At 60.2% G+C, this 57,153-nt stretch carries 54 protein-coding genes (2 of these 54 running past the window's edge); 40 read left to right on the top strand and 14 right to left on the bottom strand.

Annotated features, from left to right (window positions below; translation table 11 throughout):
• The 27 genes from ACP7BO_RS22740 to ACP7BO_RS22610 form a co-directional block, all read left to right on the top strand.
• Positions 1-1,080, top strand: the final stretch of a protein-coding gene (locus tag ACP7BO_RS22740) for a M60 family metallopeptidase (RefSeq protein ID WP_426212850.1). The gene continues 1,962 nt to the left of window position 1, outside the view; the window shows 1,080 of its 3,042 coding nt (coding positions 1,963-3,042); its start codon lies off the left edge, out of view; it ends in the stop codon at positions 1,078-1,080.
• Positions 1,081-1,550: 470 nt separating this feature from the next.
• Positions 1,551-2,054 carry a type VI secretion system contractile sheath small subunit gene (gene tssB, locus ACP7BO_RS22735; protein ID WP_426212849.1) on the top strand — a complete coding sequence of 168 codons (504 nt, stop codon included), beginning with the start codon at positions 1,551-1,553 and terminating at the stop codon, positions 2,052-2,054.
• A 36-nt stretch (positions 2,055-2,090) separates the two neighbouring features.
• Complete coding sequence (tssC, locus tag ACP7BO_RS22730) at positions 2,091-3,626, top strand: type VI secretion system contractile sheath large subunit (RefSeq protein WP_426212848.1); 1,536 nt, start codon at positions 2,091-2,093, stop codon at positions 3,624-3,626.
• 27 nt (positions 3,627-3,653) lie between these two features.
• Positions 3,654-5,009, top strand: a complete 1,356-nt coding sequence (gene tssK / locus ACP7BO_RS22725) for a type VI secretion system baseplate subunit TssK (protein ID WP_426212847.1) — start codon at positions 3,654-3,656, stop codon at positions 5,007-5,009.
• On the top strand, positions 5,006-5,686 hold the full coding sequence (tssL, locus tag ACP7BO_RS22720; protein ID WP_397457158.1) for a type VI secretion system protein TssL, short form: 681 nt from the start codon (positions 5,006-5,008) through the stop codon (positions 5,684-5,686). Before tssK ends, tssL begins: the two co-directional genes overlap by 4 nt.
• A gap of 6 nt (positions 5,687-5,692) precedes the next feature.
• The gene (locus ACP7BO_RS22715; RefSeq protein WP_426212846.1) at positions 5,693-7,396 is read left to right on the top strand and encodes an OmpA family protein; all 1,704 of its coding nucleotides are present in this window, start codon (positions 5,693-5,695) and stop codon (positions 7,394-7,396) included.
• A 53-nt stretch (positions 7,397-7,449) separates the two neighbouring features.
• A complete protein-coding gene (locus ACP7BO_RS22710; RefSeq protein WP_426212845.1) occupies positions 7,450-7,941 on the top strand; it encodes an Hcp family type VI secretion system effector in 492 nt (163 codons plus the stop codon).
• Positions 7,942-8,084: 143 nt separating this feature from the next.
• Positions 8,085-10,733, top strand: coding sequence for a type VI secretion system ATPase TssH (tssH, locus tag ACP7BO_RS22705; RefSeq protein WP_426212844.1), 2,649 nt, complete (start codon positions 8,085-8,087; stop codon positions 10,731-10,733).
• Positions 10,734-10,735: 2 nt separating this feature from the next.
• Positions 10,736-13,126: a type VI secretion system Vgr family protein gene (locus ACP7BO_RS22700; protein ID WP_426212843.1), complete on the top strand. Its 2,391-nt coding sequence runs from the start codon at positions 10,736-10,738 to the stop codon at positions 13,124-13,126.
• 11 nt (positions 13,127-13,137) lie between these two features.
• Positions 13,138-13,893, top strand: coding sequence for a DUF4123 domain-containing protein (locus ACP7BO_RS22695; RefSeq protein ID WP_426212842.1), 756 nt, complete (start codon positions 13,138-13,140; stop codon positions 13,891-13,893).
• Positions 13,890-14,384: a YceK/YidQ family lipoprotein gene (locus tag ACP7BO_RS22690; protein ID WP_426212841.1), complete on the top strand. Its 495-nt coding sequence runs from the start codon at positions 13,890-13,892 to the stop codon at positions 14,382-14,384. Before ACP7BO_RS22695 ends, ACP7BO_RS22690 begins: the two co-directional genes overlap by 4 nt.
• A 72-nt stretch (positions 14,385-14,456) precedes the next feature.
• Positions 14,457-14,960, top strand: a complete 504-nt coding sequence (locus tag ACP7BO_RS22685; protein WP_426212840.1) for a DUF3304 domain-containing protein — start codon at positions 14,457-14,459, stop codon at positions 14,958-14,960.
• Positions 14,948-15,103 (top strand): hypothetical protein, encoded by a 156-nt coding sequence (locus ACP7BO_RS22680; protein WP_426212839.1) that lies wholly within the window; start codon positions 14,948-14,950, stop codon positions 15,101-15,103. Before ACP7BO_RS22685 ends, ACP7BO_RS22680 begins: the two co-directional genes overlap by 13 nt.
• A complete protein-coding gene (locus ACP7BO_RS22675; protein WP_426212838.1) occupies positions 15,091-15,615 on the top strand; it encodes a DUF3304 domain-containing protein in 525 nt (174 codons plus the stop codon). Before ACP7BO_RS22680 ends, ACP7BO_RS22675 begins: the two co-directional genes overlap by 13 nt.
• Positions 15,600-17,942, top strand: a complete 2,343-nt coding sequence (locus tag ACP7BO_RS22670; protein ID WP_426212837.1) for a T6SS phospholipase effector Tle1-like catalytic domain-containing protein — start codon at positions 15,600-15,602, stop codon at positions 17,940-17,942. Before ACP7BO_RS22675 ends, ACP7BO_RS22670 begins: the two co-directional genes overlap by 16 nt.
• The gene (locus tag ACP7BO_RS22665) at positions 17,942-18,205 is read left to right on the top strand and encodes a PAAR domain-containing protein (RefSeq protein ID WP_073509304.1); all 264 of its coding nucleotides are present in this window, start codon (positions 17,942-17,944) and stop codon (positions 18,203-18,205) included. Before ACP7BO_RS22670 ends, ACP7BO_RS22665 begins: the two co-directional genes overlap by 1 nt.
• A gap of 140 nt (positions 18,206-18,345) precedes the next feature.
• Entirely contained in the window at positions 18,346-19,323 is a 978-nt protein-coding gene (locus ACP7BO_RS22660; protein WP_426212852.1) for a hypothetical protein, read from the top strand.
• Positions 19,310-22,663, top strand: a complete 3,354-nt coding sequence (locus ACP7BO_RS22655; RefSeq protein ID WP_426212836.1) for an ImcF-related family protein — start codon at positions 19,310-19,312, stop codon at positions 22,661-22,663. The genes ACP7BO_RS22660 and ACP7BO_RS22655 overlap by 14 nt, the downstream gene beginning before the upstream one ends.
• A 301-nt stretch (positions 22,664-22,964) precedes the next feature.
• Positions 22,965-24,569, top strand: a complete 1,605-nt coding sequence (gene tssA / locus ACP7BO_RS22650; RefSeq protein WP_426212835.1) for a type VI secretion system protein TssA — start codon at positions 22,965-22,967, stop codon at positions 24,567-24,569.
• 24 nt (positions 24,570-24,593) lie between these two features.
• Entirely contained in the window at positions 24,594-26,360 is a 1,767-nt protein-coding gene (tssF, locus tag ACP7BO_RS22645) for a type VI secretion system baseplate subunit TssF (protein ID WP_426212834.1), read from the top strand.
• Positions 26,324-27,415, top strand: a complete 1,092-nt coding sequence (tssG, locus tag ACP7BO_RS22640) for a type VI secretion system baseplate subunit TssG (RefSeq protein WP_426212833.1) — start codon at positions 26,324-26,326, stop codon at positions 27,413-27,415. The genes tssF and tssG overlap by 37 nt, the downstream gene beginning before the upstream one ends.
• Positions 27,396-27,932, top strand: coding sequence for a type VI secretion system lipoprotein TssJ (tssJ, locus tag ACP7BO_RS22635; RefSeq protein ID WP_426212832.1), 537 nt, complete (start codon positions 27,396-27,398; stop codon positions 27,930-27,932). Before tssG ends, tssJ begins: the two co-directional genes overlap by 20 nt.
• Before the next feature lie 3 nt (positions 27,933-27,935).
• On the top strand, positions 27,936-28,376 hold the full coding sequence (tssE, locus tag ACP7BO_RS22630; RefSeq protein ID WP_397457140.1) for a type VI secretion system baseplate subunit TssE: 441 nt from the start codon (positions 27,936-27,938) through the stop codon (positions 28,374-28,376).
• A gap of 21 nt (positions 28,377-28,397) precedes the next feature.
• Entirely contained in the window at positions 28,398-29,543 is a 1,146-nt protein-coding gene (locus ACP7BO_RS22625) for an OmpA family protein (RefSeq protein WP_426212831.1), read from the top strand.
• Between the two features lie 104 nt (positions 29,544-29,647).
• Positions 29,648-30,082, top strand: coding sequence for a hypothetical protein (locus tag ACP7BO_RS22620; protein ID WP_426212830.1), 435 nt, complete (start codon positions 29,648-29,650; stop codon positions 30,080-30,082).
• Positions 30,079-31,539 (top strand): RAD55 family ATPase, encoded by a 1,461-nt coding sequence (locus ACP7BO_RS22615; protein ID WP_426212829.1) that lies wholly within the window; start codon positions 30,079-30,081, stop codon positions 31,537-31,539. Before ACP7BO_RS22620 ends, ACP7BO_RS22615 begins: the two co-directional genes overlap by 4 nt.
• A gap of 10 nt (positions 31,540-31,549) precedes the next feature.
• Positions 31,550-32,575, top strand: coding sequence for a sensor histidine kinase (locus tag ACP7BO_RS22610; protein WP_426212828.1), 1,026 nt, complete (start codon positions 31,550-31,552; stop codon positions 32,573-32,575).
• Positions 32,576-32,618: 43 nt separating this feature from the next.
• Here ACP7BO_RS22610 and ACP7BO_RS22605 read toward each other — a convergent pair whose 3' ends face one another.
• Together ACP7BO_RS22605 and ACP7BO_RS22600 are read right to left on the bottom strand one after the other, a co-directional pair.
• Positions 32,619-32,942, bottom strand: coding sequence for a hypothetical protein (locus ACP7BO_RS22605; RefSeq protein ID WP_397457137.1), 324 nt, complete (start codon positions 32,940-32,942; stop codon positions 32,619-32,621).
• Positions 32,943-33,130: 188 nt separating this feature from the next.
• Positions 33,131-34,141, bottom strand: a complete 1,011-nt coding sequence (locus tag ACP7BO_RS22600) for a zinc-binding dehydrogenase (protein ID WP_426212827.1) — start codon at positions 34,139-34,141, stop codon at positions 33,131-33,133.
• 456 nt (positions 34,142-34,597) lie between these two features.
• Here ACP7BO_RS22600 and ACP7BO_RS22595 point away from each other — a divergent pair, with 456 nt between their 5' ends.
• From ACP7BO_RS22595 to ACP7BO_RS22575, 5 genes are all read left to right on the top strand, one after another.
• A complete protein-coding gene (locus tag ACP7BO_RS22595; RefSeq protein ID WP_426212826.1) occupies positions 34,598-35,287 on the top strand; it encodes an HAD-IA family hydrolase in 690 nt (229 codons plus the stop codon).
• Positions 35,288-35,404: 117 nt separating this feature from the next.
• Positions 35,405-36,064 carry a M24 family metallopeptidase gene (locus ACP7BO_RS22590; protein WP_426212825.1) on the top strand — a complete coding sequence of 220 codons (660 nt, stop codon included), beginning with the start codon at positions 35,405-35,407 and terminating at the stop codon, positions 36,062-36,064.
• Positions 36,065-36,090: 26 nt separating this feature from the next.
• Positions 36,091-36,441, top strand: a complete 351-nt coding sequence (locus ACP7BO_RS22585; protein ID WP_426212824.1) for a gamma-glutamylcyclotransferase family protein — start codon at positions 36,091-36,093, stop codon at positions 36,439-36,441.
• A 168-nt stretch (positions 36,442-36,609) separates the two neighbouring features.
• Positions 36,610-36,990: a RidA family protein gene (locus tag ACP7BO_RS22580; protein ID WP_060693267.1), complete on the top strand. Its 381-nt coding sequence runs from the start codon at positions 36,610-36,612 to the stop codon at positions 36,988-36,990.
• Positions 36,991-37,018: 28 nt separating this feature from the next.
• A complete protein-coding gene (locus ACP7BO_RS22575) occupies positions 37,019-37,480 on the top strand; it encodes an Lrp/AsnC family transcriptional regulator (protein ID WP_060693265.1) in 462 nt (153 codons plus the stop codon).
• A gap of 231 nt (positions 37,481-37,711) precedes the next feature.
• Here ACP7BO_RS22575 and metC read toward each other — a convergent pair whose 3' ends face one another.
• Together metC and ACP7BO_RS22565 are read right to left on the bottom strand one after the other, a co-directional pair.
• Entirely contained in the window at positions 37,712-38,893 is a 1,182-nt protein-coding gene (metC, locus tag ACP7BO_RS22570; RefSeq protein WP_426212823.1) for a cystathionine beta-lyase, read from the bottom strand.
• A gap of 167 nt (positions 38,894-39,060) precedes the next feature.
• A complete protein-coding gene (locus ACP7BO_RS22565) occupies positions 39,061-39,264 on the bottom strand; it encodes a hypothetical protein (RefSeq protein ID WP_426212822.1) in 204 nt (67 codons plus the stop codon).
• 129 nt (positions 39,265-39,393) lie between these two features.
• On the opposite strand from ACP7BO_RS22565, the gene ACP7BO_RS22560 reads away from it, so the two are divergent.
• Together ACP7BO_RS22560 and ACP7BO_RS22555 are read left to right on the top strand one after the other, a co-directional pair.
• Entirely contained in the window at positions 39,394-39,822 is a 429-nt protein-coding gene (locus tag ACP7BO_RS22560) for a (R)-mandelonitrile lyase (protein WP_060693259.1), read from the top strand.
• A gap of 296 nt (positions 39,823-40,118) precedes the next feature.
• Entirely contained in the window at positions 40,119-42,239 is a 2,121-nt protein-coding gene (locus ACP7BO_RS22555) for a TonB-dependent receptor family protein (protein WP_426212821.1), read from the top strand.
• A gap of 15 nt (positions 42,240-42,254) precedes the next feature.
• Here the strand turns inward: ACP7BO_RS22555 and pcp are convergent, their stop codons facing one another.
• The 3 genes from pcp to ACP7BO_RS22540 are packed head-to-tail and all read right to left on the bottom strand — an operon-like array spanning position 42,255 to position 44,583.
• Complete coding sequence (gene pcp / locus ACP7BO_RS22550; RefSeq protein ID WP_397457130.1) at positions 42,255-42,896, bottom strand: pyroglutamyl-peptidase I; 642 nt, start codon at positions 42,894-42,896, stop codon at positions 42,255-42,257.
• Between the two features lie 8 nt (positions 42,897-42,904).
• On the bottom strand, positions 42,905-43,855 hold the full coding sequence (locus tag ACP7BO_RS22545) for a DUF979 domain-containing protein (protein ID WP_397457129.1): 951 nt from the start codon (positions 43,853-43,855) through the stop codon (positions 42,905-42,907).
• Entirely contained in the window at positions 43,852-44,583 is a 732-nt protein-coding gene (locus ACP7BO_RS22540) for a DUF969 domain-containing protein (protein WP_426212820.1), read from the bottom strand. The genes ACP7BO_RS22545 and ACP7BO_RS22540 overlap by 4 nt, the downstream gene beginning before the upstream one ends.
• Before the next feature lie 309 nt (positions 44,584-44,892).
• Here ACP7BO_RS22540 and ACP7BO_RS22535 point away from each other — a divergent pair, with 309 nt between their 5' ends.
• The gene (locus ACP7BO_RS22535) at positions 44,893-45,813 is read left to right on the top strand and encodes a LysR family transcriptional regulator (RefSeq protein WP_426212819.1); all 921 of its coding nucleotides are present in this window, start codon (positions 44,893-44,895) and stop codon (positions 45,811-45,813) included.
• Between the two features lie 976 nt (positions 45,814-46,789).
• On the opposite strand, the gene ACP7BO_RS22530 is transcribed toward ACP7BO_RS22535, so the two are convergent.
• Complete coding sequence (locus tag ACP7BO_RS22530; RefSeq protein ID WP_426212818.1) at positions 46,790-47,983, bottom strand: methionine gamma-lyase; 1,194 nt, start codon at positions 47,981-47,983, stop codon at positions 46,790-46,792.
• 124 nt (positions 47,984-48,107) lie between these two features.
• Between ACP7BO_RS22530 and ACP7BO_RS22525 the strand changes: the two genes are divergently transcribed.
• Positions 48,108-48,578, top strand: a complete 471-nt coding sequence (locus ACP7BO_RS22525; protein WP_397457126.1) for an Lrp/AsnC family transcriptional regulator — start codon at positions 48,108-48,110, stop codon at positions 48,576-48,578.
• Positions 48,579-48,675: 97 nt separating this feature from the next.
• Entirely contained in the window at positions 48,676-49,209 is a 534-nt protein-coding gene (locus ACP7BO_RS22520; protein ID WP_426212817.1) for a DUF3087 domain-containing protein, read from the top strand.
• Between the two features lie 74 nt (positions 49,210-49,283).
• On the opposite strand, the gene ppnN is transcribed toward ACP7BO_RS22520, so the two are convergent.
• The gene (ppnN, locus tag ACP7BO_RS22515) at positions 49,284-50,657 is read right to left on the bottom strand and encodes a nucleotide 5'-monophosphate nucleosidase PpnN (RefSeq protein ID WP_060693243.1); all 1,374 of its coding nucleotides are present in this window, start codon (positions 50,655-50,657) and stop codon (positions 49,284-49,286) included.
• Between the two features lie 297 nt (positions 50,658-50,954).
• Here ppnN and ACP7BO_RS22510 point away from each other — a divergent pair, with 297 nt between their 5' ends.
• The gene (locus ACP7BO_RS22510; protein ID WP_060693241.1) at positions 50,955-51,275 is read left to right on the top strand and encodes a YbjQ family protein; all 321 of its coding nucleotides are present in this window, start codon (positions 50,955-50,957) and stop codon (positions 51,273-51,275) included.
• A gap of 52 nt (positions 51,276-51,327) precedes the next feature.
• Here the strand turns inward: ACP7BO_RS22510 and ACP7BO_RS22505 are convergent, their stop codons facing one another.
• Entirely contained in the window at positions 51,328-51,864 is a 537-nt protein-coding gene (locus ACP7BO_RS22505) for a DUF1269 domain-containing protein (RefSeq protein WP_426212816.1), read from the bottom strand.
• A gap of 286 nt (positions 51,865-52,150) precedes the next feature.
• Positions 52,151-52,345 carry a carbon storage regulator CsrA gene (gene csrA / locus ACP7BO_RS22500; protein WP_060693238.1) on the bottom strand — a complete coding sequence of 65 codons (195 nt, stop codon included), beginning with the start codon at positions 52,343-52,345 and terminating at the stop codon, positions 52,151-52,153.
• A gap of 252 nt (positions 52,346-52,597) precedes the next feature.
• Here csrA and ACP7BO_RS22495 point away from each other — a divergent pair, with 252 nt between their 5' ends.
• On the top strand, positions 52,598-52,954 hold the full coding sequence (locus ACP7BO_RS22495) for a hypothetical protein (RefSeq protein WP_073509191.1): 357 nt from the start codon (positions 52,598-52,600) through the stop codon (positions 52,952-52,954).
• A gap of 142 nt (positions 52,955-53,096) precedes the next feature.
• Entirely contained in the window at positions 53,097-53,717 is a 621-nt protein-coding gene (locus tag ACP7BO_RS22490; protein WP_060693233.1) for a TetR family transcriptional regulator C-terminal domain-containing protein, read from the top strand.
• A gap of 82 nt (positions 53,718-53,799) precedes the next feature.
• Here ACP7BO_RS22490 and preA read toward each other — a convergent pair whose 3' ends face one another.
• The 3 genes in view from preA to hydA are tightly spaced (at most 58 nt apart) and all read right to left on the bottom strand, a layout consistent with a single transcriptional unit that may run on beyond the window.
• Complete coding sequence (gene preA, locus ACP7BO_RS22485) at positions 53,800-55,074, bottom strand: NAD-dependent dihydropyrimidine dehydrogenase subunit PreA (RefSeq protein WP_003442393.1); 1,275 nt, start codon at positions 55,072-55,074, stop codon at positions 53,800-53,802.
• Positions 55,075-56,442, bottom strand: a complete 1,368-nt coding sequence (locus tag ACP7BO_RS22480; RefSeq protein WP_426212815.1) for an NAD(P)-dependent oxidoreductase — start codon at positions 56,440-56,442, stop codon at positions 55,075-55,077.
• Between the two features lie 58 nt (positions 56,443-56,500).
• Positions 56,501-57,153, bottom strand: partial view of a dihydropyrimidinase gene (gene hydA, locus ACP7BO_RS22475; protein WP_426212814.1) — the end only. It continues 787 nt past the right edge of the window; the window shows 653 of its 1,440 coding nt (coding positions 788-1,440); its start codon lies off the right edge, out of view; its stop codon occupies positions 56,501-56,503.

The following is a 57,153-nucleotide window of genomic DNA, read 5'->3' as shown; positions in this document are numbered from 1 at the left end:
ACACCGGGTGCCACGGTTATCATCGAGCAGCGTACAAGTTCGGGCTCATGGGTTTTGGTGGGCGGGGCAACGGTCAATAGCTCCGGTGACTGGACCCTGGCGGGTGAGAAACTCGTCGCCGCAGAGTACCAGGCGCGGGCAACCCAAAGCGGCATCGGGGCCAGTATTGCAGTGAATGCCTTCACCGTTGCCCGGGCGGTCGAGGTGCGCGTCACATTGACCTCTCCTGAGCGGGGGGCAACGTTCGATGAACACCACATACCGGTCTATCAGGGGCGGGGCACGCCGGGCGCCATGGTCACAGTCCAGCAGGGTACAACCACAGGTCAGTGGTATCGGGTGGGAGAGGTCAGGGTCAATACCAACGGTGACTGGTCCTGTATTGGTCAGAAGCTTCCTGCCGCCACACGGGAAGCGCGGGCGTTACAAGGCAGCGATAATTCCGTCTCCACCAGAAATACCTTTACCGTTACCAAAGTTCAGGTTCCGGTGACATTGCTCTCGCCGGGAGCAGAGGCCCTGTTTGATGTGAACCACGTGCCTGTCTATCAAGGCCGGGGGACGCCGGGCGCGATGATCACCATCAACCAGGGCACGGATACCGGCGACTGGTATGTGGTGGGGACGGTGCTGGTCGGGCCCCGGGGTGACTGGTCTTTGGTCCGCAAGAAACTCACTGCCAACCGTTGGGGGGTCGCGGCGGTACAGAACAATGACCATGGCGCAGGCGCAAGGCATAGCTTCAACGTCGAGCAGGAGGTCCAGATCCCTGTGACATTGACGTTCCCCGTCAATGGCGGGTCGTTCGATGAACACCATGCCCCGACATATGCCGGCAAGGGCACACCCGGCGCTACGGTTGCCATCGAACAGGGTACGCCCGCCGGCCGCTGGCGTCGGGTGGGCAGGGCCCTGGTCAATACCAGCGGTGACTGGTCCCATGAGGGGCTTGCGTTCCCGGCCGGTCCAAGGGAAGTGCGGGTCATCCAAAATGGCAATAGTGCCGACTCTGTAAGGATTGCCTTTAGCGTAACGCCGGCGATCAAGTCAGGGGGCGCGGCGCCAGGTCTGGTGAGCTGAAGCACAAAACCTGATATCCAGCGCTGCACATCAGGCGACTGACCGGCCCCGGTCAGTCGCCTGCACGTGCGCCCGGTAAATCACCGCGCCTCCCTCTTGGTTGTTGAAACGGGATTGGCGCGACCTACCTGACCCTGCTAACAGGGAGATTGTTGAAGTTTCGCTTGAGTCGTGTAATAAACCTGTGCTCTTCTTGTTGTTTAGGAATTAATAAGAATATTAGGATATGTTTTTCAGATAATTCCCATAAACTTTCAGACCCTTCTTACATACAAGATAAAATTTATAAGGGCTCGTAACTATTGAGTAATAGTTCGCCATTTATTGTTTGTTTTTTGTCTTGTGAATTGACTAGAATCCGCGCCGAGCAAAAAACACAGGTCCCTGTCGGGCGCCACGTATAACTTTCACTCTGGGTTGTCTGGTGGTGTGACGGGTTACCGTCTCGTAGAGTTGTGTCTGGAGGATTTATGGTTGCAAACAGTTTTCAGAATGAAGTGCCAAAATCGCGGGTCAATATCAAGCTTGATTTGCACACCGGCGGTGCGCAGAAGAAGATGGAACTGCCGCTTAAATTGATGGTGATGGGTGATTACAGTAATGGCAAAGAGCAACGTACGTTATCGGAAAGAAACAAACAGGGGGTCAATAAAAACAACTTTGACAGTGTGCTGGCCGAGTTTGCTCCAGCCTTGACGCTGGCGGTGCCCAATACCTTGCTCGATGACACCTGCGACACCCCGGTCGAGTTGAATTTCCAGGGCATGAAAGACTTTGAGCCCGAACAGGTAGCCCGGCAAATCCCGCAGCTGCGGGCTCTACTGGCGATGCGCAACCTGTTGCGCGACCTTAAATCCAACCTGCTGGACAACGCCACCTTTCGCCATGAGCTGGAGCGCATTCTCAAGGACGACGCACTGAGCGATGAACTGCGAGCCGAACTGGCTGGACTGGCACCACAAGCAAACAGTTAATTGCCATCCGGCCCGTTAATAAGGAAGTTAATCGTCATGTCGGTAGAACAAACATCCCTGCAACACACTAAAACCCGCGATGCAGATAACGCACAGGGTGTATACGGCGCCTTGTTTGCCAAGATTAACCTCAGCCCGGTTGCCGAGTTGGGAGCGATTGAAACTTTTCAAAACCCCGAGTCCTTGTCGGAAGCCTCTGCGGATGAACGGGTGACAGCAGCTGTAAGTGTATTCCTTGACCTGCTCAAACAGTCTTCGCATAAAGTCGAGCGCCTGGACAAGATGCTGCTCGATGAGCATATCGCGTCCCTCGATGCACAGATCAGCCGGCAACTTGACGCCGTCATGCATCATCCTGACTTCCAGCGTGTAGAGTCGACCTGGCGCGGCGTGAAGTCGTTGATCGACCAGACCGATTTTCGCCAGAACGTGCGGATCGAACTGCTGGATATCAGTAAGGAACATCTGGTTCAGGACTTCGAAGACGCGCCTGAAATTGCCCAGAGCGGCCTGTATTTCCATACCTACACCCAGGAGTACGACACCCCGGGTGGCGAGCCGATCGCCGCGGCCATTTCCAACTATGAATTCAACCGCAGCCCGCAGGACATAGCCCTGCTGCGCAGCCTGTCCAAAGTGGCAGCCGCAGCCCATATGCCGTTCATTGGATCGGTAGGCCCGGCGTTCTTTGGCAAGCAGTCGATGGAAGAAGTGGCTGCCATCAAAGACATCGGCAACTACTTTGACCGTGCCGAATACATCAAGTGGAAGGCGTTCCGCGAGAGCGACGATTCCCGTTACATCGGCTTGCTCATGCCGCGCGTACTGGGCCGCCTGCCCTATGGTCCGGACACCGTGCCGGTGCGCAGCTTCAACTACATCGAAAGCGTCAAGGGCCCGGACCACGAGAAATACCTGTGGACCAACGCTTCGTTCGCCTTCGCTGCAAACATGGTGAAGAGCTTTATCAGCAACGGCTGGTGCGTGCAGATTCGCGGCCCGCAATCGGGTGGCGCGGTCACCGAACTGCCGATCCACCTGTATGACCTGGGCACGGGCAACCAGGTGAAGATTCCATCCGAAGTGATGATCCCGGAAACCCGCGAATTTGAGTTTGCCAACCTCGGTTTCATTCCGCTTTCGTACTACAAGAACCGTGACTACGGGTGTTTTTTCTCGGCCAACTCGGCGCAAAAACCAGCGCTGTATGACACCGCCGACGCCACAGCCAACAGCCGGATCAATTCGCGCCTGCCGTACATATTCCTGCTGTCGCGCATTGCCCACTACCTCAAGCTGATCCAGCGCGAAAACATCGGGACCACCAAAGACCGCCGTTTGCTGGAACTGGAACTGAACAAGTGGATCGGTGGCCTGGTCACCGAAATGACTGACCCGAGCGACGATCTGCAGGCTTCCCACCCGCTGCGCGATGCCAAGGTGACGGTAGAAGACATCGAGGACAACCCCGGTTTCTTCCGCGTCAAGCTGTACGCGGTACCGCACTTTCAGGTTGAAGGCATGGACGTCAACTTGTCGCTGGTTTCGCAGATGCCCAAGGCAAAAGCTTAAGTCACTCCTTCGTAGGGAAACGATGTCATGAAAATCGACCGCCCCCTGTGGGCTGCGGGTGCCTTGCTGTCCCCGCAACAATTCCAGCAGCAGGCACGCTGGGAAGCCTGGGCCAACGAGAGCCTGGCCCACCTGGCCCTCGTTCACCCCTGGGGGGTCGAGGCGGTCGGCTTCGACCTGCAGGCCTTACGCCTGGGCAAGCTCAAGGCGACTCAACTGCGGGTGCGCATGCCCGATGGCACCCTGATCGATTCCGACCATGTGGATCGGCTGCCGCCTGCTCTGGAGCTGGCCGCCCTGTTGCCCGGCAACGCCCGGACTGCAACCTTGCTGCTGGCGTTGCCGCTGGAACAAGGCAATGGCAATAACTGCGTGTTCGACGGTTCGCGGGCCGACCGGCCGACCCGTTATCGCCAGGACTGGCGCCAAGTGCAGGACATCTACGCCGACGAGGTGCAGTCAATGGGCGTGCTGGAGCACGTCCTGAGCCTGCGCCTGGCCAACGACGAGAATGCCGATTATCTGACGTGCCCGGTCGCACGACTGGTGCGCGACGGGCAGGGCGCCTGGCACCTGGACCCTGACTATGTGCCGCCACTGCTCAGTTTCGCGGCCCATCCGGGGCTGCTGGTTCAACTGGATAATCTGCTGACCCAACTGTCTGCCAAGCGGCAACGGTTGATGGGCATGCGGCGCGAGAGCAACCAGCGCATGGCGGACTTTGCCGTGGCCGATGTGTCGCTGTTCTGGCTGCTCAACGCGTTGAACACCTATCAACCGGTGCTGGCCGATCTCAAGGCTCATCCGGCCCGTCATCCCGAGCAGGTGTACCTGGAGCTGGTCAAGCTGGCCGGCAGCCTGCTGACCTTTTCTCTGGAACACGATATCGACAAGATTCCAGCCTATCGGCATGAGCGGCTGGAAACCGTATTTGCGCCCTTGATGCGCACCCTTTCGACCTTGCTGGAAGCCAGCCTGCCATCGCGGGTTATTGCCCTGGAGCTGGAGGCGACGGGGGCCAATCGCTGGCAAGTCACGCTCAATGATGCCCGCCTGCGTGAGCCGCAAGGTGCCGACTTCTACCTCTCGGTGCGGTGCCGCATGCCGGCTGCGCAGTTGCAGATCCAGTTCCCGCGCCTGTGCAAGGCGGGGCCTCCGGACGAGGTGGATTATCTGGTCAACGCAGCACTCGACGGCGTGCCATTGCAGGCCCTCAGTCATGTGCCGGCGGCCATTCCGCTGCGCCTGGAAAACCAGTACTTCGCCCTCGACCTTGATCACCCCAAAGGGCAGGCGATGCTGGCTGAAGGGACCTGCGCCTTTTACGTGCCGGGCACCTTGCCCGACATCAAGCTTGAACTGTTTGCGGTACTGCGCACATGAGCCTGAACATCACCAAAAAAACTGCTTTTAGCGCGTCGGACCTGGATGCGTTATTGCAAGACAGCTACCTGCTGGTGGTCGAGCTGCGCCAGGGCGCTTCGATGCAAAACAGTCCGGGTTTATGGACCCGCTGCGAGAAGCAGGTCGAGCAGGTTCAGCAGGGCCTCAAAGACGCCGGCGTGAGCAAACACAGCCTCGAGTTGATCAGCCACGCCCAGTGCGCCTTGCTGGATGAAACAGTCCTTGGTTGCGCCACGGATAATGCCCATGCCGACTGGGCCGGCAAACCCTTGCAGACGCGTTTTTTCAGCAGCCACCAGGCCGGTGAATTTTTGTACGAGCAGATGCGCGAAGCACTGCTGCAGCCCGCACCTGAGGTGCTGGTACTGACGGCCTTTCAGCGGGTCCTGATGCTTGGCTTCCAGGGCCGCTACCGCGATCTGAATGATCCCGAACGCGAGCAACTGCTGGCCGACCTCAATGCACGCGTTGCTCCCCTGCAACTTAATCAGGCAATCAACACGCAAGGGAGCGGTCCATTCATGTCGTCGCTAGGCCGGTCAGCGTCGGCGCAGCTGCACATTATGGCGGCGGGGCTGTTGCTGGTCGGCGTCTGGTGGGGGCTGGACCGCTGGCTGGGTGCACTGGTCGCCACCCTTGCGCCTGGCCAGGGGTGAGCGCTCATGACCCTAAAGCTGACACGAAGCCTGTGGCTGTGGGCCGGTGTACTGGCCTTTGCCCTGTTGTTGATCATGCCGTTTACTGGCTGGACCCGTGTCGTGGTTGCCCTGATGGTCGCGATCGGGGTGGCTCTGGCCTGGCGCCGCACGGGGCGCCTTTTTGCGCACCGGGGCCGGCGCCTGTTGCTGGGCGGCGAGGCATCTCTGCCGCCGGCTGCGTGGCGTCAGCCGGTGATCCTGGTCTGTGGGGACGGCCTGGGCGGTTTGTTTGGTGCAGTAACGGCCGGGCAACTGGCCGTGCGTAGCACCGCGCAGGGTTGTTATGTGCGAGTACCGGCCGTGGACCAGCTTTGTACCGTGGCCACCGGCATTCTGGCCTTGCGCCCGGACTGGGGCGGGCAACTGAGCGTGATGTTCATCGCCAACCCCGGCGAGCACAGCGACGGCCAAAAGCTGGCGGGGCGGGTGCGGACCTTTTGCAGTCAGCTCGCGTTGGTGCGCAAGCGTGGTATTGCCCTGCCGCTGGTGTTGGTGAGCTACCTGCAAGCGGCAAAAAGTGAAGGCGTCTGGTTCAGTTGGGAGGGCGCCCGGGCTGGCCCCGTGGTGCGTGACGCCGGTGCCTGCTGCAGCCTGGCCGACTGGCAGCGCCAGGCCCCCGACAGCGCAACCGGCGCCTCCCGCCTGTGCCGCAGCCTTCAAATCGACAGTGCGGCCGCCTGGCTTAAGCAAAGCATACTGGCGCACTTTGCGAGCCGCGACCTTGGCCCGCCACTGGCCTGTGTCATCACCCAGGTCCCGGTGCTGCCAGGCACGGCCCAGGGCAATCTGTGGCAGCAATGGCTGGATAAAAAGACCGGGCTGACGGATGCCGGGCAATCGGTGGTGGGCGCCGATGCGGCGCTGCCATTTGCGGATCCGTTGCTCGATCTGTTGTCGGTCGGGCCCCGGCGTTCCCCGGTGTTGCGGGCCGGTATCACGGCGCTGTGGTTATTCGTGGTGGCTGCTGTGGTCGCCATGGTCAGCTCGGCCTGGGAAAACAAGCTGCTGTTGCGCCAGGTCAGCGATGATCTGCGCCGCTACCACGCCACTGCTCCCGCCGGACCGGCAGACCAGGGCCAATCAGCCTTGCGCGAAGACGCCGTTGCCGTATTGCGCGAGGACGCCATGCGCCTGGACGCCTACTACCGGCATGGCGAGCCTGCTGCGCTCGGGCTGGGCCTGTACCGTGGCGAAATCTTGCGCCTGCCTCTATTGGCGCTCATTGCCAGGCATCGGCTGCCGGCACCGACACAGGTCGCAACCCCGGCGCCCGGCAACACTTCCACCCCGGTGCGGCTGGACAGCCTGTCGCTGTTTGGCACCGCAAGCGCCGAACTCAAGCCGGGCTCGACCAAGGTGCTGATTGGCGCTCTGGTCAACATCAAGGTCCAGCCAGACTGGTTGATCGTCATTGCCGGGCATACCGATGCCACCGGCAACCCTGAGCAAAACCTTCAGTTATCCCGCATGCGAGCCGCTGCGGTACGCGACTGGATGCAGCGCATGGGCGACATCCCCGACAGCTGCTTTGCCGTCCAGGGCTTTGGCGCCAGCCAGCCGTTGGCCAGCAATGACAGCGAGACCGGGCGTGCCGCCAACCGTCGCGTCGATATTCGCCTGGTGCCGGAAGCGGGGGCCTGCAGGCTGCCCGCGACGACGCCGGGCTGAACCCCATCTGTCGCAACCCCGCGGCAGTTGAATGTTGAAAAAAGGAGCTTCACATGGCTATTCCCGTTTACCTGTGGCTGAAAGATGACGGCGGTGCCGATATCAAGGGATCTGTGGACGTACAAAAGCGCGAAGGCAGCATCGAGGTGCTGGCCCAGGATCACAGCATGTACATCCCCACAGACAACAACACTGGCAAGCTGACCGGCACCCGGGTCCACACCCCGTTCACCTTCACCAAGGAAATCGACGCCTCCAGCCCCTACTTGTACAAGGCTGTGAGCAAAGGCCAGACCCTCAAGACAGCCGAGTTCAAGTGGTACCGCATTGATGATGCGGGCCAGGAAGTCGAGTACTTCAACACCACCCTGGAAAACGTCAAGGTGGTAAAGGTCGCGCCGAAAATGCACGACATCAAGGACCAGGACAAGGAACGGCACAACCACCTGGAACAGGTTGAGCTGCGCTACGAGAAGATCACCTGGACCTTCGTGGACGGCAACATTATTCACGACGATTCCTGGAGCGAACGCCCGAGCGTCTGACGCCAGAAGACCTGCGGGCGGGTATCCGCCTGCAGGTTTGCGGTGTGCAGGGTTGAGCCTCCGTTCGCGGGCGCTGAGCCAAACACATCGAACGGCATGTGCCTTTGACGACCCGCCGAGAATCCACAACAGGGATGTACCCCATGGCCCACAATGCCACCCGTTTGCTGCGCTGTCTCAACCCCTATTGCGCCCAGGCCCTGAGTGCTGCGGCTTCCTTGTGCCAGAGCCGCGGCCACGGGCTGATCAGCATCGAGCACTGGTTGCTCAAATTGCTGGAGCAGGGCGAGGGCGACCTGACCCTTATTGCCCGTCGCTACGAATGGGATATGGATGCCATCTGGCGTGGCCTGCTTGACCACCTCGACAGCCTGCCGCGCAGCGTGCAAGGCAAGCCGCAGCTGTGCGCCAGGCTGCAACAGCTGATCTGCAACGGCTGGCTGCTGGCTTCGCTGGACGGCAACCATGAGACCCTGCGTTCGGCCCACCTGCTCGGTGCGCTGCTGGAAACGCCCGGGTTGCTCGCGTGTGAGGCGGCCTGGCCGTTGCTCAGCATCAGCGCCAGCCAGTTGCAGCACTTGTCCGCACTGCTTGACCAGCACTCCGAAGAGCGCCCGCAGCTCCAGTCACAGGCCGCCGCGCAGTTCATCGAGATCCCGGTGGTGTCCACCGGCGACCAGGCGCAAGTGCAGCTGGCGGTACTGGACAAATTCACCCAGGACATCACGGCCAAAGCCAGGGCAGGGCAGATCGACCCGGTGTTCGGGCGTGACGACGAGATCCGTCAGGTCATCGATATCCTCAGCCGTCGGCGCAAGAACAACCCGTTGCTGGTGGGCGAACCCGGGGTTGGCAAGACGGCGCTGGTCGAAGGTCTGGCATTGCGCATCAGCGAGGGCAATGTCCCTGACAGCCTCAAGCCGGTTAGCGTACGCAGCCTGGATCTGGGTTTGCTGCAAGCTGGCGCCGGGGTCAAGGGCGAGTTCGAACAACGCCTGAAAAACGTGATTGACGCGGTGCAACAAGCGCCGCACCCGGTTCTGCTGTTTATTGATGAAGCGCACACCCTGATCGGTGCCGGCAACCAGGCCGGTGGTGCTGACGCCGCCAACCTGCTCAAGCCGGCCCTGGCGCGAGGCGAATTGCGCACTATCGCCGCGACCACCTGGAGCGAATACAAGCAGTATTTCGAGCGCGATGCGGCCCTTGAACGACGCTTCCAGACGGTCAAGGTCGACGAGCCCGACGACGCCAGCGCCTGCCTGATGTTGCGCGGCCTCAAGGCCCGCTATGCCAGCCACCACGGCGTGCATATCCAGGACGCCGCGGTACAGGCGGCGGTCAACCTCTCGCGGCGTTACCTCACCGGCCGCCAGTTGCCGGACAAAGCCGTCGACCTGCTCGACACCGCCAGTGCCCGAGTGCGCATGAGCCTGGACTGCGAGCCCCAGGCACTGGTGCGTCTCAAGGCCCGGCACAGCGCCCTGGAGCTGGAGCGCCTGGCCCTTGAACAAGACCGCCAACTGAGTGGCAGCCCCGCCGCCGAACGCCTGGCCAGCATCGCTGCGCAACACGCCGACCTGCAGCGTCAGCAAGCCGAATTGCAAGAGCAATACCGCCACGAACTCGACCTTACCCGACAACTGCTCGATGCCCGTCAGGCCCAACCGCCGCGCATGGACGCCTGCCTGCAGTTGCAACAACGGCTGAGCGCAGCCCAGGGCAACCAGCCCTTGCTGTCGCTGGACGTTAACGTGCGCAGTGTGGCGGAAGTGATTGCCGACTGGACCGGCGTACCCCTGGGCAGTTTGCTCAAGGACGAACAGGCCAGCCTGCTGCAGCTGGAACAACAACTGGGTGAGCAGGTGATCGGCCAGGATCACGCCCTTGGCGCCCTGGCCCGGCGTCTGCGTGCGGCCAAAACCGGTCTGACCGACGAGAAAGCGCCATTGGGTGTGTTCCTGCTGGTGGGCACCAGTGGCGTCGGCAAGACCGAAACCGCCCTGGCCCTGGCCGACCGGCTGTTCGGTGGCGAAAAATCGCTGATCACCCTCAACCTCTCGGAATATCAGGAAGCCCACACCGTCAGCCAGCTCAAGGGCTCGCCTCCCGGCTACGTCGGCTACGGCCAGGGCGGCGTGCTCACCGAGGCTGTGCGCCAGCGGCCCTACAGCGTGGTACTGCTGGATGAAGTGGAGAAGGCCCACCGCGATGTCCTCAACCTGTTCTATCAGGTGTTCGACCGCGGCTGCATGCGCGATGGAGAAGGGCGCGAAATCGACTTTCGCAACACCGTGATTCTCATGACGTCAAACCTGGGCAGCGATCAACTGCACGCCTGCCTGCAACAGTCCCCTGAAGCGCCGGACAGCACCCTGCACCAGTTGCTGCGCCCGATCCTGCGCGAGCACTTCCAGCCGGCCCTGCTGGCGCGGTTCCAGACCCTGATTTACCGCCCCCTGCAAGCCGACGCCCTGGAGCGCATCGTGGCGATCAAGCTGGGCCAGGTTGCCCGGCGCCTGCAGCGTCACTACGCCCTGGAGTGCCGCATCGACCCCGCCCTCAACCAGGCGCTGGTGGAGGCCTGCCTGCTGCCGGACACCGGGGCGCGCAACATCGACAGCCTGCTCAACCAGCAGATCCTGCCGGTGCTCAGCCAGCAGTTGTTGCAACGTCAGGCTGGCCGCCAGAAAACCCTTGGCGTGCACCTTGGCTACAACGCTGAAGACGGCATTGTCCTGCAGTTCATTGACGCTGCAGATGCGCAGTTACCCGGCGCCCTGGAGGCCTGAACATGTCCACTCAACTGCGCACTTTTTTTGACCACAGCCGCCACAAACTGTGGGTACGCAATGTTACTTCGCAGCTCGACGTTCTCGCCTTCGAGGGGAGTGAAGGCCTGAGCCAGGTGTTCAACTACCGGATTGAATTCACTTGCACCGACACTGATATCGCGGCCGAGTCCATGCTCGGCAAAGACGCCAGTTTCAGCCTCTACGCCGCCCCTAAACCGCTGCCTTATCGGGGGTTTGTCCGGCCCGAGATCAAGCCCCTGCGGGCATTGAACGGGGTCATCAGCGGCTTCAGGCGCCTTTCCGGGTCACGCGATGAGGGCCGCTACGAAATCACCCTAGAACCCCGCCTGGCACTGCTGGGCCGCGGCCGACAGTTCCGGATCTACCAGCACCAGACGGTGCCGGAAATTGTCGAAAGCATTCTGCGCAGCCGTCACGACTTTCGCGGCCAGGATTTTTTCTTCAACCTGCTATGGGAATACCCCAAGCGCCTGCAGGTGATGCAGTACGGCGAAAGCGACCTGGCTTTCATCACGCGGCTGCTGGCCGAGGTCGGCATCTGGTACCGCTTCACCCGCGACGAGCGCCTGAATATCGACGTGGTGGAATTCCACGATCACCAGCGCTTCTACCAGTTCGGCGTCGAGGTCGACTACCTGCCGCCCTCGGGCATGAGCAGCAGCGGCCACGACAGCGTCTGGGCCTTGCAATCGAGCCACCAGGTGGTGGAGCGCCACGTCAACATCCGCGCCTATGACTCGCGCAACGTCCACGCCCATCTCGACGGCGAACTCGACCAGACCCGTGGCGTCAGCGGCACCTACGGCGAGGCCTACCACTACGCCGAGCCCTACACCGAAATGGGCGACCGTTACGCCTATGACGACGACCTGCCAACTGAAAGCGGCTACTTCTACGCGCGCATTCGCCACGAACGCTACCTCAACAGCCGCACTGGCCTCAGCGGGGTCAGCAGCAGCGCGACCCTGGCCCCGGGCCAGGTACTGACCGTCAACGGCGACCCGCCCCAGGCCTTCCTGCCGCGCATAGTCATCAATCGAGTCACCACCCGGGCCGCCCGCGACCGCAGCTTTGAAGTCAACTTTGAAGCCATGCCGTACTCGCAAACGGTGTGCTTTCGCCCGCCCCTTGAGGCCAAACCCCAGATCGCCGGCACCGTTGCGGCGCGGGTCACCAGCCCGCAGCAACACGACCCCTACGCCCACATCGACCTCGAAGGGCGCTACAAGGTCAACTTCCTGTTCGACCGCGACAGCTGGCAGCCCGGTGCAGAAAGCCTGTGGCTGCGCCTGGCCCGACCCTACGCCGGTGACACCCATGGCATGCACCTGCCGCTGATCCCCGGCACCGAAGTGGCAGTGGCCTTCGAACAGGGCGACCCCGACCGTCCGTACATCGCCCACGCTTTGCACGACAGCGAGCGCCCGGACCACGTGAACTTGCGCAACTACAAGCGCAACGTGCTGCGCACCCCGACCAACAACAAACTGCGCATGGACGACACACGGGGCCAGGAGCACGTAAAACTCAGCACCGAGCACAGCGGCAAGAGCCAGTTGAACCTGGGGCATATCGTCGATGCCAAGCGCAAACAGCGCGGCGAAGGTTTTGAACTGCGCACTGATGGTCGGGGGGCGATTCGGGGTGGCAAGGGCCTGTTTATCAGTGCCGATGAACAGCTCAAGGCCCAGGGCGAGGTTCTGGCCATGCAATCGGCCACTAGCCTGGTGCAGGGTGCGAAACAGCAAGTGGCCGACTGGCAAATCATCGCCCGGGCCCACCACAGCCGCCCGCCCGCGATTGACGGTCTGCAGCAGTTTCAGGACAGCGCCAAAGAGCTCGACGCCCCGGCGATCCTGCTTAGCGCACCCAAGGGCATCGGTGCGGTAACCCCGGCCAGCCTGCTGCTGAAAAGTGGCGAGGCGCTGTATGTGCAAAGCAATGACGAAATCAACCTGGCCGCTGCCCAGCGCCTGTCCCTTCACGCCAACCAGGCCATCTCGCTGCTGGCCCAGCAAGAAGGCCTGCGCCTGGTCTCGGGCAAAGGCCCGCTGGCAATCGAATCCCACGGCGACGTAATGAACCTGATCGCCCAGCAGGACATCACCCTGCAATCGGTGCTGGGGCACCTGCAAGTGACCGCCAAAAACGGCATCACCCTGGGCTGTGGTGGCGGTTACATCCGTATAACCCCGAGTGGCGCCATCGACATCCACAGCCCCGGCACGCTCAACCTCAAGGGCCAGCACGTCTGGGAAAAACCTGCAGGCCAGAGCTTTGCGCTGCCTGAGTTGCCGCAGTCGGTGTGTGAGGAATGCCTGGAAAGGGCCCGGGAAAATACCGTCGGTTTAATGATGCGCGAAGGTTGATTGGGAGGAACATGCAAATGGCTACGCCAGCACAATGGCAAGAACAAATCGAACAGGTATGTGCCAGGGTTGGCATCCAGCAGGTTGACTTGCTGCTTGACCAGTCGGCCTGGAACAACAGTGCCGTACCCGCGCTAAAGATATTGAAAACGCCAGTGCCATGGTTTTCATTGTTCAGTGGTACGCCGGAAGAAAACCTCCTGGATCAGGCCCCGCTGTTGATGCGTCTGGACCTGAGCCACTGGCAGCATAAAGCCTGGCTGGAAGAACTGCTGACCCACTGCGCCGCGGATGCGCGCCTGCTGGTACTGATTTCGCCACTGCCTTTCGAGGTTTTGAGCCATGCCCTGCAAGCGTTGTCGCAAATCAAGTGGGGCGGGCAGGGCGGGTTGTTGCGTTACTACGACCCGCGCATCTTTCCCTTGTTGATGACCTCGATCCTGACCGCCGAGCAGCGCACCGAATACCTGCAGGTGGCCAGTTACTGGGGCTGGCTGGACCGGGACGATCAGCCACAGTGGCTGCAAGGCAATTGCCCGGCAGAGCAGGCCGGCATCGTCATCAGCTCCTGCATGGACCTGAGCGATGGGCAGTGCGACGCGATCGGTTGTATTGGCGATGCACAGAAATTGCTGGATGGCGGAAATTTTGATGCTGTGGATCAGCCTCGGGAATTTGTTTTTGCCTCCTTATATTCATTAGTTGTACAGGCCAGTCAGGAAAACCATTTTGGTAATTTGACTGAATACGTGAGGAAAAAACTGTGAGTTTCACCCTGGCAACATTGGATGGTCAGTGTGCTCGGAATAAAGCAACATTGTTCAGGCAAGAAGTTTATGTGCTGAGGCGGTTGCTTCTGATCATGTTGTTTGGACTCGTAATCAGTACTGCTGGCTGCGGAACATTATTGGAGCGAGGTGAAAAATCAAAAATCCACAGTCGCTCAGGTCATTACTATGTTGGTGTTCAATATGACTGGAGGCTACTTTCTTTTACAAGTAAAGGTGCTTACGACTATGGGTCAATGCTTTGCTATCTGAGTGTAGTGTGTCCATTTGTTACCTTGCTCAGTTTGCCGGCAGACTTTGTGGTCGATACAGTTATGTTGTATGGCGATCATCAAAATAAGATCGTCGAAGAGCGAAATTACAATAAGTATCTTAGATCTAAATACTGCCTTGCTGAGGGTGTGCCAGATGAGGCGGCACTCAAAAGTATGGGCCTGGATGTGGGCTTCTGTTTGGTTGTGCGTAATTAGTGGTCGTGGAGTGACTGTTGCATTGTGTGTGCGGCATTTTTAGTTTGGTTGTGGTTAATTCGGTTTAAAACGATGAATAAATTTCTGGCGAGCGGCTTGTTATATTTGTTGGGGCTGATGTTGTATGGGTGTTCCTCTGCGGACAACGAAATGGCCGGCGGTAATCTGCAAGCGGTCAATCATACATTGCATGGCATTAACTGGATGTCGGTCAATGGTTATCGGGCCCATGCAGGTGGTGGCAGTTCGTGCTGCATTATCATGCCGATTAAATGGCGTCCCGGTTTAAAGGCCAATGTTGAATGGGAAGTTGATCCTGAACCTTATGCCCCTTCACCACCGTTAGGGACAGATGAATTTAGAGCTTTTATGGTTAAGCACAAAGCCAACTACCAGCGCCATAGCGCCACAGTGGATATTCCGGAGTGGCCAGACTCCAAAAGGTGTGGTTTGACTGTGCATTTTTTGGTTTGTAATCAAATCAAGCTCACGAGTTCGTGCTGGGCATCCAGTTCACCAAACTATCCGATTAAAGAGCCTAGGCAAATGAAGGAGCCAGCCGTATGTCCGAAGTAATAAAAGAGCCAAAGGATAAAGTTTGGGCCCCTCCGGTGTTTGCGGTTGGTGGGGCAGGTGGCATGCAAAAAATGTTCGTTAAGGACGGTTTTTTCATGTCGCTTGAAGTTGATAAATGGAGTTGTGGGATATGGAATTCATGATGAATAAATTGCTGGCGCGCGGCTTGTTATGTCTGTTGGGGCTGATGTTGTATGGGTGTTCCTCTGCGGACAATGAAATGGCCGGTGGCAATCTGCAAGCCGTCAATCATACATTGCATGGTATCAACTGGATGTCGGTCAATGGTTATCGGGCAGATGGCGGCGGCGGACTATCGTGCTGCATTATCATGCCGATTAAATGGCGTCCCGGTATGAAGGCCAATGTTGAATGGGGAGTTGACCCTGAACCTTTTGCAAAGATAAAGAAAAAAACTAAAGGCTATGGTTTTGACGATGAAGCGTGGGCTGAGCATGAAGCGAAGTTTCAGCACCATAGCGCCACAGTGGATATTCCGGAGTGGCCAGGTACAGAGTCCTGTGATCTTAAAGTTCACTTTTTAACCTGTAATCAGGTGCGGGTTACCACGGCATGCGCGGTCTATGGTCAACCCAATTACCCAATCAAACAGCCTCTAGAGATGAAGGAGCCTGCCGTATGTCCGAAGTTATGAAAGAGTCCAAGGATAAAGCCTGGGCACCTCCGGTGTTTCCGCCCAGCGGGCGTTTGCCGACGCTAGCTCGTATGGTGACCGATAATTATGAGAAGCAAACGCTTGAGGAGAAAATTTTCTGTCAAGGAATCAATTCCAAAGGGCAGAAACTGCATTCTGAATGCTGTCATAGCCTGCACATAAGTTTGTTTTTCGACGGTACTAACAATAACGACGCCAACGATACGAAGGACAACCACCCCACAAACATTGCGAAACTTTTCCATGCATCGTTGAGAGGCAGTAAAGCCGGGCAAAATGGTTATTTTTCTTATTACATGCCCGGTGTTGGGACGCCTTTTCCAGAGATTGGCGAACTGGATTACAGCGGGGGCGGGCAGAGAATGGCCACTGGTGGTGAGGATCGAATCAATTGGGCGCTGGTTTCCTTAGCTGACGCCTTATACAAAGCGTTGGTTAAGACGCCCTTGTCTCAGGACCTTCGGAGAAAATCCGTCAAGGAAATGAGCACCTGGAGTGCGCCGCTGATGACTGCTCTGGGCCAGAGTAATCGGCGGCGGACAATGAATGGCTTGCTGGCACCCTTGCAGGCCCGTACGGAACTGGCCAGGCCCCGTGTGCTGGGGGTCAAGCTGTTTGTCTACGGTTTCTCCCGGGGAGCGGCCGAGGCCCGTACCTTTGTCAGCTGGTTAAGCCAGCTGTTCGAGACCCCGGCGGGGCACAGGTTGCCGGATCAAAGCCTGATTGGCTTGCCCGTCAGCATCGAATTTCTCGGGCTGCTGGATACCGTGGCCTCGGTGGGTATTGCCCATGTGGCCCCGTTCTTTGCCGGGCACATGGGCTGGGCCGATGACACCCAGTTGCTGCCGGACGCTTTGCGCTTCCCGAATCTGGTGAAGTGTTGCCGGCATTTTGTCGCGGGCTTTGAACAGCGCGCATGCTTCCCGCTGGATTCGATCCGTAACGAGGACGGGCACTACCCGGCCATGACCCAGGAGGTGGTGTATCCCGGCGTGCACTCCGATGTCGGTGGTGGTTACCCACAAAAAGACCAGGGCAAGGCCCGAGACGGAACCCATGAGCTGGTGTCGCAGATTGTGCTGCATGACCTGTATGCCGCTGCTTTTGCGGCGGGTGCACCGCTGCAGGTGCCTGAGGCCGCTCTGCCCAAGTCGCTACATACTCAGTCGTTATGGCGTGTCATGAGTCCCACGACTGATAGGGAATTTGGACTGAGCGAAGAATTAGTCGAACGCTTCAACGCCTGGCGAAGCAAAACCCTGCAGGTCAGTGAAACCGGCGAGTCCCTGAACGCCCTGGCCTGGGAGTACAACCCGATCCGGCTGAACACCCCGGTGGAAGATGCCCTGGCCGATCAACTGGGCTGGATCACCGGCTGGCGCATTGGCCGTTACGCCAATGAAGACAAGGACAACGACAGCTACAAGCGCCAGCCGTTCTTTACCCAGGCCACTGAATTCACCGCTTATGAGAGCAGCCAGAAAAAAAACGACTACCAGCAGTTACAGGCCGACGCTGTGGAGCTGCGCAGGACTACCAACCCGCTACATCCCGGGCCGCCAATCTATGAGCCGCAAATCGACCACACTCAGCTCAGCCAGGCCGCTACCGAGTTCAAGTCCGACTACACGGGCACCAAGCGTGAGCAAACCAGTGGCTGGGGCACAGTGACCGATGTGCTGTTGCGCGATACGGTCTATCTGCTTAACCAGAATGATGAAACCAGGGATCACGCCAGCCTCAGTCAGGCGGGTGTTCAGCGCAGCAGGCAATTGTTTCGCGATACCCATGGCACGCCCAGCCCGGACCCTGAACTGGCCTTGCTGGTGGCGTTGTTCGATGACCAGATCCATGACTCGCGGGCCTGGTTCATGTACGACTTTCTGGGCTCGCGGGAGATGTGGGCGGGCTACTTTTTTTACCGCATGACCTATTTCGGCAACCAGAACAGCCGCGATCTGTCGCCGGTGGTGGTGGCCGGGCGCATGTTGGGCGTGGCGATGCTGGCCGGGGCCACTGTGTACGGGATCAAGCGTCGCGGCGCACTGGGTGGTGTGGGCGGGCTGGTGGCAGGCATCGGTGTTGCGAGCATTGGCTATCAGGTGATCGACAAGGCCACGGGCCTGGTGGTGCCGTTCCTGCCGGGCGCCGAGAAGATCCTGCAACCGACTGGCCAGATTGGTCAGGTAGTGGCCGAGCAGACGCGCCAGATCGCCGGGGATGACTATCTGCAGCGTATGCGCCAGACCACTGCCATGTTGCGCGAGGCGGGCACGCTGCTCGAGCTTGATGGCGGGGTGGTGTGATGCTGCCTCTGATACGTATGGGCGACACGCTGCGGCCCTATGGCGGTGAAGTGCGGGAAGGGCACTACGAGGCCTTTGGCAAACCGGTGGCCTGCGCAGGCGATAGCGTGCGCTGCAATCGACATGGCATGACCCGGATCAGTGAGGGCGCTGCGGCCTCGACCATGGACGGCAAGCCAGTGGCGCTGGACGGCCATCGTTGCGACTGCGGTTGCCAACTGGTCAGCAGCCTGGCCGTCGCTTCGATGAGCGTCGCGCCATGAGTCGTCCTCCTCAATACCCCGAGTTTATCGAGCCGGGCGCACCGCGCTGGCGTCGCTGGTGGCTGGGCCTGGGCCTGCTGTACGGGGTGCAGTGCGCGTTGCTGCTGATGCTGTGGCCCGAGGCCCAACCGCGCCTGCAGTTGTGGCTCTGGAGTGCACTGTTGCCACTGTGCTGGGCGCTGGTGCTGGCGGTGCGGGTATTGGCGTGGCAGATCGCGCTGTTCAACCGCAAGGTCTATCTGCGCACTGCGCAGGCTGCCACGCAACGCTGGTGGCAGCAGCGGAGCCTGGGCTTGCCGGTGCAGGACGTGTTGCTGCTGGGCCCGGCGGGGGATGCACAGGAACACTACCTGGACTTGATGAAAGGCGTTACGCCGCCTGCTGTGAAAACGGATACCACGCCTTGCATGTTGCGTTGCCCGTTGTCGTTGACCGTGGTGACTGAGCGCGCCCCGGCGCTGGCCCGGCATCTGGCCCGCTTGACCCTGGCGCTGCCCGGACTGCCTGGTTGCTGGCCGCAGGTGCGGGCGCTGGCCTGGGTCGGGGATCAAAGCAGCCAGGCGGCGTTCGTCGAGACGCTGGCCCGGGCGGGGCTGGTGTTGCCCGCGCCGCGTTTGCCTTTGCAGGACCTGACTGATCTGGATCAGTTGATCGATACCTTCCATCACGAATGCCGTGGCGCCGACGATTGGCTGCTGTGTGCCGGGGTGGTGTCGGTGACGAGCGTGGAAGAGGGCGAGCTGGCGGGCGAAGGCGGTTTCCTGTGGCGGGTCAGCCGCGAAGGTCGGCAGTTGCTGCATCGCGGTGAATATCTGGAGAGCGAGGCACCTGCCGGGCTCTGCGCGCAGGTGCAGCGTTACGCCGCACTGCCCGGGCCACCGCAGACTTGCCTGGCACTGGATGGTGCCAGCCTGCAAGGGTTTGTGGATGGCGGCTGGGCGGCGACCGAGCATCAACTGGCGGGGCACTGGGGCGTACTGGCGCAGCTGGCGCCGTTTATCGGTATCTCCCTGGCCTTGCTGCAAGCAGGGAAGGCGGGTCAGCCATGTGGATGGCTGAGCCAGGATGGCAAGCAACGATTGGCGATTGGAGTGGCGGTGCCCCATGGCAATGAATAAGGACGTGGTAAAGGGCTCTCTGGTTCGGGTGGGGTTGGGCTACCTGCTGATCATGAGCCTGCTGGTGCTACTCGGTGGCCTGCTGTATGGCTTGTGCGGCAGTTATTTTGGCTGGCCGCAACTGCCGCTCAAGCAGTTGCTGCTGTGGGGCCTGGGTGTGTGGTTTGCGCTGTGCTGGTTGTGCCCGTTGATTCTGCTGGCCTGGGATCACCTGGCGGTGCGCCATGCGCAGCGGGTGGTGGGGCCGGATGCTCAAACGCCGGCTTTGCGATTGAGCCCGCAGCGGGATACACCGGATCACCAGTCGCAGTTAACTCAATATTTGCAAACCCAATACGGCCTCTTCTGGCGCTATAAAGTCCGGCTGTTGCTGGTGGTGGGTGAGCCGGCAGAAATCGAAGCCGTGGCCCCGACCCTGGCCGCGCAGAAGTGGCTGGAGGGGCAGGGCACCGTGCTGTTGTGGGGCGCCAGTGCCCTGCTGGCGACAGAGTCGTTCCAGCAGAATTGGGCCGGGCTCAGCCGCTGGCGTGCGCTGGACGGGGTGGTCTGGGCGCTGACTGCGGCCCAGTCTACCGATGACGGGGCAACGACTTCGGGTGCGCGGCAGTTGCAGAGCCTGGCCCGCAGCCTGCACTGGCAGTTGCCGTTGTACCTGTGGCAGGTCTGCGAGAGTGCCTGGCCGCAGCCCTCGCGCCAGCTGCAGGAGGTCGGTTGCCGGTTGCCTGCACGAGACAGCGCCGCGGCGCTGGAAACTGCGCTGAATACGTTGATCGAGCCTTTGCGTCGCGAAGGTCTGGGGCAGATGAACACCGACAGGAATCACGATTTTTTGCTGCGTCTGTCGCGGGATTTGCAGGCTGGGGGCATTGCCCGCTGGCGGCGTACCCTGGCGCGGCTGGCCGCCTATTTCGGCCATGGCGTGCCGTTGCGCGGGTTGTGGTTCAGCCTGCCGCTGGCGGCCCCGACCCATGAATCGAAACATGACTGGCTGGCGCCTGCGGCGTGGCACGGGGTGCTGGGCGACAAGTCCGGTCGCCGTCGATTGGGCTGGAGCGTTCCGCGGGTGGCTTATGGGCTGGCGCTGGGTTTGGCGTTGGTGTGGGGCGCGGGGTTGTTGCTGTCGTTTATCAGCAACCGGGTGCAGATCGCCCAGGTGCAAAGCTCCTTGGCGGCGTTGCAGCAGCCGGGCAATGCGGACGAGCAACTGAGGGCGTTCAACGATCTGGTGCGCGAGCTGGGGCGCCTGGATTATCGCGCCGAGCAGGGCGAGCCCTGGTATCTGCGTTTTGGCCTGAGCCAGAACCAGCACCTGCTGGACGTCATGTGGCCGCGCTATGTCGAGGCCAACAATAGCGTGCTGCGTGACCTGACGACGGCCAGGTTGCAACGCCAGCTCAATGCCTTGATCCGCTCGCCGGCGGGCAGCCCGCAACGGGCCGAACGGGCGCAAGGCGCCTATGAACAATTGAAGGCCTACTTGATGCTGGCGCGCCCGGAAAAAGCCGATGCGAGCTTTTTGGTCAAGGCGCTGGGCAACGCCGACCCGCTGCGCGAAGGGGTGTCGCCGGGGCTCTGGCAAGCGCTGTCGCCGAGCCTGTGGCAGTTCTACGGCGAGCATCTGGCGGCGAATCCGCAGTGGGCAATCAAGGCCGACCCGGGGCTGGTGGCGCAGGCGCGCCAGATCCTGCTCAGCCAGTTGGGCCAGCGCAACGCCGACACCCACTTGTACCGTCAGGTGCTCGACGCGGCGGCCCATCATTACCCTGATTTGAGCTTGCAGCAGATGGTGGCTGAAACCGACGCTGCGGCGCTGTTCTCCACGGCAGCGCGGGTGCCGGGGGTGTTCACCCGCCAGGCCTGGGAGGGTCAGGTGCGCCGGGGGATTGAACAGATCGCCGACGCCCGGCGCGAGGAAATCGACTGGGTGCTCAGCGACAATCAGGCCGAGATCGCCCAACAACTGACCCCTGACGAACTGCGCGAACGCCTCACCGAACGCTACTTTCAGGACTACGCCAACGCCTGGCTGGATTTTCTCAACAGCCTGCGCTGGCAGCAGGCCGCCAGCTTGCCGGGGGTGATCGATCAATTGACCCTGATGAGCGATGTGCGCCAGTCACCGCTGATTGCGCTGATGAACACCCTGGCCTATCAGGGCCAGGCCGGCACCCGCAGCCAGGCCCTGGCTGACTCGCTGATGAAGTCGGCGCAGCAGTTAATGAACCAGGACAAGGTCGAAGCGATCGACCAGCAAGTCCGTGGCCCGGGCAGCCCGCTGGACGCCACGTTCGGTCCGCTGCTGAGCCTGCTGGGCAAGGACCCGGCGGGCAATACCGAGACCGAGCGCTTGAGCCTGCAGGCCTACCTGACCCGGGTCACCCGGGTGCGCTTGAAACTGCAGCAAGTGAGCACCGCGCCCGACCCGCAGGCCATGACCCAGGCGCTGGCGCAAAGCGTGTTTCAGGGCAAGAGCATCGACCTCACCGACACCCGGTCCTACGCCAGCCTGGTGGCCGCCAGCCTTGGCGAACAGTGGAGCGGCGTCGGCCAGACCCTGTTCGTGCAACCGCTGGAGCAAGCCTGGCAACGGGTGCTGCAGCCCTCGGCGGCGGGGCTCAACAGCCAGTGGCAGCGGGCGATTGTCAGCGACTGGCAGGCGGCTTTTGTCGGGCGCTACCCGTTTGCCGACACCAGCAGCGATGCCTCGCTGGCCATGCTGGGGCAAATGATTCGGGCTGACTCCGGGCGCATCGAACGCTTTTTACAAAGCCAGCTGAGCGGGGTCTTGCGCAAGGAAGGCAGCCGCTGGGTGGCCGACCCTCAGCATGCGCAGGGCCTGCGTTTGAACCCGCAGTTTGTGGCGGCGATCAACCAGCTGAGCCACTTGGCGGATGTGCTCTACACCGACGGCGGCATGGGCCTGAGCTTTGAGTTGCAAGGCAAAGCGGTGCGCGACGTGGTGCAGACCACGTTCATTTTCAACGGGGCCAAACATGAGTACTTCAACCAGCGAGAGTTCTGGCAGCGCTTCAACTGGCCGGGCAGCAGCGACCATCCGGGGGCGAGCCTGAGCTGGATCAGCGTGCGCACCGGCGAGCGTTTGTTTGGTGATTACCCGGGTACCTGGGGGTTGATCCGCCTGCTGGAACAAGCCCGGGTCACGCCGCTGAATGATGGAGAGAGCCGCTACCGGCTGGTGCTCGATGCCCCGGACGGGCTGGGTTTGACCTGGCACCTGCGCACCGAACTGGATGCCGGGCCGCTGGCCTTGCTCAAGTTGCGCGACTTCACGCTACCGGGGCAGATATTCCTTGACGAGAACGGCGCAAAAACCCTTTGAAACCCCTCGTAGCAGCTGACGAGTGAAACGAGGCTGCGTCCGCAAACGAAGCCATCGTGCACGCTGGATTACGGTCGCTTCGCAACCGGACGTAGCCTTCGGCAACTGCTACGAGAAGCGGGTACTCCTGTAGCAGCTGACGAGTGAAACGAGGCTGCGTCCGCAAACGAAGCCATCGTGCACGCTGGATTACGGTCGCTGCGCAACCGGACGTAGCCTTCGGCAACTGCTACGCAATACGGGTGTTTGCTGGTGGTGAGAACGCCGCAAAAATGTCTTATGCACAGAATGGAAGCTTTGAATGACTCTGCAAACCTTGATTACTCAGTGCCTGGGCGAGCGTGACCCTCTGGGGGTGGCGCGCAGTCAGGCCGAACACTGGCAACCCTGGCTCGAGCCCGTCAGCGCCGAGTCGCCGGTGGGACAGGACCCGGGCTATGACGATGACTTCCAGCGCATGCGTGAAGAGGTCAACAAGATGTCCGGGGCGGATGCCGAGCGGGTGGTGGAACTGGCGCACAAGCTGTTCATCCATACCTGTAAGGACCTGCGGGTGGCGACGTATTACTTGTGGGCGCGTTTGCACCGCGACGGTGAGGCCGGGCTGGCTGACGGGCTTGGTCTGTTGGCGGCGTTGCTGGAGCGTTACCCCGAGCAGGTGCTGCCGCCGCGCCCCAATAGCCGCAAGATGGCTCTGGAATGGCTGGCCGGGACCAAGGTGCTGGACAGCCTGTCGCTGTACCCCGAGGTGGTGCGCAGCGAGGCCGAGCGTACGGTCGCGGCGCTGGCCTGGCTGGAGCGCGGGCTTGAGGCCTGGCCCCAGGATCAGCGGCCGGCGCTGGGGGCGCTGTATGGCGCGTTGTCCGCGCGGTTGAACCGGTCCGGCGGGGTGGATGCGCTGGTGCCGCAGCACAGTGCCAGTCACGAGACGGGTGTGCAGAGTACGGCGCCGAGCGTCACGGCGATCAAGTCCGGCCGCGACCTGATGGACAGCGGCCGGGCATTGGCCGGGTATTTGCGCGAGCAACCCCATGGCTGGCTGGCAGCCCATCGCCTGATGAAGAGTCTGCGCTGGGACACGGTGCATCAGGTGCCGCCCGAGGACGCTGGCGGCAAGACGCGTTTGGCGGCGCCGCGCAGTGATTATCGGGCGCAACTCAAACGCCTGTATCTGCAGCAAAGCTGGGGCGAATTGCTCGATCAGGTGGAGCGGGTATACGCCGAGGGGGTGAACCATTTCTGGCTGGATTTGCAGTGGTACCTGCATCAGGCGCTGAGCAAACAACCGGCGCCTCAGGAGGGTTGGGCCGATATCGTCCAGCGTGATCTGGGGATGCTCCTCGAACGCCTGCCGGGCCTGGAGCTGTTGCTATGGAGCGACGGTACGCCTTTCGCCGACGAGACCACCCGCGACTGGATCGCCCGCCACGTCAGCGGCAATCGCGTGCAGCAATGGCTGCCGGCACCCAAGGTGCAAGTGAGCAGCTCGGACGCCGAGATCCTGGCGCTGGAGGACGAAGCCCGGGTCCAGGCCGACAGCGACGGGGTGGACGCGGCACTGGCCTGGCTGGCGGCCCGGCCCAGGCTGGCGGCCCGGCCCAGGCTCGAGACCGGGCGTCAGCGCTGGCTGCTGCGGCTGCTGATGGCCCGCGTGGCCGAGCAATACGGCAAGGCTGATCTGGCCATGCACCTGCTGACCGATCTGGACGCTACCGCGCAGCACCAGGCCTTGTCGGTGTGGGAGCCGGAGCTGAATTTCGAGGTCAAGGCCCGCCTGCTCAAGCTGTTGCGGTTGAAAGCGCAACGCAATGATGCCGACAAACCGGCCCTGGCCCGTCGTACCGAATCGCTGCTGGGCGCACTGGTGGCGATTGACCCGGTACGCGCTGCGGTGCTGTGCGCCTAACTCTTTTTGATGTGGAATATTTTTGTGAGCATGGACAATTTGACACTGCGCTACTTCGACGCCGAAATGCGTTACCTGCGCGAAGCCGGCAAGGAATTCGCCGAAGCATTCCCGGACCGGGCGAGCCAGCTCAATCTGGACAAACCGGGGGCACAAGACCCCTATGTGGAGCGCCTGTTCGAGGGCTTTGCGTTCTTGATGGGGCGCCTGCGCGAGAAGCTCGACGATGATCTGCCGGAGCTGACCGAAGGGCTCGTCAGCCTGCTGTGGCCCCATTATTTGCGCACCATTCCCTCGCTTTCGATCATCGAACTGGCACCCGATCTTGCGCAAATGAAGCACAGCGAGTCGATTGCCAGGGGCTTTGAGGTGTTATCCCGGCCGATCGGCCCGCAACGCACCCGCTGCCGTTACACCACCACCCAGGATCTGGCCGTGCAGCCGCTGGCCCTGGAATCGGTGCGCCTGGCCTATGAGGCGGATGGCCGTTCGCTGCTGCGTCTGCGTTTGAGCTGCGGCGAGTTGACCGACTGGAGCCAGATCGACCTCAGCCGCCTGGCGTTGTACCTCAATGCCGACGCGCCGCTGGCCAGCGCCTTGCACCAGGCGCTGACCCTGAACATGCAAGCGCTGTACTCGCGCCTGCCGGAACAGGAGCGCCAGCCACTGGACGCGCATTTTGCGCCCAGGGGCTTTGCCGACGAGGACCGCCTGTGGCCCAAAGGTGACAGCGCGTTCAGCGGCTATCAGTTGCTGCTGGAGTACTTCACCTTCCGCGAGAAGTTCATGTTCGTCACCCTCTGTGGTCTCGAACAACTGAACCTGGCGCCCGGTACCCCCTGGTTCGAACTGGAGGTGGTGCTGCGCGAGCCCTGGCCGCAGGCATTCAGTGTGAGCAGCGAGCATATTCGCCTGCATTGCGTGCCGGTGATCAACCTGTTCACGCTGGAGGCCGATCCGCTGACCCTGGCGCCGTTGCAGAGCGACTACCTGCTGCGGCCCATGCGGTTACAGGACGGGCACACGGAAATTTATTCGGTGGACCAGGTCACTTCATCAAAGGATGCCGTACGCCAGGATTATGTGCCGTTCACCAGCTTTCGGCACAAGGGCGGGATGCTGCGCGACGACGCGCCGGAGCGTTATTTCCATACCCGTTTGAAGCGTTCGGCCAAGGGGCTGCACGACACCTGGCTGATCCTGGGGGGCGAGGGCTTCGACAAGGACCTGCTCAAAGACGGCGAAAGCCTGTCATTGCGCCTGACCGGCACCAACGGTCTGTTACCGCGCAAGGGGTTGCAAAGCACCTTGCTCGACACGCTTGTGCAGACCACCCGCAGCGGTCTGCGGGTGCGCAATCTGTGTGCCCCCAGCCTGCCGTGCTACCCCCCTGACCGGGATCGTTTTCATTGGCGCGTGCTCAGCCATCTGGGGTCGAACTTCTTGCCGATGCTCGACAGTGCCGAGGTGCTGCGCGGCACGCTGGCGTTGTACGACTGGACTGCCAGCGAGCTGAACCGGCGTCGACTGGAGGCGATTGTCGGGGTTCGCCATCATCTGGTTCAGCGCTTCGAGAAGGGTTTTTTGCTGCGCGGGGTGGATATCGAAGTGACCCTGGACAGCAGCGGCTTTTCGGGGGAGGGCGACATCAGCCTGTTCGGCGAAATGCTCCATCGCTTCTTTGGCCTGTATGCCGACATTCATTTATTCAACCAGCTCACGCTGATCTTGCAACCTGAAGGGAAGTGCCTGCGATGGAACGAGAACCACAGTCAGCGTATACCCGGCTGAAAGCCGCCGGTGTGCTGCAAGCGCTGCAGGGGCGGGTCGCCGAAGCCGGTATGTACCGTTTCTGTCAGCTGCTGGAACAGGCTTTGCCCGACCACCCGCCGCTGGGCAGTACTGCGCACCCGGCGGATGACCCGGTGCGTTTTCGCCCCGACCCCGGCATGGGTTTTCCTGCCGGTGAGCTCAAGGCCATCGAAACCGATGCGCACCATCCTGACCGTCCGGCCACGGTACGCACCCGTCTGCTGGGCCTGTACGGCATCGACTCGCCAATGCCGACGAGCTATCTGGATGATATTGCCCAGCGTCGCGAAGGCCATGATGCCCTGGAGGCGTTCCTGGATATTTTCAACCACCGGATCTTCACCCAGTTCTATCGCATCTGGCGCAAGTACTCCTACCCGGCGACGTTCGAGGCCGGTGGCCGTGATGCAACTTCGCAATGCCTGTTGGGGCTGATTGGCCTGGGGATTCCTGGCACTGCCAAGCAGATCGCCACGCCGGTATCGCGCTTCCTGGCGCTACTGGGGGTGATGCGTCTGCCCACCCGTAACGCCGAAGGGATCATGGCGCTGGTCAAATTGCTGGCCCCCCATACCCGGGCCCGGGTGACCCCGAACTGGCCACAGAAAGTGGCACTGGCGCAGCCGGCCAGCCTGTCGGCCAGTGACCCGGTGAGCCTGTCCCGGGGCACGCCGCTGGGCAGCGTCGGCCATGACGTCAACAGTCAGTTGCACCTGGCGCTGTTCACCGAGGACCCGGACGAAGCGCGTGGCTGGTTGCCGGGTAACCCGTTGCACAGTGATTTGCTGGTGTTGCTGCGGGTGTATCTGGGCTGGCGATGCACCGCGATCGTGCAGCTGTCGTTACCGCTGCGCAGCCTGCCCAAACCTGTGCTCGGTGGCGCGCCGGTGCTGCTGGGCATGACCGGGGTGCTGGGCAGCGAGGCCAGGCCGGTCGAGGCACACGAAATTATCACCATCAATCTGGGCCGATACCAAGGCCTGCACAGCAACCCCCAGTACAGAGAAGCACAGCATGTCGCGTACCGTTTTTAATCTATTGCCGGTGGCAGTGCTCGGTGCACTGCTGGGCGGCTGCGGCCTGACCCAGAGCCTGTCCGACACCGGCTCGTCTACGGCCCGGGCGATCTTCTACAAGCAGGTAAAAACCCTGCACCTGGACTTTAGCGCCCGTGCAGGGATGAACACTGACGAGGCGGACATGGAAGGTATGTCGGTGTCCACCGTGGTGCGGGTCTATCAGCTGCGCGACATCAAGGCGCTGAACAAGGCCGGGTACGACAGCGTGCTGAACGATGCCGACAACCTGCTGCGTGCCGATCTGCTGGCGCAGCGGGCGCTGGTGGTCAAGCCTGCAGAGGGCGCGCACCTGAACATGGCGCTGGATAACGATGCGCAGTTCGTCACGGTGGTTGCGTTGTTTCGCAGCCCCGATACCCGCCTGCAGACCTGGCGCCTGACGCTGGGCCGCGATGAGCTGGACCCGCAGCGGGCGCGGGTGATCGAGCTGGGCAACAACCGGTTGACCTTGCAACCCCTGGCGCAGGAGTGAGCCGTGAGCCAGATCAATCCTTCGCTCTACGAAACGCTGCTGCAGAATTTCGACGGCGAGCTGGACCTTTACAGCGTCCCGGAAGAGGACCAGTACACCCTGTCAGTGCTGGACAACCTGCAACGCATCCTCAACAGCCGGGCAGGGTCGCTCAGCCACCTGCCGGACTACGGCTTGCCGGACATGGGCCTGACCCTGCAAGGACTGCCAGGCGCCGCGCACGAGCTGATGGGCACGCTGAGCAACACCTTGCTCAAGTACGAGCCGCGCCTGGCTGCGCTGCATATCGACCTGCTGGAGCAGACCCGTCCGGGTCATCTGGAATATGCCCTGCATGCGCAGCTCAAAGGGGGCGGGCAGGTGACCTTCGGCACGAGTCTGGGGGCCGAAGGCAAAGTGCTGGTGCGTCACCTGAAGCGGCAGAACTATTTGCCGCTGCCGTAAACCTCATGCAAGGGAAGCTCGATGACAGCGTTATTTGAAATGCGTATCCGCGTGGGTGGCGACCCGCGCGGTTTCAGTGAATTTACCGCGTTACGTGACGAGTTGGCCAAGTTGAGCCATCCGGCGTGCCCGGACGTTGATTGGGCCAGGGTCGAGCAGTTATGCCTGACGTTGTTCCACCACAATGGCGCAGAGCTGCAAACTGTCGCCTCTTTGACCCTGGCCCGCAGCCAGCGCTACGGCCTGGAGGGCATGGCGCAAGGCGTGACCCTGATCGAGGCGCTGTGCAGTGAATGGCCAGCCCTGTGGCCGCCAATGGTGTCGGTGCGCATGGATATCCTGGGCTGGCTGTTTGATCAGTTGCAGCCATTGCTGCGACGCCAGGAAATCACTTGGCACATGCTGCCCGCGCTTGAGCGCCTGGACAGTGAGCTGCAGCGGCTGGCCACCCGCCTGGAGAGCCTGGGGCAAGTGCCGCTGGTCACGTTGCAGGCGTTGCTGCACCAGGTTGCCAGCCTGATGCAGCGCCTGCAGCGCAACGGATTGTCGGGGGAGATGTTGCCGGTTTCGACCCGGGCGGTCGAACCGGCGCTGATCATGCCGGCGGTTCCGGTGGTAATCCTGCCCGCCAGCCCTATGCCGCAAGTGCCGCCTGACGTGGCCCGCAAGTACCGCATCGTTCTGTGGCTGCTGGGGCTGGTGGTTGCACTGGCTGTGGCCTGCGGTTTGTGGTGGTGGAGTGTGATGGCCGCTGCCAGCAGCCAGGCCCGGACCGCGCCCGACCCCGTGCGGCTGGACAGCCTGTCGCTGTTTGAAGCCGGCAGTGCCGAGCTCAAACCCGGTTCGACCAAGGTGCTGATCAATGCCCTGGACAGCATCAAGGCCCAGCCCGGCTGGCGGGTGGTGATCGTCGGGCACACCGACTCCTCGGGTGACGCGCAGCGCAATCTGCAACTTTCATATGCCCGGGCCCTGGCCGTGCGCAACTGGATGCAGCGCATGGGCGATATCCCGCACGATTGCTTTGTGGTTCAGGGTGAGGCCGGCAGGCAACCGATTGCGGCTAATGACAGCGCCCGGGGCAGAGCTGCCAACCGCAGGGTGGATATCAGTCTGGTCGCGCAAGCCGGTGTCTGCGGGCTGCCCTCGGCACAGGCGGGTATATGAGCGGTAGCGGCTGAGCCCCGGTATTGCGGCCCGCCACCGATAGGCCTGTGGTCGGCTGCAATAGGGTGTACCCTTTGATGCTGTCCACTAGATATCCGTTAGCCATGTCCACGTTAAGCGAAGAGAGCCGCCAGATCGTAGCTTCTCTGGCGCACCGTGCGGGTCCCAATGCTGACACTGCAACGACCGCTCACGCGATCATTTCAACCTTGCAGGGTATGGACGCAGCCCTCACTCCGATCATCGGTCACCAAGGGGTTGTGGCGCTTTTTCGCCGCAGCCTGCATCTGTGTATCTCCCGTCATCCCCGCTTGACCGGCACTTACGACAGTGTGCCGGGCTCCCTGGACCTGACTGCTCTGAAGGCCGTACTCAACGAGCAAAGCGAAGCCGAGGTATTTTTTTTCGGTGAAGTGCTGCTGATTACTTTCTACGAGTTGTTGACTACGTTGATCGGCCCCGCGCTCACCGCACGCCTGCTTCGTAGTGCATGGGAACCTTCTTTGAGCGACACCCCTTCGCAGGAAACTTCGCCATGAGCTCCAAAGTGACTATCAACCGCCTGGCCACCGGCGTGCCAGGACTGGACGAGGTGCTGGGCGGAGGTTTGCCGGAGTTTTCGTTCAATCTGATTGCCGGCCCGCCCGGCTGCGGCAAGACCACCCTGGCTCATCAGATGATGTTCGCCCTGGCGACACCCGAGCGTCCCGCGCTGTTCTTTACGGTGCTTGGCGAACCGCCTCTGAAGATGCTGCGGTATCAGCAGCAATTCGATTTTTTTGACAGCGAAGCGATCAACCGCTCGATTCGCTATATCAACCTGGCTGACGACACCCTTGCCGGGGACCTGGACGAAGTGCTGCGGCGCATTGTCAGCGAGGTGCAGATGCACTCTCCGGCGCTGGTGTTCGTCGACTCGTTCCGTTCAGTGGTGCTGGCCAGCCAGACCCAGGACAACCCGAACAACAACCTGCCGCAGTTCGTTCAGCAACTGGGCATGTTGATGACGACCTGGCAGGCCACCACCTTTCTGATTGGCGAGTACTTCACCGAGACTGATACCAATCCGATCTTCACCGTGGCCGACGGCCTGATCTGGCTGCGCCAGAGCGTTCAGCGCAACTCCATGGTGCGCAAGATGGAAATCATGAAGATGCGCGGCCAGCCGACCTTGCCCGGGCTGCATACCTTCCGTATCGCCCAATCGGGGATCAAGGTGTTTGCCCCGGCAACCCCAGATTTCAGTGGTGCTGCGCTTGAATACCCGATCAAGCGCCTGAAAATGGGCGTGCCATTGCTGGACGAAATGCTCGGTGGCGGTCTGCCCAGAGGTTACTCATTGCTGGTGGCGGGGCCGTCGGGCTCCGGCAAAAGCATCCTGGCGGCCACCTTCCTTGCTGAGGGTGCACGCAATGGCGAAACCGGCGTGATTGCGGTGTTCGAGCAGCGGCCCAATCACTCGCAAAATGCCACGCTTGCCAGTTTGATCGAGGGTGGTCAGGTCGGCCTGGTAGACAGCCGCGCACCGGACCTGTCGATCGATGAAATTGTTCATTTGCTGTTGAGCGAGATCAGCCGGCTGAAAGCGACCCGGGTCGTCATCGACTCGCTTTCCGGTTTCGAGCTGGCACTGGCGCCGACCTTTCGCGAGGACTTTCGCGAGTCGCTGTCGCGCATGGTCAGCGCATTGACCAGTGTCGGAGTCAGCGTGTTGCTGACTTCGGAGCTGGAAGACCGCTACACCGACCTGCGATTCAGCCCCTATGGCACGGCGTTTCTGACCGATGCAATCATCGTCCAGCGCTATATCGAAGTGCAAAGTCGCCTGTTGCGCATCATGGCCGTGGTCAAGGTCCGGGCCAGTGCTCATTCCAATGAACTGCGCCTGTATAGCATCGACGATAACGGCCTGCAGGTCGGCGAAATGTTGCCGGAGCAGGAAGGTCTGCTCGGTGGGCGGCCCACCCGGCGCAACCTGTGCCAAGACGATGGATGAGTAAAACAACATGAACGAGGGCAATGGCGAAAATGATCGGGCGGTGTCTGCAGCCGCTCGTGAACTGTTTCTGATTGGCCAGCGCACCGTTGAAGCGCGCGCGGTGTTGGCGGCGCTGAATAAAGAATTGAGCGAAGCCAATACCCGGCTGGTGGACAGCCAGCATGTCGAGCAGCTGATCGAGGCCAACCAGCAATTGGTGCTGTCGATTTTGCTGGCCCAGGCCGAGGCCGAAAAACCGAAACTCACGCTGGTAGAGCAACAGCTGTATCTGAAAATGCGTGAAGCCAATGAACAATTGGTGATGGCGGCCCTCAGCGCGCAACATCTCCAGGACCTGGCCGAGCAGTCACTGAAACAGCAGCGCAATGTTCTGACGCTGGTGGCTCACGAACTGCGTAATCCATTGACCCCGATCAGCCTGATTGCCGGCCGCCTAGTGCGGGTGCCGAGTGAAGAGCTGCCGCGCATGCAAAAACTGATCGAAGATCAGGTACTGCATATGTCGCGCCTGGTGGAAGATCTGCTCGATGTCTCGCGCGCCAACACCGGAAAATTTCGCCTCGACTGCCACATTGTCGATATGGTCCAGATCATCCAGGAGTCGATAGAGATCTGTAGCCCGGTCATGCTCGCCCACAACCTGAATTTCACTGCCGTGCTGCCAGGATGCGCCTTGAGGGTGAACGGTGATCCCGGGCGACTCACCCAGATCCTTGGCAACCTGCTGGGCAATGCGGCCAAGTACACCCCGGCCGGTGGCAACATCAGTCTTACGGTCACCGTCGAAGGCAATGTCCTGACGCTGAGTATTTGTGATGACGGCATCGGTATTTCTACCAAAGCCTTCCCGTTTATCTTCGAGCCATTTGTACAGGACGTGCATGCGGTCGGCTTTAGCGGCGGAGGCCTGGGGATTGGCCTGACAGTGGTCCGCGAACTGGTTGAAGCGCATGGCGGTTCAGTCACCGGCAAGAGTGACGGGGATGGCAAGGGCAGTGAATTCGTGGTGAAACTGCCGCTGGTACAGGACTGACCTGTTGCCAGCCCTGAGGGGGTAAACGACAGCGCAGCCGCTATCAGCTGACGCCCAGACTCTTGGATAACCTCTGTTCTGCTGCCACGAATGCCGGAGTCTTGCCGGCATCTGCATAGACCTCCTCACCGTCTTCAACCCTTATCACTTCAGTGCCTTGCACATAGGGCATGGATTTCTCTGCTTCCTTGACCGCTGAGTGGATAAGCCCCTCAGTGATGGTCGCTTCATCCAGGCCATAGGCTTGTGCCAGTGCCTTGATCTTGACCAGGTCATGTTTATCAAGGGTCAGGGTGTATTCCACCCGTTCGCCGGATTCCCGGGCTTTAGATTCCCAGTTGCTGAGCATGTGCTTGAAGGTGTCCATGAAGTGCGCCCCGCTTGACTGTAGATACGTGCAGTATCTGACTGTAGCTGGAGAAATAGGTTCGGTGGGCAGCCAGCCCCTGACCCGGGTCGGACCAACCCCCGTGGGAGCTGGCTTGCCAGCGCTGCGGCTTTGCAGCGCCCGCAGGTGCAACATCCACCCCGCAACCCTGCGGGAGCAGCCGGCTTTTACGCCTGCGGCAAAATGGGCGTTGAAGGGGGCAGGCAGGCGATCCACTTGCCACCGGCGCCTTTTTTCAGTTCCTGCAAGGCCTGTGGCAGTTGCTGGAAATCAAAGCGCTGCAGTCCGGGGCCAAACAGACTGCCTTCCAGCAGGGCGCCCAGTAGTCGTTCGCCGTTGTGGCGCAGTTGCTGGCGATCATTGAGACCGGCATGGGCGTGAAAACTGTTGAGCGCCACTTCATGCAATGAAATCGCTGTGCTGAAGGCCGGTAATGGCGCAACGTCCTGACGATCCTGAATGCACACCAGGTGCCCGTTGTAACCCAGCATCGGTGCCAGAGTGGCAGCGTGCGCGCCGCTGACGGTATCGAATATCGCGTGCAATCTGCGTTCGCCCAACGTCGTTTGCAGGGCGTGCTGCCAAGTGTCCTGTCGGTAATCAAACACCCCGGCGGCACCCAGTGTCTTCAGGCTGGCATGGTGCGCTGCAGACGCCGTGGCCCAGACCCGAAAGCCACGTTGTACCGCGAGTTGAACCAGGAACAGGCCGACAGCGCCTCCGGCCCCCACCACCAGTACGTCGCTGGATGTGGCTGGCGGTATTTTTTCCAGTGCCTGCCAGGCGGTCAGGCCGGGGCAGGGCAGTGCCGCGGCATGGCGGTCATCCAGGGCCGCAGGCACCAGCAGGACGCTGGCCGCCTCAAGCATGCAGTACTCGGCGAAACTGCCGTCGCGCTCCAGTGACTGGTGATACGCCACCCGGGTGCCCGGTTTGATGTTTACACCGGTTCCTGCAGCCACCACCACCCCCATTCCATCCACGCCCGGTACGCGACCGGTTTGCCATGCAGGGTGACCGCCCTCAATGATTTTCCAGTCCACCGGGTTCAATGCGATGGCGCGGTTGGCAACCAACACTTCGCCTGCGGCGGGCTGTAAAAGCGGTTTGCGGATCAGCTGTAAACCGTCGATACCTTTGCCCGGGTTCCAGGCCCAGGCAGCAAAATCAGTATTCATGATGACTCCTTCTATGGGTTCAATGCGGGCCGCATGCCAACAGGGTAGTGTCTGCGCCGGCGATGCCGGGAAACACAGTGATTGCAGAATTACTGTTTTGCCGGCCAGTCATTAATCCGCCGGTGCCATCAGTGCCCATATGGGCTTGATGGTGATTGCTGACGAGCACTGCTATGCCCCCATCGCTGGCAAGCCAGCTCCCACAGGTCAGCATTGCCAGGTAAATCCAGAGTTCACCACGCCCTTGTAGGAGCTGGCTTGCCAGCTCCTACAGGTCAGCATTGCCAGGTAAATCCAGAGTTCATCACGCCCTTGTGGGAGCTGGCTTGCCAGCGATGGGGGCGCGGAATTTGTCAGCGGTCAAGGCGATACTTATTTCTCTTGCCGCTGGCATTCAGGCAAGCCGGGCCGTTATTGTGCTGAATCCTTTTAGTCCCTTGCCATGGATCTGTTGTGATGAACGTACCGCGCACTGTTGTCGGCCCGATCAAGGCCGTGATTTTCGATATGGACGGGTTGTTGCTGGATACCGAGGGTATCTACAGCGAAGTGACACAGATCATCGCTGCACGCTACGGCCGAACCTACGGCTGGGACATCAAGCAGCAAATCATCGGTCGCGGAGCCCGGGACCTGGCCGCGATTCTGATCAAGGCCCTGGAATTGCCGCTCACGGTGGACGAGTTTCTGCTCGTGCGCGAACCGCTGCTGAGCGAGCGTTTCCCCAAGGCCCTGGGCATGCCGGGCGCCGAAGCGCTGGTGCGGCACTTGCAGGCGCATAAGATCCCGATTGCAGTGGGCACCAGTTCGTCGCGCGATTCCCTTGCGCACAAGACCACCTTGCACCGCGAATGGTTTGAACTGTTCGACACCATTGTGACCGCCGACGATCCTGAGGTCGGCGCGGCCAAGCCGGCTCCCGATATCTTTCTCACGGCTGCCCGGCGTCTGGGCGTTGCACCTGAAGATTGCCTGGTGTTCGAGGATTCGCCCTTTGGCGTGACCGCCGCCAAGGCCGCAAACATGGCCGCCATTGCGGTGCCCGATGAGGCCATGGCCGACAGCAAATACCATCACGCCGACCAGATTTTGCGCCAGCTGGCGGATGTTGATCTCGCCGCCTATGGCTTGCCGCCATTGCGCTGAGAGATCGGCATTGGGGTTGATCGAGTCGGCAGCAAAAAATTCTGATATCGGCGTTCATGGACATCGCTATATAGTTATAGATATAGCGATTGACCCCGTGGATACAGGAGTAACGCCGTGGTTGCACAACCCAAAGAGGCCGTAGGCCCCAGCTACAACATTGAGTCCATGCGTCATGCTCAGGCGATGACCTGGTGCGCCATCGAACGCCTGTCAGCCCTGATCCGGCCCGGCATGCGCGAGTCCGAGGCGCAAGCGGCGGGCAAACAGGTGCTCGCGGAACTGGACATGCAGCGGATCTGGCATCCGTTGCTGGTGCGATTTGGGGCCAATACCCTGAAGACCTTCAAGCAGCGGTCAGAAGGCGATCCGGTGCTGGGTGAAGACGATATTTTCTTTATCGACATGGGGGCGGTGTGGGAGGGCCATGAGGGCGACGCCGGAGCGACCTTCGTTACCGGTAATGATCCGCAAATGGCTGCCTGTGCCGAGGCGGCAAAAGAGTTGTTCGATCGCGTGCAATTGAAATGGCGCAACGAGCAGGTGGTGGGCCTTGAGTTGTATCGCTATGCCCAAGAGCAGGCTCAGGCAATGGGCTGGGTCTTGAACCTCAATATCAAGGGCCACCGGGTCAGCGATTTCCCCCATGCCGTTCACCGGGGCGGTGACCTGGGGGATTTTGAACATTACCCCAATCAAGGGCTGTGGATTCTGGAAATCCAGATTGCCCACCCGGACCTGCCTTACGGCGCATTTTTTGAAGACTTGCTGGCTTGACCAACCGTTTTTAATGGAGACCCATGATGCAAACCACAGTTAACCCGGTGCTGCTTTTTTCCTATGGCACCTTGCAGGACCCGGCCGTGCAACTGGCCAATTTTGGTCGCGAACTGGCAGGCCAGGCGGATCAGATGACCGGCTACAAGCAGTCATGGGTCGAGATCACCGACCCGCAGGTTCTCGCCACCAGCGGCAAGACCCATCATCCCATCGTGAGTGTCAGCACCAACCTTGATGACCGGGTGGCGGGCATGGTGTTCCGGATATCGGAGCAGGAACTGGCTGCGGCAGATGCCTACGAAGTGGCGGACTATCAGCGAGTTGCCGTAGCGCTGGCGTCCGGGCTCACGGCCTGGGTGTATGTGAAGGCCTGATCAGGGCAGGCCATGTCTGCAACAGACATGGCCTGCCGTGCGCTGCTGTTCATTGCCGGCCCCGGGGTTTAGCCATGCGGATATTCGGGCTGAATCAGCAATGACGGACGCAGAGGCTGTAAACTGTGGCGCTTCAACGTGACAGCCCCCCTACAAAAAGAGAGTTACATGGCCAACCAGGACATCACCTTTACCCCCGATCCAGACACCCAGTCGATCTCCTCCGACGTGGCCGGTTTTGCCGGTTTGCTGGTTTCCACCCAGATCCCCACCCGCGCCGATGGCAGCCTGGAGCTGGGTGATATCACCCAGCAGAGCGAGTGCACGCTGCAAGCGCTGAAGGTCGCGCTGGAACGCGCGGGCAGCTCCATGGACCGGGTCATGCATCTGACCATTTACCTTACCGACATGGCCGATCGCGCGGCTTTCAACGAGGTCTACAAACGTTTCTTTGCCAAGCCGTGGCCGGTACGCGCTGCTGTGGGTGTGGCCGCACTGGCAGTCGCAGGCATGCGTGTAGAAGTGACCGCAATGGCAGCCAAGGGCTGAACAGTCCCCTCGCAAGGTAAAGACCCCCATGGACAAGCTTGACCGGGCAATCCTGCAAATTCTGCAAACCGACTGCACTCGGCCGGTGGCCGAGATTGCCGATCAGATCGGCCTGGGCAGTACGGCCTGCTGGCGGCGGATTCAGAAGCTGGAAGAGTCCGGAGTGATCCGCGCCCGGGTCGCCTTGCTGGACGGCCACAAACTCAATGTCGGGGTTGTGGTGTTCGTCTCGATCAAAACCACGCAACACAATGCTGACTGGCTGGCGCAGTTTCACGCCGCCGTCTCGGCAGTGGATGAAGTGGTGGAGGTTTACCGGATGGCGGGTGACACGGATTACCTGTTGCGGGTGGCAGTGCCTGATGTGGCGGCCTATGACGGGGTGTATAAACAGCTGATCCGTATCCCGGGCCTGGCCGACATCAGTTCGAGCTTTTCCATGGAACAAATCAAATATTCCACGCGATTGCCCCTGCGCTATGCGCCATAAACCTTAACTGCAGGCGCGGGGTTGCCGCCCCGTGAATGTTTGGCGGTGCGTAGTCGCTGACGAGGGACGAGGCTGCGATGGGCTGCGCAGCAGACCTCGTGGCCCTGCGGTCTTTCTCGCAGTCTCGTTGCACTCGTCAGCGACTACAGGCTTCGGGTGGTAACGAGCGTGACGGTCGCTGCGCAACCGGACGTAGCCTTCGGCAACTGCTACGGGGGGGGGAGGTATGGGTCAGGCCACCGCTACACAGCATTTTCCAAAGGCGATATCCAGGGCCCGGTGGAAGTCTTCGATCAGGTCGTCGATGTGTTCCAGGCCGGCATGTACCCGGATCAAATAGCCTTCGTCGGCCTGTCGGGCGCAACTGCGCACAGGCTGGCCAACCGGGACTACCAGGCTCTCGAAGCCGCCCCAGGAAAGCCCGATCCCGAACAGTTTCAAATTATCAAACAGGCGCCCCAGCATGGCTGTGTCCCGGGTGTTGACCCGTATTGAGAACAGGCCGCTGGCGCCCAGAAAATCCCGCTTCCAAAGGTCGTGCCCGGGGTCGTTGGCAAGGGCCGGGTGCAACACTTGGCTAACGCCCGGGTGCTCGCTCAGGCTTTGCGCCAGTGCCACGCCGCTGCGCCAGTGCTGTTGCAGCCGGATCGGCAGGGTGCGCAAGCCGCGCAGTGCCAGAAACAAGTCGTCCGGGCTGGCGGTCTGTCCAAAATCATGGGCCCCGGCTTTAAGGATTTCCCAGGCCCTGCGGTTGGCGGTGGCCGTGCCCAACAGGGCGTCCGAGTGGCCGACGATGTATTTGGTCGCCGCTTGAATCGACACATCAACCCCGTGTTCAAACGGCTTGAAGTACAAGGGGGAGGCCCAGGTATTGTCGAGCAGCACAAAGGCGCCTGCCGCATGGGCCGCCGCGCTGATTGCGGGCAGGTCCGCCACCTCGAACGTCAGTGAGCCCGGTGATTCGGCAAAGACCACCCGGGTGTTGGGGCGCATGAGTGCAGCAATCCCGGCGCCGATCAGCGGTGAGAAATATTCAACTTCAACCCCTAGGCGGCTCAGCACGTTGTTGGCAAACGAGCGGGTAGGGCCGTAGATGTTGTCAGTCATCAGTACATGATCGCCAGCACAGACAAAAGCCAGCAGGGCATGTGTGCAGGCCGCCAGGCCCGAAGGGAAAACCAGGCTGCCATGACCCCCTTCCAGCTCGGCCATGGCCTGTTCGAACGAACGGGTGGTGGGGGTGCCGAAGCGTCCATAGTTGGAATAAGGATTGCCATTTTTTTTGCTCGCCTCCCAGCTGGCGAAGCTGTCCGCCAGGACGGTCGAACCGCGAAAAATCGGGGTGTTGACCAGCCCGCCGAAGGCCTGCGGGGTTCTTCCGGCGTGAATGTAGCGAGTCATGGCGTCATGCATTGCGGCGGTACCTTCCTGCAAAGTGTGAGGAAAATGGTACCGGCTATTGCAGCGAAAAATATTGAATCTTTTTGTCTGTTCTAGTGCGTATGTAAAATATTATTCGCTTAAAAACTAAATAAATAGAATATAAAACTATCTAAGCAGGGTTTTGCCGGATTTGAATTTCATGGGTATGCACGGCTGTCACCAGAGAGTGCATCTGCTTTCAACGCCTGGACCACCAGAGACACCGCTTGCGAGGCCTGTCGCCGGCTCGGGTAAAAAAGGTGGTAGCCGGTATAGGTCGGGAACCAGTCTTCAAGTACCCAGTTCAGCCTTGCGTCATCGACATGGGTCCTGGCCAGCAAATCGTTAAGGTTTTCTCGCATTGATGCTCCATTGCATAAGTGCATGCCGATTTTGCCATCTAATCATAGGCCGGGCTGGTCTATACAGTAAGGGCATCAACAGGCCTGAACGGGCTGCAACCTACTTGAATCGGCTAGAGGAAAACCGCAATGGAACTCAAACGTGTTGGCTCACAACCTTCGGTTAAAGGCCCCGAGGCCTGGTTCACCGGCACTGTTCGCATCGATCCGCTGAACACTGCGCCAGAACCTTCGCGGGTTTCGGTGGCCAGCGTGACTTTTGAACCGGGGGCCCGGTCCGCCTGGCATACCCATCCGCTGGGGCAGACCCTGGTTGTGACAGCCGGCTGTGGCTGGACCCAGTGTGAAGGCGAGCCGATTGTGGAAATCCGCGCCGGTGACGTCATCTGGTGCCCCCCCGGACACAAACACTGGCACGGCGCTTCGCCAACCACCTCGATGACTCATATTGCAATCCAGGAGGCGCTGGACGGCGTGGCCGTGGTCTGGCTGGAAAAGGTCACCGATGAGGAGTATTTCGCCGGGACGGCAACGGCCGGTCACGCCCACAGCCATTGATATTGCGCACTTGTAACCCTACTGCGACCGCCCGGAATACCTCGGGCGGTCGTCTATCAATGGCTCAGACCGTGATAAGAAGTGTGCAAACTCCCGGGCAACGGAGCGCATGAAGTGCCAACTGTTGTGCGCTGTACAGTTGTTTTACAAAGTGTCGGATTGAGTGGATTCAACCCCGCTTTAGTTAACGTTTTTGCCGGTTATTTAGCTGGCATGAACCCTGCAAAGTTGATGTTCGAGCGCGACTATACCAATAGATGCTCCAACTAATTAACTGAGTCAGGGGTGTTGAATTGATGTGGCGAAAGTTCGAGAAACGCGCTCAGCGTCTTAATACGTTAGCAACGGCGTCCAGCATGGGCATGTTGCTGATGCTGGTTCAGGGTACGGCTATGGCTGCCCAGGAGACGGCCGCCAACCAGAGCCCGACGCTGGACACGGTGGTGGTCACCGGCGCTCAGGCGTCCGGGGCGCTGAAGGCTGAAAAGGCGTTGAAAAAAGTCGCGGGCAACACCGCGGTGGTGGACAACCACGAGGTGGAACGCGGGCGTGCGGCCAATGCCGAAGACGTTCTGGCCCTGCAGCCCGGAGTCTTCGCCCAGGCCACCAGCGGCTCGGGAGCGAACAAGATTTCGATTCGCGGCTCGGGCCTCAACACCTTCTATCAAGGGTACGTACTGGGGATCAAATTCCTCTATGACGGCCTGCCGCTCACCGGGCCGGGCGGTACCCAGGAGGACATGCTGGACATGGCTTCGGTGGATCACACCGAGGTGCTGTATGGCGCCAATGCTTATCTGTACTCCGCGTTGTCGCTGGGCGGCGCGATCAACTTTGTGAGCAAGACCGGACGTACCGACCCGGGCAACTATGCACGCTTGGAGGCCGGCAGTTTCGGCTATCGCAAACAGCAACTGAGCACCGGCGGGGTAGTGGGTGACAGCGACTATTACGTGAGTGTGTTGCACAACCAGCGCGACGGCTATCAGGACGATACTTCCAACAAGGGGCAGGGGCTGGTTGCCAACTTCGGTCACGTGTTCAGTCCCAAACTCGAGACCCGTTTCTTCCTGCGTTATCGCGAAGAGACCCTGACCCAGGGCAATCCTTTAACCAAGTACCAACTCAAACATGACCCTACAAGCAACGATGTTCCCACCGGGCGCAAGAAGGACGGATCGACCCTGCTGGGCAGCAAAACCACCTACACCTTTGATGACAATGCCAAGCTGGAAGTAGGGCTGGGCTATAACGATTACCCGCTGTTGAACGGCTGGCGCTACAGCGCTACGCCCCAGGACTGGCGCTCCACGGATCTGAACCTGACCCTGCGCTATCTGCGCACCGGCGATACCTTCCTCGGCCTGCCCAGCGACAGCAGCGTAACCTTCAGCACGACCCGGGCCTGGCAGGCGGATGTTAAATCGCACTTTCGGGACACCGGCAACACGCAACAAAAAACCGATTACACCGGCTCGCGCGACACGGTCTTTTCGCTGGGTAACGAGCTGCAACTGGGAGAGCGCACCTGGCTTTCTAGTGGCCTGTCGTGGATCGATATCAAGCGCAAGGCCGACATCAAATACACCACTGCGGTCAACACCAGTGAGTTCCCCAGCGGGGTTGAGTACAGCGAATACGACCTGGCTCCGCGCCTTGGCTTGCGCTACCAGCTGACACCGGAGTTTGAACTCTTTGGCAACGTCAGCCGTTCCGTTGATCCGCCGGTGACCTGGCAACTGGGCAGCACCGGCACCCCCTATATTCGCGATGTCCGGCCGCAAAAGGCCAATACCCTGGAGTTTGGCATTCGCGGCGGGCATGGCATTTTTGACGGTAGCCTGACGGTCTATCGGTCGTGGGTACACAAGGAGCTGCTGTCGGTGGTAGTACGCCCGGCGAGCGCAACCGAGGATCAGTTGATTGCCACCTCAAACGCCAGTCCGACGATTCATCAGGGGATAGAAGCAGGGCTTAATGCATTGCTCTGGGAGAATCAGAATGGCGACAGCATTGCGCTGCGCCAGGCCTATACCTACAACGATTTCCACTACCGCAACGACCCGGTGTTTGGTGACAATCAACTGCCGGGGCTGCCGCGCCAGGTGTATCAGGCCGAGCTGCAGTATCGGCAATCTGCAGGCTTTTACGCGCAACTCAATGCCCGCGCCGCTTCCAGCTATTACGTCGACTTTGCCAATACCCTTGGCGCGCCGTCCTATGTGGTCTGGGGGGCGAAGGTGGGCTACGAGGCGCCGAGCAAAAAGTGGGAGGTGTTTGTTGATGCGCGTAACTTGACCAACCAACACTACGCCACGGCTGCCAACACCACGTATGACGCCAAGGGTCAGGACTCGGCGAATTTCTTCCCCGGTGACCCGTTCAACGTCACCACGGGTGTGGCGTTCCACTTTTAGCCGCGCAGCCCTCTGTCAGCTCACCTGGCCGCCGGTTTCAAGCACGTCGTGCTCAGTGTTCAGCGCCGTTATCAGCGCGATACGCAGCCCTTGAACCATCGTCTCCAGTGCCATGGACGGCACCCCGGATTCCAGCGCTTGTTGCGCCAGCGCAGGGATATGGATAAAGCCACTGCGTACTCCCGAGCCTGCCAGTGCGTGCTGCAAGCTGTAGAACACCTGATTGCAGACAAAGGTGCCCGCCGTATGTGACACCGAGGCACCAATGCCGGCAGCCTGGATTGCCCGCACCATGGCCTTGATCGGCAAGGTACTGAAATACGCCGCAGGCCCTTGCGCCACCACCGGCGTGTCGATCGGTTGCAGGCCCAGGTTATCGGGGATCCGCGCGTCGTTGAGGTTGATCGCCACCCGCTCGACCGACACGTCGGCACGCCCGCTGGCCAGCCCTACGGCAATCACCATCTCGGGTTTGTACTCATCCAGAAACCCGGCAAGACGGGCCGGCGCTTCGGCGAAAGCGCAGGGCAACTGGCGGGCGACGATGCGCACATCATCGCTGAGTAAAATGCCGTCCAGAAGGCGCACGGCCTCCCAGGACGGGTTGATCGTATCTTGGTCGAACGGTTCAAAACCGGTCAGCAGCACGGTGCGCATGGCAGGCCTCACATCAACAGATAAAGCAGGACGATATTGACCACCAGCATCAGCAGCGCCGTTGGCATCTGGGCCTTGATCACGGCGTATTTGTCCGGCAGTTCCAGCAGGGCGACGGGCACAATGTTGAAGTTGGCCGCCATCGGCGTCATCAGGGTGCCGCAATAACCGGAAAACATGCCGATCGCTGCCATGACTGCCGGGTTGGCATCGTAGATCCCCACCAGAATAGGTACACCGACACCGCCGGTCATCACCGGGAATGCAGCAAAGCCGTTACCCATGATCACGGTAAACAGGGCCATGCCCAGTACGTAAACCATCACCGCCACCAGGCGATAGTCCATGTTGATGTAGGCGGTGGTGACGTGGGCGACAGCGGCGCCGACCCCGGCGTCATTGAACAGCAGGCCGAGCATGGCCAGCATTTGCGGCAGCACCATGGTCCAGCCAAGGGCTTCGGTCAGACGCCGGGATTCGCGCAAGCCCTGTAGCGGTGTGTCGCGGGTCAGAATGCAAGCCAGCAGCAATGCCACCATGCAGCCGATGCCCAGCGACACGAAGGTGGTGTTCTTCGGGTCGAGCAGCGGTACGCCGCCGATCTGCACGTTTTTGAGCAGGACCGAGCCAATGACCGTTACCAGCGGAATCGACAGCGCCGGGATAAACAGCTTGTGGCCCAAACGGCCGGCGCTGGCCCGTGCCGCTTTGACGTGCAGTTCGGCATGGGCCCCGCGACCGACGCCGCCGATGCCGGCAATAACCGCCATGACCAGTACCCCGACACCGACCACGAACGGCGAAAGCCGGTCGCCAATCAGAAAGACCAGCGCGAACAGCGCCCAGAACAGGCTGCTGGTCCAGCGCTTGGGGTGGGTGCGGTCTGTCGCAATCATGCCCGCAGTGATCAGCAGCAGTGCGCCGGCGAGCCAGTAGAAATACTCGATAGAAATAATCATCGTGCCAGCTCCTGCGCCGCGTCAGCATCTGCCTGGGCCACTTCGGCCATGCTGCGTGAGAGCATCAGGTCGAAGCGATACAGGCGCAATGCATGGATGATAAAGGCGCAAATGGCGGTCGGGATGCCCCAGAAGGCGATGTGCAGCGGCTCGACATTCAGCCCCGAGCCCAGCAGAAAGGTATGCATCAGGGCGATTGCACCAAAGGCGACGAAAATATCTTCGCCAAAGAACAGGCCGATGTTATCGGTGGCGGCACACATGGCCAGCACCTTGTGTCGCACCTTGTCCGGCAGCTTGCCGTATTTGTTTTCGGCAGCGCCTTCGGCCATGGGCGCGAGCAACGGGCGCACCATTTGTGGATGGCCGCCCAGGCTGGTCAGGCCCACCGCAGCGGTCGCCTCGCGCACAAACAGGTACATGATCAGCAGTCGCCCGACCGTCGCCCGCTGGAAGCTGGCGATCCAGTTTTGCGCATGCAGGCGCAAACCATGACGTTCCAGCAGGCCGATCACGGCCAGGGGTAATAGCAGAATCAGTTGCAGGGCGCGGGTCTGGAGAAAGCCTTCGCCCATCAGGGTGATGATTTTTTCCAGCGGGAAATGGGCCGCAAGGCCGGTGACGATAGCCGCCGCGCTCACCACCAGCAGTGGGTTAAAGCGCAGTACAAAGCCCGCGATGATGACGAGCACGCCAATCAGGGGCCATAGATTTACGACGGTTTGCATGAAGGGAAATCCCTTAGCTGAATGCCGCAGCACCAGGGCAGGCTGGTACGGGCAAGGCGAAAGCGGTCTGGCGCACTTTCGCAAAATCGGTACGCTGCCGGACTCAGCGTGTTTTTTTATTTTTGATGCCCGATGAGGGAGCATCATTGACCGATATGGTTGGTGGCTTTGAGCGACGCGTCCAGTCAATAAAAGTTGTCACGGCTGAACAAAAAAGTTTTGCCAATCACCGACTTAAGCCGACTGGATTGAGTTCGCGGCAAAGGTTTAGAGTGGCGCACTTGTTTCGGTCCGGAGAAAACCCCCTTAATGAATATGCGTTTTCTTCTTACATTCGTCTGGGTGGCGCGTCTTGGCAGTTTTCGCCTGACCGCGGAAAAGCTTTCAACCACCCAAGCGGCGATATCCAGTCGCATTTCAGTGCTCGAAACCGAGCTGGGTGTGCAGTTGTTCCTGCGCGATTCGCGTGGGGTGAACCTGACACGCGAGGGCCACAAGGTGCTGGGTTACGCCGAGGAAATGCTCGCGACCCAGCAACGCCTGCATCAGTCCCTTGGCCTGGCCGACAGCTTTGCCGGGCGCTTGCGTATCGGGGTCATGGATACCGTGATTCACAGTTGGCTGAGCGAGTTGATCAGCGCCCTTAGCCGGGACTACCCGCAGGTCGAAGTCGAGCTGACTGCCGATACCGCGCTGAACCTGGGCGAGCAATTGCTCAAAGGCCAGCTGGACCTGATTTTCCAGACGGATCTGCTACGGGCGGACGGGGTGCGCAACCTGCAACTGGCCAGTTACCCCCTGAGCTGGGTCGTGGCCCGTAATGGCGCACTGGATCGCAGTTACACCAGCCTGGCGGATCTGTGTCAGGAACGGCTACTGACCTTCTCCCGGCACTCGCGACCGCATCAGGACATGCTCAACTTTCTGCATCAGCAAGGCATCCCGGCGCCGCGGGTCAGCTGCATCAATTCGGTGGCAGCCATTATCAAGCTGGTCGCCGACGGATTCGGCATTGGCGCCTTGCCGCCGGTACTGGTCAGCCGTGAATTGCAGAGCGGGGCGATGATCGCCTTGCCGATCGAGACTGCGCCGGGTTTTTCGGTATACGCCAGTTGGCGCGCAGGGGCGGGCCTGGAGCTGAACGAGGCGGTGGTAAACCTGAGTCAGGCAGTAGTGGCCGAGTATCAGCGCAGCGTGTTACCGGCTCACTTCATATTGCCGAGCAACTGATCCGTATTTTTTCACGTTATCTGCGACTGTTATGTGTGCAGTTCGCAGCGCAGAATTCCCACCAACTTTTCGAGACAGGCGAGGACATCAGCCCCGGTGATCACTTGAGAGGGTGTCATCTGAAGTTCTGCACCTGTTTTATTACGAACGTTTGAGGGCAATTATTATGGGCAAGATGGCATGGTTTTTAGGCGGCTTTTTGGTGTTGACCATCGGTATCGGCATTTTGGCGACGATTCCGCCGGGTTGAGCCAGCACCGGGCCACATCTCACGAGGCTTTGGTAGCCGCTTGGGAGTGAAATGAGACTGCGTCGGTGTGGCGCGGTTCTTCAGATAAACCCTGCACTGTGGATTACGATCGCTTCGCAATCGGACGTAGCCTGCGGCAACTGCTACGGATAACGGGCATTTCTTGTCGCTGACGAGGCTACTGCGCCAAATATCCTGTAGCAGCTGGCGAGTGAAACGAGACTGCGTCGGTGCGGCGCGGTTCTTCAGAAAAACCCTGCACTGTGGATTACGATCGCTTCGCAATCGGACGTAGCCTGCGGCAACTGCTACGGATAACGGGAGTTTCTTGTCGCTGACGAGGCGCCCAATATCCTGTAGCAGCTGGCGAGTGAAACGAGACTGCGTCGGTGCGGCGCGGTTCTTCAGAAAAACCCTGCACGGTGGATTACGATCGCTTCGCAATCGGACGTAGCCTGCGGCAACTGCTACGGGCAACGGGGGTTTCTTGTCGCTGACGAGGCTGCGAGCCGTTTGCTGAGCCGAACAGCTCGCAGCCTGGTGCCTCGTCAGCGACTACTGCGCTAAATATCCTGTAGCAGCTGGCGAGTGAAACGAGACTGCGTCGGTGTGGCGGGGTTCTTCAGATAAACCCTGCACTGTGGATTACGATCGCTTCGCAATCGGACGTAGCCTGCGGCAACTGCTACGGATAACGGGAGTTTCTTGTCGCTGACGAGGTGCGGTTCAGGCTTTCAGTGCCTGCTCGATATCCGCCAGCAAATCGGCAAGGTCTTCCAGGCCGATTGCCAGGCGTACCAGACCTTCGGAAATATCATGCCGCACCCGTTCTTCCGGGGTGTAGGTGGAGTGGGTCATGCTCGCGGGATGTTGCGCCAGTGACTCCGCGCCGCCCAGGCTGACTGCGCGGCTGAACAGTTGCAGCGCGTTCATGAAGCGCTGGCCGGCAGCAAGGCCTCCCTTGAGTTCAAAGGCAATCATGCCCCCCGGCAGTTTCATTTGCCGGGAGGCCAGTGAGTGCTGTGGGAAAGAGGGCAGGCCGGGGTAGGCGACCCATTCCACTGCCGGGTGATCCTGTAAAAAACCGGCTATCACCTGAGCACTGCTGCAATGGCGGTCCATGCGCAGGGCCAGGGTCTTGAGGCCACGCATCAGCAGATACGCATCCTGGGGCGACATCACAGCTCCGGTAAGGTCCTTGAGGCCTTGCAGGCGAATCCGGTCAGCCAGGGCCTGACTGGTAACGACGATGCCCGCGGTAATGTCGCTGTGCCCGCTGAGGTACTTGGTGGCTGAATGCACCACCACATCGGCGCCCATTTCCAGCGGCCGCTGCAGGTACGGGGTGCAGTAGGTGTTGTCGATGACCACGACAATGTCCGGGTGCTGATGGGCAATCCCCGAGACGGCAGCGATATCCACCAGCTTCATATTCGGGTTGGCCGGTGTTTCGAAGTAGATCATGCGCGTTGCCGGGCTGATCGCCGCTTCAAGCTCGGCCAGGTCGGACATGTCGACATGCTTGACCTTGACCCCGAATTCGCCAATGCCGTGGTGTAACAGGGCAAAGGTACAGCCGTATAACGTGCGGTTAACGATGATTTCATCGCCGGGCCGCAGCAGGGTCCAGAAGGTTGAGGCAATCGCCCCCATGCCGGAGCTGAATGCCACGCCTGCTTCGCCGTTCTCCAGGGCCGCCATGCGCGATTCAAGCAGGGCCAGGGTCGGGTTGGAGATGCGGGTGTAGAAATGCCCGCTTTGTTCCCCGGCAAAACAGGCCGCGCCGTATTCGACGGTGGCAAAGGCGAAAGTTGAGGTCAGGTAAATCGGGGGGATCAACGCGCCGTTATTCTGCAAGGGGTCGTAGCCGTGATGAATCGCACGGGTAGAAAAGCCGAAGTTATTCTTGTTGTCAGTCATGGCGGACTCTCCGATATTTCCTCCGATGCTATGCTCAAAAACAACGATAAAAATTCCAAACTGGCTAGCCAAACAGAGATTTATTGGCACAAAAGCCAGCCACGCTGACAGCTGGAGGCAAATTATGCCAATTGCTCTGGACCGGACCGATAAAGCCTTGCTCACCGCCCTGCAAGGCAACGCACGCTTGACCATCGCCGAGCTGGCCGAGAAGGTTTCGTTGACCACGTCGCCCTGTTGGCGAAGGGTCAAGTTACTGGAGGACAGCGGGCTGATCAGCGGCTATCAGGCGGTTCTCTCGCCCAAGGAGCTGGGGTATGGGGTGACGGCTTTCGTGAGCCTGATGATGGCTTCGCACACCAAGGAAATGGCCAGGAACTTTGAACAGCGTTTGCTGGATATACCCGAGATTGTCGCCTGCCATAACATCTCGGGTCGTTACGACTTCTTGCTTGAAGTGGTGGCCAAAGACCTGGAGTCCTTCGGTGAATTTGCCCGCGAGGTATTGCAAACCTTGCCTGCGGTCAAGGAAATCTATTCAAGCTTCTCGTTCAAGTCGGTCAAGCCGCATCGAGTGATCCCGATGCTGCCCTGACGGCAAATGATCACGTGCGGCGATTGGTTGAGTCCCCCGACCCTTCAGGCGCGCATAATGCCGGTTTTCATAATCAGCCAGGAGTCTTGAGACAGTGATGTTTGAAATAAAACCGGTCAGCCCCGAAGTTTATCGCCAGAAAACCCGACGCAGCACTCTCTACATCGCGGTGACCTTTGCGGCGTTGGCGCTACTGGTGTCCGGGCTGGCAGTGGGGCTGATGGGAGTGCAGGGGGGGGATAATTTTCGTTTGAATCTGGCGGGCGTCATGGTGGCCCTGATCATGACCATTGCCCTGGTGAGGTTCAATTTCTGGTCGCAGCCCTGGATGGCTCCGGCGGTGTATGGCTGGCAGCTCAAGCGCAGCCTGATGAAAGTCACCAACGTCATGCACCATGTGACGGCAGGGGTCATGGCCGGCGATGTGACGGCCATGAAGCTGTTGCGCTTTTATCATCTGGGCGTGACCCAGATGTACCAGCTGGACGCCAACTCCAGTGCGTTGAGCCAGATGGTTCACGAGATTGATCTGCACAAGGCGCGCCTGGAGGCGCTTGGCATCGAGACGGAGCAGACCCGGCTGGATCCTGCCTGGCTAGAGGCGGTCAAACAGTTTGCGCCGTTGAAATGATCCGTTGACGGGCAAGCCAGGCGAGGCGAGTGGTCATGCGCCTTTTTTCGCTCGGCGTGCCCTTCGGGACAGGTTTAGCTGACTACGCGATAGCAGGGCACATAGTCCGCGCCGCCTGGCAGTTTCATGCGGTGCTGCTCAACAAATGCGTGCAGCAATTTATCCAGCGGTTTCATGATTGCAGGGTCACCGTGAATTTCGTACGGGCCGTGCTGTTCGATCAGGTGAATGCCTTTCTCTTTCACGTTGCCCGACACAATCCCGGAAAAAGCCTGACGCAGGTTGATCGCCAGTTCATGGGCAGGCATGTCGCTGCGCAATTTCAGGCTGGCCATATTGGCGTGGGTCGGCTCGAACGGACGCTGGAACCCCTCATCAATTTTCAATAGCCAGTTGAAGTGGAACGCATCATTGCGCTCGCGGCGGAACTTTTTCACCGCCTTGAGACCCGAGGTCATTTGCCGGGCCACTTCGGCCGGGTTGTCGATGATGATCTGGTAATGGGTCTGCGCCGATTCACCCAGCGTGGCGCCGACAAATTCATGCAGCTGCTGCAGATAAGGGGCTGCTTCCTTGGGCCCGGTCAGGATGACGGGGAAGGGTACATCGCTGTTATCCGGGTGCATCAGGATGCCCAGCAGATACAGGAACTCCTCGGCAGTCCCGGCGCCGCCCGGGAAAATAATCACGCCGTGGCCTACCCGCACAAAGGCCTCAAGGCGTTTTTCGATGTCCGGCAGGATCACCAGTTCGTTGACGATAGGGTTCGGCGCTTCGGCAGCGATGATGCCCGGCTCGGTCAGTCCCAGATAACGCCCGCCCGTCAAACGTTGCTTGGCGTGGGAGATGGTGGCGCCCTTCATGGGGCCCTTCATTACGCCCGGCCCGCAGCCGGTGCAAATGTCCAGACTGCGCAGGCCCAGTTCGTGGCCGACCTTTTTGGTGTACTTGTATTCTTCGGTATTGATCGAGTGCCCGCCCCAGCACACAACAATCTTGGGATCTACCCCAGGGCGCAGGGTGCGGGCATTGCGCAGCAGGTGGAATACGTAGTCAGTGATGCCTGCAGAGGAGCTCAGGTCGATGCGCGGGCTGTCCAGGCCGCTTTGGGTGTAGACAATGTCTCGCAGGGCGCTGAATAGCATCTCGCGAGTACTGGCAATCATTTCTCCATCAACGAATGCATCCGCCGGCGCATTGAGCAGCTCGAGGCGAACACCACGGTCTTGCTGATGAATCCGCACCTCGAAATCCTGATACGCCTCAAGGATGGTTTTAGCGTTATCGACCTGGGCACCTGTATTGAGAATCGCCAGCACGCATTGGCGAAACAGTGTGTAACTGCTGCCTGAGCCGACTTCGCTCAGTTGCTGGACTTCACGTTGCGATAGCGTCTCCAGGCTGCCCTTAGGGCTGACCGAAGCGTTGATGACTTGTCTTTGAACCATTGTGGGCTTCCTGTAAGCGGGATCGAAATAAGGCTTGGCGCAGCTATTGAGTGCATATCAGGCATCTGCATCTGCCGAGCGAGAGGTCCCAACTCTTACGTCTTTAGATTTATTCGCTTTAAGCATAGTCGCCCCGGAAGAGGCTGGTTACCGCTGTGGCTACAGTAACACTGCCGGCGCATAAGGCCAGTGTCGCCCTGTTTAGAGCGGTGAAGTCAGTAAAGACAGGGGCCGATGGGTTAATCTTTTGCAGATTGTGAGACCGCTGTCTCACTCGCGAATGCCATGAGGAACGCCATGATTATCACCACCACCCACAGTGTTGAAGGCCGCCAGATCACCGAGTACCTGGGAGTGGTCAGTGCCGAGTCGGTACACGGCATCAACGTAGTGCGGGATTTTTTTACCGGGGTGCGGGATTTTTTCGGTGGGCGCTCTCAGACCCTGGAGCGGGCATTGAAAGAAGCGCGTGCCGAGGTCACGGATGAAATCCGCGACAGGGCGAGGGACTTGCGGGCAGATGCCATTGTCGGGCTGGATTTCGAAATCAGCATGCCTTCTGGCCGTGGCGGGATGCTGGTGGTGTTTGCCACCGGGACGGCAGTGCGCCTGGGCTGAAATCCGGCAGCCCCGAAGGCTGCCGGATTGCGGATACAACCCGAATGAGGCGTTAGATGGTTGTGCCCACGGCCGTGGTTTTGGACAGCGCGTCCTGCAGCTTCTGCTCTTGTTCAGGGGACAGGGAAGTGCGCAGAACCTTGCCTTTAAAATCCGAATCCTCAAGTTCCTGCAGCACTTTTTCCGGCTGGAATTTGCGCAGCAGCAAGAACAGGGCCGAGGAGTCATTCGGGATGGTTTCACTCAGGGACTTGATGAAGGCGTCATCAATCCCGTAATCGCTCAACGAACCCGAGAGTGCGCCGGTGCCTGCGCCCAGGGCGCCGCCAATGGCAAAGCCTGCCAGCGGGTTGAGAAACAGCAGCCCCACCAGTGCGCCCCAAAGGCCGCCGGTGACCAGGCCCGAAGTAGCGCCCAAGGCCGTCAGATTGACGCTTTGTTTGATATGGATTTTGCCTTCGGCGTTACGTACGACGATGACCGCATCTTCCAGCTCTACCAGGTGCTCTTTGCTCAGCGAAACCATTTTGGTGAGGGCGCGATCTGCAACTTCGGTATCTGAAAATCCCACAACGATTAAATCGGACATGTCTTTCATTCCTTGACGGTACAGGTCCAGCCCTTTGCCGGGCTGACATTAGGAGGCGTTTTTCAAGCCCTCATCTTTGCAGTGACTCAGTCTGTCTTGAGCTTTCTACGCGGATTGAGCGTGGTCGCAAACCTTGGAACGGTCAAGTTGGCAGGATTAATCTTTCAGTGAGCAGGGAGTATTGAGCAAGGAAGGGGGGCGTGACGGTGTCATCCGCAGGTCTTGAATTGAGGAGGGCTGGCCGGGCAGCCCTGACACTCACTCCAAGGGCTGGTGCCTCGGATGCTTATGGTTGATCGTTTTTGTCTGCGGCAGTCAGGCCGGCCTGAATGCGCTGATAAATTTCTTCACGGTGCACAGCGACATCTTTCGGCGCGTTGATGCCGATTCTGACCTGTTGTCCGCTGACCCCTAAAATAGTGATCGTAATATCGTCACCGATGTTTATGCTTTCACCAACTTTGCGGGTGAGAATCAGCATTTTTTTCTCCTTGATGGCTTTGTAAGGCACGTCTCTGAGACGGTGCGGCTTCGTTCATGACTACAGAATACTGCTAAGTGGGCATAAATGCGCCGCTCATTACAGACGTCATCGCCAGAAGTTTAATTCCCTACAAAGGAAAAGTTCTCGCGTATGAGTCTTAAATTGGGGCGAATCGAATTTGTTCAAGGTGAGCAATGGTTGGCGCCCCAGTGATAAAATCGATTTACACATACAGACAGGGGAAACGCAGTGCGTAAAGTCATCGTGATGACAGCAATATTGGCCTTGACGGCTTGCGGGCAGGAGTCTAACGATAAAATCGAGCGGGCTAAAGCAGCTTCTGAGTCTGCGCAGGCCCAAGTCCCGGTTGCGCATTGGGCGCTAGAGATTACCGAGGGCCAGCAGGCGACAATAACCGATAGCACGGGAAGGCTTCTTGACAATGGTTTCACTCCCTATATTTATGAGCGTGAAGGCGTAAAACATTTCTTGATCGGTCCGTTCGCGACTGAGGCTCAAGCTCGGGAAACCCAGGACAAGATGAAACTCAAGCCCAAACTCGACGGCATTGAAACCAACATTATTGAGTTGCCCGCCGCGAACTGACTTGATTGCGCGTCGTGTAGCTGCGTAAGCGTAGCCGTAACCGGCACTACTCGACGCCACTGGCGAGCTTTTTTATGCGCACACGGGGTGCCGCAATTGTCAGGTGCTCATCGACGAAGCACGACGACAAGGGCAATAAGCAATGAGCAATCATAAAATTGAAATCCGTCGCGCGAATGTAGAGAAAATCCTTCTCGGCGCCGAGAAGGTTTTTGCAGAAAAAGGCTTCGCCGGGGCTGCAATGGCGGACATCGCCGCTGAAGTTCAGCTGCCACGCTCCAACCTGCACTACTACTTCAGCACCAAAACCGAACTTTACAGCGCCGTGTTACTGGGCTTGCTCGACGTGTGGAAGCAGGATGCGCTGTGTTTCGAGACCTACGACGACCCCCGTCTGGTGCTCAGCAGTTACATCCGGGCCAAAATGAATCACTCCCGTACCCGGCCCTATGGCTCGAAAGTCTGGGCCAATGAAATCATCCATGGTGCTCCTTCACTGGGGCGGGCGCTGGATGCCAGCCTTTATGACTGGGCCAAGATGAAAGAAGCCAAAATCCGCCAATGGGTCGCGGACAAACGGATTCTGCCGGTGGAGCCTGCCAGCGTGCTGTACATGATCTGGGCCTCAACCCAGCATTACGCCGACTTCGACCATCAGGTGAACATTCTCAACGACCACCAGCCACTGTCCGACATCCAGTTCGAGCGGGCAGTGCAGACGGTCACCAGCGTGATCCTGCGCGGTATCGGGCTGGAACCCTAGAGGCGCTCCCGCAGGTTTTGTACACCTGCACAAAACCTGCAGGAGCGAGCTTGCTCGCGATGCAGATGCAGCGGTTTATCCCCTAGGACGCCACGTGATACGGGTTGCGCGGATCATGGTTCCAGTCCAGGAACGGCAGGCCATTGTCGTGCGGCACCATCTCGATACACGACTCCACCGGGCAGGTGATCTGGCACAGATTGCAGCCCACGCACTCGTCCTCGATAACCTCGTAGCGACGCGTGCCATCGGCCAGCTTGACGCTGGAAATGGCCTGGTGCGAAGTGTCTTCACAGGCAATGTGGCAGCGCCCGCAACCGATACAGGCGTCCTGGTCGATTTTGGCGATCACCTGATAATTGATATCCAGGTATTTCCAGTCGGTGGTGTTGCCCACCGCCCGCCCTGAAAAGTCCTCCAGGCTCGTGTAGCCCTGGCTGTCCATCCAGCGCGACAAACCATCTTTCATTTCGTCGACAATCCGGAACCCGTGGAGCATCGCCGCCGTGCACACCTGCACCGCACCGCACCCCAGCGCGATGAATTCTGCGGCATCACGCCAGCTGCCAATGCCGCCAATCCCGCAGATCGGCAAGCCCCGGGTTTGTGGGTCGCGGGCAATTTCGGCCACCATATTCAGGGCGATCGGCTTGACCGCCGAGCCGCAATAGCCGCCGTGGGTGCTCTGGCTGCCGACCATTGGCAGCGCCACCATGCGCTCAAGGTCGACACTGGTAATCGAGTTGATGGTATTGATCAGCGACACCGCATCGGCACCGCCGCGATGGGCGGCCCGGGCGCTGAGTCGCACGTCGGTGATGTTGGGCGTCAGCTTGACGATCACCGGCAGTGAGCAATAGGTCTTGCACCAGCGGGTCACCATCTCCACGTACTCGGGCACCTGGCCCACTGCCGCACCCATGCCGCGCTCGGGCATACCGTGCGGGCAGCCGAAATTCAGCTCGATGCCATCGGCGCCGGTGGCTTCAACCAGCGGCAGGATGTACTTCCAGGCCTGCTCTTCGCACGGCACCATCAACGACACAATCAATGCACGGTCGGGCCAGTCTTTTTTGACCTGGGTGATTTCCCGCAGATTGATCTCCAGGGAACGGTCGGTAATCAACTCGATATTGTTGATCCCCATGACTTCGCGGTTGGGCCCGAAGTGCGCTGAATAGCGCGACGATACGTTGACCGCTGCCGGGTCTTCGCCCAGGGTTTTCCAGACCACGCCGCCCCAGCCCGCTTCATAGGCGCGGACCACGTTATAGGCTTTGTCGGTGGGGGGCGCAGAGGCCAGCCAGAACGGGTTGGGTGCCTTGATACCGGCGAAAACAATCGAGAGATCGGCCATTTACGCTGCCTCCTGGTTAAGCATGAGTTGGGCATGAATGGCTTCTGCGGCCAGCTTGCCGTGTTGCACTGCCTGTACGGTCAGATCCTGGCCCAGGGAGGTGCAATCGCCCCCGGCATAGACCCCGGGGACGCTGGTGCGCAGTTGCTCGTCCACCTCAATTCGGTCACCCGCACGTTTCAACGCATGGGCCAGGGGATCGCTCAACGCGCTTTCATCAAACGTCTGGCCGATGGCCTTGAACACCGCGTCTGCCGCCAGATCGAAGCTTTCACCGGTGCTCACCGGGCGCCCGCCTTCAAGACGGGTACGGGCAAAGCGCATGCCGCGCACGCGGCCTTGTTCATCCAGCAGCAACTCCTGGGGCTGGGCCCAGGTCATCAGTAGCACCTGATTGGCCTTGGCAATGTCTTGTTCGTGCCCGGTGGCCCCCATGTCCTCCAGCCCGCGGCGGTACACCAGGTTCACTTCACGAGCACCCAGGCGGGCCATTTGCACCGCCATGTCGATGGCCGTGTTGCCCGCACCGAGTACGATGCAGCGTTCGGCCAGGGGCAGTTGCGTCAGGTCATCGCTCTGGCGCAGTTCGCGGATATAGTCGGTGGCGGCCAGCAGGCCGGGTGCGTCTTCGTCGGGCAGCCCCAACTGTCGACTGGCCGCCAGACCGATCCCCAGAAACACCGAATCGAACTGCAGGTGCAGCTCGCTCAGGCTGAGATTACTCCCCAGTCGCTGGCCGTGACGCATCTCGATGCCACCGATCTGCAGCACGAAGTCCACTTCACGCTGGGCAAAATCGTCCACCAGTTTGTATTTGGCGATCCCGTACTCATTGAGGCCACCGGCTTTGTCGTTGGCCTCAAAGATCACCACTTCATGCCCGAGCAGGGCCAGGCGATGGGCGCAGGCCAACCCGGCAGGGCCCGCCCCGACTACGGCGATGCGCTTGCCGGTGGGGGCTGCCCGATTGAACGGGTATTCGTTGAACTGCGCGTTGTCGACCGCATAACGCTGCAGCAGGCCGATTAAAACCGGGGCGCATTCCTGATCGTTATTACGCACACAGGCCTGCTGGCACAGCACCTCGGTCGGACACACCCGGGCGCAACTGCCGCCGAGGATGTTGGCCGAGAGGATCTTGTGCGCGGCGCCCTGGACATTTTCCTGCTGGATATTGCGAATGAACGACGGGATGTCGATATCGCTGGGGCACGCATTGACGCAGGGTGCGTCATAGCAATACAGGCAGCGCGAGCTTTCCAGCACAGCCTGTCGGGCGTTCAGGGGCGGTGCCAGATCAGTGAAATGGCTGGCCAGCGCCACCGCATCTTCATGGGGATGCGGCAAATGGTTCAGGGACTTGATCACAGTGATTGCCTCACGGTTGTGGGGATCGCCTGCCTCTATCGGGCAGTGGTTTTTATATTCAGCGCTTTACAGCGACGGGCTTGTGCTGCTCGGCACGTTTCTTCAGCAGGTCGAACACGGCGGGGTAGGCCGCGCGTTCGATGTAGCGCCCGGCGCCGCGCACTGCCCGCAGGTCGCCATCGGCCCACACCACGCGGCCCTGGCTGATGGTGTGGCTGGGCACACCGCGCACGGTCTTGCCTTCGAAGATGTTGAAGTCGACTTTTTGATGGTGGGTCTTGGCGGAAATCGTGCGCGTGCCCTGGGGGTCCCACAGCACCAGATCGGCATCGGCGCCGACCCGGATCGTGCCTTTGCGCGGGTACAGATTGAAAATCTTCGCAGTGTTGGTGGACGTCAGCGCAACGAATTCCTGCATGGAAAGGCGCCCGGTGTTTACCCCTTCATCCCACAACACCGCCATGCGGTCTTCAATGCCTGCCGTACCGTTGGGGATCAAGCTGAAATCATCGCGCCCGGCGGCCTTTTGCTCGGCACAAAAGCAGCAGTGGTCGGTGGCCGTGGTGTGCAGATTGCCCGACTGCAAACCATGCCACAGCGCCTCCTGATGCCCGCGGGGACGGAAGGGCGGGCTCATCACGTAGCCGGCGGCGGTCTGCCAATCGGGGTTCTGGTACACGCTTTCATCCAGCAGCAAATGGCCTGCCAATA

This window comes from Pseudomonas sp. TWR2-1-1, from assembly GCF_049897045.1.
GTDB lineage: Bacteria > Pseudomonadota > Gammaproteobacteria > Pseudomonadales > Pseudomonadaceae > Aquipseudomonas > Aquipseudomonas versuta.
The sequence above is the reverse complement of the archived record's forward strand: the minus strand, read 5'-3'. Positions and strand labels throughout refer to the sequence as shown.

Bases quoted from the DNA above. Each gene is read 5' to 3' on its own strand.
- tssB (WP_426212849.1), top strand. From the start codon at position 1,551: ATGGTTGCAAACAGTTTTCAGAATGAAGTGCCAAAATCGCGGGTCAAT.
- tssC (WP_426212848.1), top strand. From the start codon at position 2,091: ATGTCGGTAGAACAAACATCCCTGCAACACACTAAAACCCGCGATGCA.
- tssK (WP_426212847.1), top strand. From the start codon at position 3,654: ATGAAAATCGACCGCCCCCTGTGGGCTGCGGGTGCCTTGCTGTCCCCG.
- tssL (WP_397457158.1), top strand. From the start codon at position 5,006: ATGAGCCTGAACATCACCAAAAAAACTGCTTTTAGCGCGTCGGACCTG.
- ACP7BO_RS22715 (WP_426212846.1), top strand. From the start codon at position 5,693: ATGACCCTAAAGCTGACACGAAGCCTGTGGCTGTGGGCCGGTGTACTG.
- ACP7BO_RS22710 (WP_426212845.1), top strand. From the start codon at position 7,450: ATGGCTATTCCCGTTTACCTGTGGCTGAAAGATGACGGCGGTGCCGAT.
- tssH (WP_426212844.1), top strand. From the start codon at position 8,085: ATGGCCCACAATGCCACCCGTTTGCTGCGCTGTCTCAACCCCTATTGC.
- ACP7BO_RS22700 (WP_426212843.1), top strand. From the start codon at position 10,736: ATGTCCACTCAACTGCGCACTTTTTTTGACCACAGCCGCCACAAACTG.
- ACP7BO_RS22695 (WP_426212842.1), top strand. From the start codon at position 13,138: ATGCAAATGGCTACGCCAGCACAATGGCAAGAACAAATCGAACAGGTA.
- ACP7BO_RS22685 (WP_426212840.1), top strand. From the start codon at position 14,457: ATGAATAAATTTCTGGCGAGCGGCTTGTTATATTTGTTGGGGCTGATG.
- ACP7BO_RS22680 (WP_426212839.1), top strand. From the start codon at position 14,948: ATGTCCGAAGTAATAAAAGAGCCAAAGGATAAAGTTTGGGCCCCTCCG.
- ACP7BO_RS22675 (WP_426212838.1), top strand. From the start codon at position 15,091: ATGGAATTCATGATGAATAAATTGCTGGCGCGCGGCTTGTTATGTCTG.
- ACP7BO_RS22670 (WP_426212837.1), top strand. From the start codon at position 15,600: ATGTCCGAAGTTATGAAAGAGTCCAAGGATAAAGCCTGGGCACCTCCG.
- ACP7BO_RS22665 (WP_073509304.1), top strand. From the start codon at position 17,942: ATGCTGCCTCTGATACGTATGGGCGACACGCTGCGGCCCTATGGCGGT.
- ACP7BO_RS22655 (WP_426212836.1), top strand. From the start codon at position 19,310: ATGGCAATGAATAAGGACGTGGTAAAGGGCTCTCTGGTTCGGGTGGGG.
- tssA (WP_426212835.1), top strand. From the start codon at position 22,965: ATGACTCTGCAAACCTTGATTACTCAGTGCCTGGGCGAGCGTGACCCT.
- tssG (WP_426212833.1), top strand. From the start codon at position 26,324: ATGGAACGAGAACCACAGTCAGCGTATACCCGGCTGAAAGCCGCCGGT.
- tssJ (WP_426212832.1), top strand. From the start codon at position 27,396: ATGTCGCGTACCGTTTTTAATCTATTGCCGGTGGCAGTGCTCGGTGCA.
- ACP7BO_RS22625 (WP_426212831.1), top strand. From the start codon at position 28,398: ATGACAGCGTTATTTGAAATGCGTATCCGCGTGGGTGGCGACCCGCGC.
- ACP7BO_RS22620 (WP_426212830.1), top strand. From the start codon at position 29,648: ATGTCCACGTTAAGCGAAGAGAGCCGCCAGATCGTAGCTTCTCTGGCG.
- ACP7BO_RS22615 (WP_426212829.1), top strand. From the start codon at position 30,079: ATGAGCTCCAAAGTGACTATCAACCGCCTGGCCACCGGCGTGCCAGGA.
- ACP7BO_RS22610 (WP_426212828.1), top strand. From the start codon at position 31,550: ATGAACGAGGGCAATGGCGAAAATGATCGGGCGGTGTCTGCAGCCGCT.
- ACP7BO_RS22605 (WP_397457137.1), bottom strand. From the start codon at position 32,942: ATGGACACCTTCAAGCACATGCTCAGCAACTGGGAATCTAAAGCCCGG.
- ACP7BO_RS22600 (WP_426212827.1), bottom strand. From the start codon at position 34,141: ATGAATACTGATTTTGCTGCCTGGGCCTGGAACCCGGGCAAAGGTATC.
- ACP7BO_RS22595 (WP_426212826.1), top strand. From the start codon at position 34,598: ATGAACGTACCGCGCACTGTTGTCGGCCCGATCAAGGCCGTGATTTTC.
- ACP7BO_RS22585 (WP_426212824.1), top strand. From the start codon at position 36,091: ATGCAAACCACAGTTAACCCGGTGCTGCTTTTTTCCTATGGCACCTTG.
- ACP7BO_RS22580 (WP_060693267.1), top strand. From the start codon at position 36,610: ATGGCCAACCAGGACATCACCTTTACCCCCGATCCAGACACCCAGTCG.
- ACP7BO_RS22575 (WP_060693265.1), top strand. From the start codon at position 37,019: ATGGACAAGCTTGACCGGGCAATCCTGCAAATTCTGCAAACCGACTGC.
- metC (WP_426212823.1), bottom strand. From the start codon at position 38,893: ATGCATGACGCCATGACTCGCTACATTCACGCCGGAAGAACCCCGCAG.
- ACP7BO_RS22565 (WP_426212822.1), bottom strand. From the start codon at position 39,264: ATGCGAGAAAACCTTAACGATTTGCTGGCCAGGACCCATGTCGATGAC.
- ACP7BO_RS22560 (WP_060693259.1), top strand. From the start codon at position 39,394: ATGGAACTCAAACGTGTTGGCTCACAACCTTCGGTTAAAGGCCCCGAG.
- ACP7BO_RS22555 (WP_426212821.1), top strand. From the start codon at position 40,119: ATGTGGCGAAAGTTCGAGAAACGCGCTCAGCGTCTTAATACGTTAGCA.
- pcp (WP_397457130.1), bottom strand. From the start codon at position 42,896: ATGCGCACCGTGCTGCTGACCGGTTTTGAACCGTTCGACCAAGATACG.
- ACP7BO_RS22545 (WP_397457129.1), bottom strand. From the start codon at position 43,855: ATGATTATTTCTATCGAGTATTTCTACTGGCTCGCCGGCGCACTGCTG.
- ACP7BO_RS22540 (WP_426212820.1), bottom strand. From the start codon at position 44,583: ATGCAAACCGTCGTAAATCTATGGCCCCTGATTGGCGTGCTCGTCATC.
- ACP7BO_RS22535 (WP_426212819.1), top strand. From the start codon at position 44,893: ATGAATATGCGTTTTCTTCTTACATTCGTCTGGGTGGCGCGTCTTGGC.
- ACP7BO_RS22530 (WP_426212818.1), bottom strand. From the start codon at position 47,983: ATGACTGACAACAAGAATAACTTCGGCTTTTCTACCCGTGCGATTCAT.
- ACP7BO_RS22525 (WP_397457126.1), top strand. From the start codon at position 48,108: ATGCCAATTGCTCTGGACCGGACCGATAAAGCCTTGCTCACCGCCCTG.
- ACP7BO_RS22520 (WP_426212817.1), top strand. From the start codon at position 48,676: ATGTTTGAAATAAAACCGGTCAGCCCCGAAGTTTATCGCCAGAAAACC.
- ppnN (WP_060693243.1), bottom strand. From the start codon at position 50,657: ATGGTTCAAAGACAAGTCATCAACGCTTCGGTCAGCCCTAAGGGCAGC.
- ACP7BO_RS22510 (WP_060693241.1), top strand. From the start codon at position 50,955: ATGATTATCACCACCACCCACAGTGTTGAAGGCCGCCAGATCACCGAG.
- ACP7BO_RS22505 (WP_426212816.1), bottom strand. From the start codon at position 51,864: ATGTCCGATTTAATCGTTGTGGGATTTTCAGATACCGAAGTTGCAGAT.
- csrA (WP_060693238.1), bottom strand. From the start codon at position 52,345: ATGCTGATTCTCACCCGCAAAGTTGGTGAAAGCATAAACATCGGTGAC.
- ACP7BO_RS22490 (WP_060693233.1), top strand. From the start codon at position 53,097: ATGAGCAATCATAAAATTGAAATCCGTCGCGCGAATGTAGAGAAAATC.
- preA (WP_003442393.1), bottom strand. From the start codon at position 55,074: ATGGCCGATCTCTCGATTGTTTTCGCCGGTATCAAGGCACCCAACCCG.